Source organism: Clostridium sp. AF34-13, from assembly GCF_003477845.1.
GTDB lineage: Bacteria > Bacillota > Clostridia > Lachnospirales > Lachnospiraceae > Butyribacter > Butyribacter intestini.
The window spans coordinates 163254-220924 of record NZ_QUEB01000004.1; the positions used below are offsets into that span (position 1 = coordinate 163254).

48 protein-coding genes and 1 riboswitch (2 of these 49 cut by a window edge) are annotated in these 57671 nt (G+C 37.3%); of the genes, 4 read left to right on the forward strand and 44 right to left on the reverse strand.

The window, feature by feature from the left end; genetic code table 11:
• From DWZ63_RS05110 to DWZ63_RS05125, 5 genes are all read right to left on the reverse strand, one after another.
• Positions 1-1817, reverse strand: the 5' portion of a protein-coding gene (locus DWZ63_RS05110) for an alkaline phosphatase family protein (protein ID WP_055941974.1). 919 nt of this gene lie to the left of the window's left edge; only the first 1817 of its 2736 coding nucleotides appear in the window; the start codon lies at positions 1815-1817; the stop codon falls past the left edge of the window.
• A 249-nt stretch (positions 1818-2066) separates the two neighbouring features.
• On the reverse strand, positions 2067-2915 hold the full coding sequence (locus DWZ63_RS05115) for a YhfC family glutamic-type intramembrane protease (protein WP_022015395.1): 849 nt from the start codon (positions 2913-2915) through the stop codon (positions 2067-2069).
• A gap of 51 nt (positions 2916-2966) precedes the next feature.
• Positions 2967-3131: a hypothetical protein gene (locus tag DWZ63_RS15640; protein ID WP_156335799.1), complete on the reverse strand. Its 165-nt coding sequence runs from the start codon at positions 3129-3131 to the stop codon at positions 2967-2969.
• Positions 3132-3227: 96 nt separating this feature from the next.
• A complete protein-coding gene (fliB, locus tag DWZ63_RS05120) occupies positions 3228-4463 on the reverse strand; it encodes a flagellin lysine-N-methylase (protein ID WP_118498959.1) in 1236 nt (411 codons plus the stop codon).
• 2 nt (positions 4464-4465) lie between these two features.
• Positions 4466-4978 carry an NUDIX domain-containing protein gene (locus DWZ63_RS05125; protein WP_055941979.1) on the reverse strand — a complete coding sequence of 171 codons (513 nt, stop codon included), beginning with the start codon at positions 4976-4978 and terminating at the stop codon, positions 4466-4468.
• Between the two features lie 395 nt (positions 4979-5373).
• On the opposite strand from DWZ63_RS05125, the gene DWZ63_RS05130 reads away from it, so the two are divergent.
• Entirely contained in the window at positions 5374-6294 is a 921-nt protein-coding gene (locus DWZ63_RS05130; RefSeq protein ID WP_118498961.1) for a precorrin-6B methylase, read from the forward strand.
• A 210-nt stretch (positions 6295-6504) separates the two neighbouring features.
• On the opposite strand, the gene DWZ63_RS05135 is transcribed toward DWZ63_RS05130, so the two are convergent.
• From DWZ63_RS05135 to DWZ63_RS05210, 16 genes are all read right to left on the reverse strand, one after another.
• Complete coding sequence (locus tag DWZ63_RS05135; protein WP_022015399.1) at positions 6505-7014, reverse strand: YqeG family HAD IIIA-type phosphatase; 510 nt, start codon at positions 7012-7014, stop codon at positions 6505-6507.
• A gap of 113 nt (positions 7015-7127) precedes the next feature.
• A complete protein-coding gene (gene ribE, locus DWZ63_RS05140; RefSeq protein ID WP_022015400.1) occupies positions 7128-7592 on the reverse strand; it encodes a 6,7-dimethyl-8-ribityllumazine synthase in 465 nt (154 codons plus the stop codon).
• Positions 7593-7728: 136 nt separating this feature from the next.
• Positions 7729-8931 (reverse strand): bifunctional 3,4-dihydroxy-2-butanone-4-phosphate synthase/GTP cyclohydrolase II, encoded by a 1203-nt coding sequence (locus DWZ63_RS05145; RefSeq protein ID WP_022015401.1) that lies wholly within the window; start codon positions 8929-8931, stop codon positions 7729-7731.
• A gap of 39 nt (positions 8932-8970) precedes the next feature.
• Complete coding sequence (gene ribE / locus DWZ63_RS05150) at positions 8971-9648, reverse strand: riboflavin synthase (RefSeq protein WP_055943019.1); 678 nt, start codon at positions 9646-9648, stop codon at positions 8971-8973.
• Between the two features lie 84 nt (positions 9649-9732).
• On the reverse strand, positions 9733-10812 hold the full coding sequence (gene ribD / locus DWZ63_RS05155) for a bifunctional diaminohydroxyphosphoribosylaminopyrimidine deaminase/5-amino-6-(5-phosphoribosylamino)uracil reductase RibD (protein ID WP_243020486.1): 1080 nt from the start codon (positions 10810-10812) through the stop codon (positions 9733-9735).
• Between the two features lie 285 nt (positions 10813-11097).
• Positions 11098-11232, reverse strand: a riboswitch (FMN riboswitch).
• 46 nt (positions 11233-11278) lie between these two features.
• Complete coding sequence (locus DWZ63_RS05160) at positions 11279-12325, reverse strand: hypothetical protein (protein ID WP_330672321.1); 1047 nt, start codon at positions 12323-12325, stop codon at positions 11279-11281.
• 510 nt (positions 12326-12835) lie between these two features.
• A complete protein-coding gene (locus DWZ63_RS05165) occupies positions 12836-17500 on the reverse strand; it encodes a leucine-rich repeat protein (RefSeq protein ID WP_347474830.1) in 4665 nt (1554 codons plus the stop codon).
• Positions 17501-17503: 3 nt separating this feature from the next.
• Positions 17504-17920 (reverse strand): leucine-rich repeat domain-containing protein, encoded by a 417-nt coding sequence (locus tag DWZ63_RS05170; protein WP_118498967.1) that lies wholly within the window; start codon positions 17918-17920, stop codon positions 17504-17506.
• 330 nt (positions 17921-18250) lie between these two features.
• Positions 18251-19957, reverse strand: a complete 1707-nt coding sequence (locus DWZ63_RS05175) for an AAA family ATPase (RefSeq protein ID WP_055941994.1) — start codon at positions 19955-19957, stop codon at positions 18251-18253.
• A gap of 120 nt (positions 19958-20077) precedes the next feature.
• Positions 20078-20359 carry a hypothetical protein gene (locus tag DWZ63_RS05180; RefSeq protein WP_022015556.1) on the reverse strand — a complete coding sequence of 94 codons (282 nt, stop codon included), beginning with the start codon at positions 20357-20359 and terminating at the stop codon, positions 20078-20080.
• A gap of 162 nt (positions 20360-20521) precedes the next feature.
• Positions 20522-21532: a nucleoid-associated protein gene (locus tag DWZ63_RS05185; RefSeq protein WP_118498969.1), complete on the reverse strand. Its 1011-nt coding sequence runs from the start codon at positions 21530-21532 to the stop codon at positions 20522-20524.
• A gap of 23 nt (positions 21533-21555) precedes the next feature.
• A complete protein-coding gene (locus tag DWZ63_RS05190) occupies positions 21556-22644 on the reverse strand; it encodes an iron-containing alcohol dehydrogenase family protein (RefSeq protein ID WP_055941999.1) in 1089 nt (362 codons plus the stop codon).
• 22 nt (positions 22645-22666) lie between these two features.
• Positions 22667-22981: a nucleotidyltransferase domain-containing protein gene (locus tag DWZ63_RS05195; RefSeq protein ID WP_022015553.1), complete on the reverse strand. Its 315-nt coding sequence runs from the start codon at positions 22979-22981 to the stop codon at positions 22667-22669.
• Positions 22982-23044: 63 nt separating this feature from the next.
• Positions 23045-23581 carry an HI0074 family nucleotidyltransferase substrate-binding subunit gene (locus tag DWZ63_RS05200; protein ID WP_055942001.1) on the reverse strand — a complete coding sequence of 179 codons (537 nt, stop codon included), beginning with the start codon at positions 23579-23581 and terminating at the stop codon, positions 23045-23047.
• Positions 23582-23714: 133 nt separating this feature from the next.
• Positions 23715-24131, reverse strand: a complete 417-nt coding sequence (locus DWZ63_RS05205; RefSeq protein WP_022015551.1) for a transcriptional repressor — start codon at positions 24129-24131, stop codon at positions 23715-23717.
• Between the two features lie 163 nt (positions 24132-24294).
• Positions 24295-25149, reverse strand: coding sequence for a putative manganese transporter (locus DWZ63_RS05210; RefSeq protein ID WP_118498973.1), 855 nt, complete (start codon positions 25147-25149; stop codon positions 24295-24297).
• 483 nt (positions 25150-25632) lie between these two features.
• On the opposite strand from DWZ63_RS05210, the gene DWZ63_RS05215 reads away from it, so the two are divergent.
• Entirely contained in the window at positions 25633-26499 is an 867-nt protein-coding gene (locus DWZ63_RS05215; RefSeq protein ID WP_022015549.1) for a LysR family transcriptional regulator, read from the forward strand.
• A gap of 10 nt (positions 26500-26509) precedes the next feature.
• Here DWZ63_RS05215 and DWZ63_RS05220 read toward each other — a convergent pair whose 3' ends face one another.
• Complete coding sequence (locus DWZ63_RS05220) at positions 26510-27880, reverse strand: MATE family efflux transporter (protein ID WP_243020487.1); 1371 nt, start codon at positions 27878-27880, stop codon at positions 26510-26512.
• Positions 27881-28101: 221 nt separating this feature from the next.
• Entirely contained in the window at positions 28102-29397 is a 1296-nt protein-coding gene (eno, locus tag DWZ63_RS05225) for a phosphopyruvate hydratase (RefSeq protein WP_055942008.1), read from the reverse strand.
• 536 nt (positions 29398-29933) lie between these two features.
• Between eno and pyrB the strand changes: the two genes are divergently transcribed.
• Positions 29934-30857: an aspartate carbamoyltransferase gene (pyrB, locus tag DWZ63_RS05230; RefSeq protein ID WP_055942011.1), complete on the forward strand. Its 924-nt coding sequence runs from the start codon at positions 29934-29936 to the stop codon at positions 30855-30857.
• A gap of 35 nt (positions 30858-30892) precedes the next feature.
• Positions 30893-31318, forward strand: a complete 426-nt coding sequence (locus tag DWZ63_RS05235; protein ID WP_022015545.1) for an aspartate carbamoyltransferase regulatory subunit — start codon at positions 30893-30895, stop codon at positions 31316-31318.
• A 203-nt stretch (positions 31319-31521) separates the two neighbouring features.
• On the opposite strand, the gene DWZ63_RS05240 is transcribed toward DWZ63_RS05235, so the two are convergent.
• From DWZ63_RS05240 to DWZ63_RS05340, 21 genes are all read right to left on the reverse strand, one after another.
• Complete coding sequence (locus tag DWZ63_RS05240; RefSeq protein ID WP_118498975.1) at positions 31522-32859, reverse strand: leucine-rich repeat protein; 1338 nt, start codon at positions 32857-32859, stop codon at positions 31522-31524.
• A 175-nt stretch (positions 32860-33034) separates the two neighbouring features.
• Positions 33035-34705: a formate--tetrahydrofolate ligase gene (locus DWZ63_RS05245; protein ID WP_118498977.1), complete on the reverse strand. Its 1671-nt coding sequence runs from the start codon at positions 34703-34705 to the stop codon at positions 33035-33037.
• Between the two features lie 204 nt (positions 34706-34909).
• Positions 34910-35782, reverse strand: coding sequence for an ATP-grasp domain-containing protein (locus tag DWZ63_RS05250; protein WP_055942016.1), 873 nt, complete (start codon positions 35780-35782; stop codon positions 34910-34912).
• Positions 35783-35878: 96 nt separating this feature from the next.
• A complete protein-coding gene (locus DWZ63_RS05255; protein ID WP_118498979.1) occupies positions 35879-36853 on the reverse strand; it encodes a RimK family alpha-L-glutamate ligase in 975 nt (324 codons plus the stop codon).
• Positions 36854-36898: 45 nt separating this feature from the next.
• A complete protein-coding gene (locus DWZ63_RS05260) occupies positions 36899-40399 on the reverse strand; it encodes a DNA translocase FtsK (protein ID WP_243020488.1) in 3501 nt (1166 codons plus the stop codon).
• A 266-nt stretch (positions 40400-40665) separates the two neighbouring features.
• On the reverse strand, positions 40666-41685 hold the full coding sequence (locus DWZ63_RS05265; protein ID WP_243020489.1) for a DNA/RNA non-specific endonuclease: 1020 nt from the start codon (positions 41683-41685) through the stop codon (positions 40666-40668).
• 212 nt (positions 41686-41897) lie between these two features.
• A complete protein-coding gene (locus DWZ63_RS05270) occupies positions 41898-44189 on the reverse strand; it encodes a hydratase (protein WP_055942025.1) in 2292 nt (763 codons plus the stop codon).
• A 176-nt stretch (positions 44190-44365) separates the two neighbouring features.
• Complete coding sequence (locus DWZ63_RS05275; protein WP_147353204.1) at positions 44366-45073, reverse strand: nucleotidyltransferase family protein; 708 nt, start codon at positions 45071-45073, stop codon at positions 44366-44368.
• A 133-nt stretch (positions 45074-45206) separates the two neighbouring features.
• Complete coding sequence (locus DWZ63_RS05280) at positions 45207-47543, reverse strand: molybdopterin cofactor-binding domain-containing protein (protein ID WP_055942031.1); 2337 nt, start codon at positions 47541-47543, stop codon at positions 45207-45209.
• Positions 47536-48057 (reverse strand): 2Fe-2S iron-sulfur cluster-binding protein, encoded by a 522-nt coding sequence (locus DWZ63_RS05285; protein WP_022014635.1) that lies wholly within the window; start codon positions 48055-48057, stop codon positions 47536-47538. Before DWZ63_RS05285 ends, DWZ63_RS05280 begins: the two co-directional genes overlap by 8 nt.
• Positions 48057-48866, reverse strand: coding sequence for an FAD binding domain-containing protein (locus DWZ63_RS05290; RefSeq protein ID WP_055942035.1), 810 nt, complete (start codon positions 48864-48866; stop codon positions 48057-48059). The genes DWZ63_RS05285 and DWZ63_RS05290 overlap by 1 nt, the downstream gene beginning before the upstream one ends.
• 30 nt (positions 48867-48896) lie before the next feature.
• Positions 48897-49112 (reverse strand): DUF3343 domain-containing protein, encoded by a 216-nt coding sequence (locus tag DWZ63_RS05295; RefSeq protein ID WP_172794146.1) that lies wholly within the window; start codon positions 49110-49112, stop codon positions 48897-48899.
• 43 nt (positions 49113-49155) lie between these two features.
• Positions 49156-49827: a sulfurtransferase-like selenium metabolism protein YedF gene (gene yedF, locus DWZ63_RS05300; protein WP_055943034.1), complete on the reverse strand. Its 672-nt coding sequence runs from the start codon at positions 49825-49827 to the stop codon at positions 49156-49158.
• Positions 49828-49916: 89 nt separating this feature from the next.
• The gene (gene selD / locus DWZ63_RS05305; protein WP_347474827.1) at positions 49917-50942 is read right to left on the reverse strand and encodes a selenide, water dikinase SelD; all 1026 of its coding nucleotides are present in this window, start codon (positions 50940-50942) and stop codon (positions 49917-49919) included.
• A 6-nt stretch (positions 50943-50948) separates the two neighbouring features.
• A complete protein-coding gene (locus DWZ63_RS05310; protein ID WP_118498985.1) occupies positions 50949-52100 on the reverse strand; it encodes an aminotransferase class V-fold PLP-dependent enzyme in 1152 nt (383 codons plus the stop codon).
• 75 nt (positions 52101-52175) lie between these two features.
• Positions 52176-53309: an ATP-binding cassette domain-containing protein gene (locus DWZ63_RS05315; RefSeq protein WP_182431445.1), complete on the reverse strand. Its 1134-nt coding sequence runs from the start codon at positions 53307-53309 to the stop codon at positions 52176-52178.
• 29 nt (positions 53310-53338) lie between these two features.
• Complete coding sequence (modB, locus tag DWZ63_RS05320) at positions 53339-54007, reverse strand: molybdate ABC transporter permease subunit (RefSeq protein ID WP_330672322.1); 669 nt, start codon at positions 54005-54007, stop codon at positions 53339-53341.
• A 14-nt stretch (positions 54008-54021) separates the two neighbouring features.
• Entirely contained in the window at positions 54022-54888 is an 867-nt protein-coding gene (gene modA / locus DWZ63_RS05325) for a molybdate ABC transporter substrate-binding protein (RefSeq protein WP_082440671.1), read from the reverse strand.
• A gap of 42 nt (positions 54889-54930) precedes the next feature.
• Complete coding sequence (locus DWZ63_RS05330; protein ID WP_118498989.1) at positions 54931-56496, reverse strand: XdhC family protein; 1566 nt, start codon at positions 56494-56496, stop codon at positions 54931-54933.
• 5 nt (positions 56497-56501) lie between these two features.
• On the reverse strand, positions 56502-57452 hold the full coding sequence (moaA, locus tag DWZ63_RS05335; protein ID WP_182431446.1) for a GTP 3',8-cyclase MoaA: 951 nt from the start codon (positions 57450-57452) through the stop codon (positions 56502-56504).
• A 50-nt stretch (positions 57453-57502) separates the two neighbouring features.
• Positions 57503-57671: the 3' end of a molybdopterin-binding protein gene (locus DWZ63_RS05340; RefSeq protein ID WP_118498992.1), read on the reverse strand. 866 nt of this gene lie beyond the right edge of the window; only the last 169 of its 1035 coding nucleotides appear in the window; the start codon falls outside the window, past its right edge; the stop codon is at positions 57503-57505.

Here is a 57671-nt window from a genome sequence, read left to right on the forward strand (position 1 = left end):
GAATTACTTGTACCAGCTCCAAAAACAGATACATAATCAAGACCTGATATAGTATTATCTTTCATGCTGTGTATAAACTCTAATGGATCTCTGTTATAATTAACTTTTCCTATTTTTGAAAAATCCGCAAGACTCTCATTCATTATATAGATAATGTTAGGCTTTTTGCCATTAAGAGTCGTATTGGTCTTAAAGTCACTGTTTGAGATAACCTTTCTCGATGAAGTCTCCTCTACCGATGTAATATTATCTTTTTTTGTTTCAGCTATTATCTTTTTTGCCTTTTCCTGTGAATATCCGGCAGGTTTTGAAACCTTAAGATAATGCAGGTTTATAAAATAATTCATGTAAAATCCGTTTTTCTGGCATGAACCCACTTTATTCCAGACATCATCAGTAATCTTACACGCCTCAAGAATAGGAGTATTATACATTATACCTATCAAAATCATTCCGGCAAAAACGGGAACAGCTCTTCTTATTATATTAATCTTAAGAGTTTCTTTCGGCTGTTTTTTAATTGCTATCCTGAAAACAAACAAATTCCATATAAAGAATGCCGGAACTATTATAAACTGTGCCGGTGATAAGCTGAATGTATAATGGTCAGCAACCTCTGTTGCAGTCGCCACGCCAAGTATATCAGCCGGTAAAAAAGGTGTTCCTCGTACATTCATAATAAACAGGTTTGCAAGACCGATAGGGAACATCACAAAGTTAAGTATGAGCATTGAAAGTGATGCCCTGCGGCATATACCATATATCAGAAGCTCGATTGAAAACAGTAACAGCCATGTAAACGGCCACACACCCGGACGCATAAGTTCAAGCGAACCGTTCATTGACTCAAGCATTAAAAATACGATAAGCGGATTTAAGACAAATGCCGCTTTTCGTACAATGACAATAAATTTTTTGTGTGCAAGACACCATTTTGCAATGCCTTTAACACTAACTGTATGTTTTTTGCCATACTCCTGTTTTTTATTATGCTTTTTAATATATGCCTTTTTCTTCTTATCATTTTCCTTGTCAAACATTGCCTTTTTAGAATATTTAATCTTGGCATCCTGACTTTTAGTTTTGTCATTTTTCTGCTCACCGTTCCCGGCTGTATTTTCACGCTGTTTTTTCTTTTTAAGTTCTCTTAAATATCTCTTTCTGTAAACAGCAGCCATATCTGATATATGTTCGAAACATAATACAAACAATATCAATATTTCAATCAACATAACAATCAGCGGGTACACCTGCCTGAAACGGTATGTATAACGGATGTTAAGTGATTTTGCATGTGTCTGCATTTTAAGTGTTGACATATAAGTATTTGGATTAGTACGATTTGTCGTATTCAATGTAGGAATTGCCGCATATGAATTTTCCTTAGAACTGCAAGTTATTCTTATACAGCAGGTAACACCCTTAGGAATCGTAACTGTATTATCCATCTTTATCGGATAGTCCTGATTTGCCTTAATCTTATCAACTGAAATATCTGTATTATATACAATATTATTATTTCCATCTGTCATCTGGATATGAAGTGTATCCCCAACATCATTTCTCTCAAATGAACCAAAACTTAAAACAAAACGTGAAAGCACAACCTTTCTGTTAAATGAAAATTTCTGCCTTATTATCTCTTCGTTGTCAATAATTCCTATAACGGCACTGTTTGTATTACCAGCCTCAGTAGTAACTGACTGTTCTGACATAAGAGAACCGGTAAGAAATACCTGTATGCTCAATATAATTATAAGAAGTATTGCAAATACCACCACTCTTTTTTTGTTAAATCTAAAATATCTATATAACATCTTACAAACCTTCCAATTTTTTTTGATTTAAAATAATGCACCAAAATATTTCTGCCTTAAATATCTGAATTTAAAGAGTCAATATGCACCAGCTACTATAATAACTGTATTCTGCCGTTTTTGTCAATGTGTGAACCTTACATGTTTTTTACAAAATTCTTAATTTTTGACATCTGTTTTCCAACAAACTATTTTGACATACCTTCTCAAAAATATTTTACAGATATTTTTAATGCCGCTCACGGTATTTCATCCGAGTTTCTTTCCTGCAATATCAAAATCTTTTTCTTTGCTTACAGTTTTCTTTTTCGGCAGACTCTTATATACATTGTAAGCAAAAATGCATACCACGATAGAATATGCTATTGAAAACAGTTCAGAACCGAGTCTCGGACACACATCCCTCTGGTAAAGTGCCGCCGGTATATTTCCCAACGTATGTAATACTATCGCAATAGCGATATAACGGTTGTTATTAACTTCCCTGACGGCTTTAAACACAAGGACAGACAGTGCTACCTGCAAAAACATTATGAAAAATCTCTGTCCACCTGCAAGCAGGCTTTCACTAAGAGTCATATCCTTTATTGCATTTATAAGTTCCGTCATTGCGGTCTTTGAAGCCTTGTCAGGCAATGTATTTATGACTGTGTCAATTTTATTTTGATTTATAAGCTGAGCATAGGCATAGTATTGAAGCTGTGTAATACCAAGTGCTATTATACACTCAATACCTCCATGTCCAAGACCATATGATATAGCTGTCTCATTATCGTCTGTGTGTTTAGTAAGGAAAAACTTAAAAGCGACAAATCTTCCCGCCTCCTCAAAAACTGCTGCCATCAGACTTACATATAATGCATAAGCAATGGCATTTCCGGTTATAAACTCCGAAATTGGATTTTTAGTATGTAGAAATATCATATTAGGAACAGACTCAAAACAGAAAGTAAACAAAAGAAATACTCCCATGCCCACAAATGACGGAACTATACTTTTTTTAGTCCTTACTTTCCATGCCAGAATAAAGACGAACGGTATCACAAAACCGAGAACCGCCATCTGCATTATCAAATTAACCATACCACTAGAAATCATAATTCACCTCATATTTTTTATTAAAAAGCAAAACGCTGGTTTTGCTCTTTTTTATTTGAACGGATATATATGGTTCTTTTCCATATAATCTACCGATTCAGCCAAATCTTTATACCCTCTGACTTCAACAAGAACAGATGGGGTAATATCTGAACTTTTACACCAGTCATCATAAACAGACCAGTTAAATTTACCACTTCTTACAGGTAAATGCAAATCCTGGTCTGCATACCTTTTTCAAACGAATATAAACATTTTAAAAATATTTAGTCTTATATCTGACTGTTATTTTTATAATAGAATTTATCATTTTTACAGCAGCTTAAAAATATTATCAAGTGAAAATCTTGGATTTCTCTGCATAAGGCTGTCCCACTGTTCCATATTTTCATCGGAGTTTTCGACCTCCCTCACAAACCAATGGGCATATTCAACCTTGTCCTCCATTGTAAGAGTCTTATCATTTTCAAGCCAGCACATAAACCACAATTCCTTTATGATAAGCGTGTTGACAACAGCCATCTTTATCTTGGCAAGAAGTGCTCCGTCATAAGCTGACTGACAGCAGTAAACATATGTGAAATAAAAAAGTAACTGCTCTATCTCAATATCATCCGTGACTGCTTCAAATTCTTTATATGACTCAAGATATTCCTTGTTATCCATCTGCTGCCTTATATTGAGGACACTCTGAAGATACGGAATCCATGTAGGTTTTAATGCTTCCATAGTACAAAGCGTAAATATCATATCGCTGAGTATTTTTTTCTTATCCTCCTCGTCATCTAACATAAACCAGTCAGACTCCTCGCTCTTTTCGATATTTTTGCACATTTTTTCAAATGCATCTGACTTTTTATAATATTTTAATATTTTTTCAATATCCCCTAATTCCTCATCAGTAAAACTATTTTTCTTTGCAAACAGCTTATCTAAAAATCCGGTATTTTTATTCCTTAAACTTTTTGCTCTTATGCGTCTTTCTATATCATGTGATATTCCGAGAGAGAGAGCCATCCTCTGTGAAATTGTAAGTTCTCTGTCCTGCTGTAATTTCAAAAGATTGTCTCTTGTTTTAAGTAAAACATCAAAAAGTTCATAGTCAAATTTCTTGTCTTTATCGCCCGGCTCATCAGTGTCTTCATAAATTATCCGTACCGGCTCTTTTCTCTCCAGAAGCTGTCTGCACGCTATCGGACAGGTTATCGCAAGTGAACGCTCTCTCACATCAGGATATACCTCTTCATGACGCGGATGCGTATAACAAGTCTCACAAAGGTAATCCTCACCAAGCTTAGCAACAATGTCGCAGAGATTGTCCTCGTTTAAAAATTCGCATCTGTTTTCCTCACCGTGTGGACATATATCTCCGGTCTTTTGGTCTATCTTCTCTGCCATACGCTTTCCCAGTTCACCGGTAACATGTTTATACTTTCTAAGTGTTTTTTTGTCAACGGTAATCTGCCATATATGACAACAACTGTCTGAACAGGCTTTTCCTCCAATACAGACAAAATCTTTAAAATAATCAGGATAATAGTAACGCATATCTACTCAAAAGCCTCCTTAATGCTGTCATAATGTAAAAATATTCCCTCATTTGCAAATTCTTTAATTTTATTTACATCGGTTATCATAAAATCTTTTGTCTCTGCATCCTGAAGTTTTATATCTGAATCAGTAAAATCCATTTCAAATCTGTAAACATCTACAAAATAATTATCACCCTCCGACGGATTTTCCCTGTGGTATGAGAATAAAAAGCCGCCTTTGGCACCGTTTACATCAAGCCCCGTTTCCTCAAGGATTTCTCTCTTTATTGCATCCTCTGAGTCCTCTCCTGCCATAGCTGCTCCGCCTGATATTTCCCACCAGCCCGGTGCCCATGCCTTATCCATTGCACGCTTTGTTATAAGAAACTTTCCGTCAGGTCTTTTTATGACACCGAGAACCGTAAGATGGTATTCTCCATCCTCAAGAGACCAGTCATTTCTTTTCATCGTGCGTCCGGTTCTTTTCTTATCTTTATCATAAATATCCCACATTTCAACTTTTTCACTCATTATCCGTATCCTCCGGTTATTTTAATTTTATGCCGGTTAATGTTAAATCACCGGCTATTTTTCCATCAGCTTTGGCAGATGTTTTAAACATTATCAATATTAACCCTAAAAACAGGGTTTATAGCATTACAAATCTGTGGTATAATAGTTCTTAAATTTACAGATATTATACAGCTTTGTAAAATAATCAAACTTACCAATCATGAGAAATTTATACATTATTCATATTTTCTCATGATTACATGATGATGTTTAGGCAGCCACCAGATATAGGTCTGTACATAAACATGCATTGCTATCTACTTTTGACCCTAACATCATATGATTATACTATAAAATTGTCACAAATTAAATATCAATTTTCAAATTAAATATCAATGAGGTGAATTTAAGGTATGGATAATAACACTTTTTCAAATGAAACGATTCTTGCATGGCTTAACTTTTTTTCAAACGGTACACTTATCGACCTTGAACATGTAAAAATTCTTGATATTACAAGAAAAAATAAAAATGTTGTTCCAACAGTCGAAGCCCACAGGACAACACTCGTCTTTACAAAGGCTGGCGATGATGATATATTTTATCGTCTTTGGAACGCAGGACTAGGTGATTGTGAGGTATGGTTTAACGAAGGCAATGTCCCCATTGGCAAAATCTATCACAAAAAGGTTTCCGATATGATAAACCGTGGCATAAATGCATCAGCAGGTATGCTGATAATCAATAAAGCCGCAAGAAATACGGCAAAGATAGGACTTTCAAATGAGCTTTTCCAAAAAGGCTCTATACATTATGTAGGAAGTGAGATACGTTCTATCATTCTAAATAAAATGACTATAGCACCACAGGATAATATCTGTGTTATAAGTGGAGAGAGTATCGCCATAGAAGCAGCTATGCTCGCATCTGAGGGCAATGTTACAGCCGTTGAGTACAGCAGTGCAGACAGAAACACTCTTGAGGACAATATCGAACACTTCTGTCTGCACAATATAAATATTGTCGACCATGTCGATGAGAAAACCATGAAAGACTGTCCCGTACCGGATGTTATTTTTATGGTAGCATCTGCAAGCATGGATCAGGAACTCGATTATTTTATAAGGGTAAATCCAAAAGTCCGTATAGTAATCTATACACTTGATTTTACAGTGGCAGCAGGTATAAAAAATACTTTAGAACCCTTTGGCATAATAAATCCTGAGATAATACAGGTAAGTGTATCAACCTTAGAAAGTAATAATATGTTCAAGCAGCAGCCGGCACCGTGGATAATATCAGCAAAAGTAGAGAGATTTCTGCATATTGTATAATACATAATATATATAAATATTTTCACTATGTTTGATATAAAAATTTTGTATTTAACTGATACCGCAGAATACTATCTTGCCTAATACTTTATATATGGCAGGCAAAAAGAGATAGAAAAGCAATATTATACTATGTTTTTCTATCTCTTTATATTTTTGTATGTTAAGCTGGTTTTGCTCTTTTTTATTAAGCCTTAAACAGTTATTATGCTAAGCCTGAGCCTTTCTTTTTGTCTTATTGTATTCGCCAAGTACTATCTTTTCTAACTTGCGTTTAAGCACTATCTGAATTTCTTCATGCTTTGCTATCGGTTTTACAAGTATTGAATGAATACCTGCTTTATTTGCCCCCCAGATGTCTGTAAAAATCTGGTCGCCTATAAAAAGAGTATTTTCACGGTTTGTTCCCATAATCTCCATACCCTTTTCATAGCCTGCTTTTGATGGCTTTCCGGCTTTATATACATACTCAGACTCTAATGCATCAGCAAGCGGCTTCACCCTATAGTCCTTGTTATTTGATATGATACATGTTTTAAAACCCATCTCCTTGAGATTTTCAAACAACTCGATAGCAGGAAGCGTAACCGGCTGGTCATGCTCCACCAGAGTATTGTCAACATCAAAGAGTATTCCTCGATAACCCTTATCATAAAAACCCTCATAGTCTATTTGGTACGCCGAGTCATAATCCTCACTGGGATATAAATTTTGAAACATTTTATTCCTCATTTCTGCACATATTTTTTAATCAAGTTTGTGTCAAGTGTGCACAGACACAAATCTTTGGTGTGAAAAATTTAAACAATAATAACTATGGGTATTTTAGATGATTATAACTGTTTTGTCAAATTTGCCATTTCAATAGCACTAAGTGCACAGTCATAGCCTTTGTTTCCTGCCTTTGTTCCGGCTCTCTCTATCGCCTGCTCAATATTGTCTGTTGTGACAACACCGAAAAGTACCGGTATCCCTGATTCAAGTGATACACTTGCAATTCCCTTTGCAGCTTCATTGCACACAAGGTCATAGTGGCTTGTTGCACCTCTTATAACAGCACCAAGACATATAACGGCATCATATTTTCCTGACATAGCCATTTTCTTAGCAATAACAGGAATTTCAAAAGCTCCCGGTACCCATGCAAATGTGATATTGTCATCCTCAACACCGTGACGCACAAGACCGTCTCTTGCACCTGAGATAAGTTTGGAAACGATAAATTCATTAAATCTCGCTCCAATAATACCAACTTTCATTCCTTCTGCTGCAACTAAATTTCCCTCTAATGTTCTCATAATTTTTATCTCCTTATCTTTAATTTTTATAATAGATGATTAAGTGATTGCGAAACTATTTATATGCTATGTTAATTATGCAAATATCTAAATTTCTATAATTAATTATTTTCTTAGCGAAATGATAATACTTATATCATATATTTAGCAGGTGTCCCATCTTCTCTTTTTTCGTTTTAAGATAGAACATATCGTATTTGCCGGGTTCCATTTCAATAGGGACTCTTTCTACTATCTTAAGGTTGTAACCCGCAAGTCCGTAAACCTTTAACGGATTGTTTGTCATAAGTTTAAGTTCATGGATACCGAGGTCTACAAGTATCTGCGTTCCTATCGTATAATCTCTCGCATCTTCCGGAAATCCGAGTTCAAGATTTGCCTCGACCGTATCACGCCCTTTATCCTGAAGTTCATAGGCTCTTATCTTATTTATAAGTCCTATTCCTCTGCCCTCCTGACGCATATAGAGCAATACTCCTCTGCCCTCTTTTGCTATCATCTTCATCGCAGCGTCATACTGCTGGCCGCAGTCACATCTTGCAGAGCCTAAAGCATCTCCCGTAAGACACTCTGAATGTACTCTGCAAAGAACTGGTTTACCGTCCGTTATGTCACCTTTTACAAGGGCAACATGATGTTCACCGTTTAATTTATTTACATAACCATAAATTGTAAATTCACCGTATCTTGTAGGCATCTTTGCTTTTGCAACACATTCCACGAGAACCTCATGTTCTTTTCTGTACTGCACAAGATCTGCTATCGTTCCTATTTTAAGTTCATGTTTTTTTGCAAACTCCACAAGGTCAGGTGTTCTTGCCATTGTTCCGTCATCTTTCATTATCTCGCAGCAAAGTCCGACTGGCTTAAGTCCCGCAAGTCTTACAATATCCACCGTAGCTTCGGTATGACCGTTTCTCTCCAAAACACCGCCTTTCTTTGCTTTTAACGGGAACATATGACCCGGTGTTCTGAAATCAGACGGCTTTGCATCATCCTCAACAAACTTCATTGCCGTTATTGAACGCTCATATGCCGAAATACCGGTTTTTGTGTCAACATGGTCTATTGAAACAGTAAATGCCGTACAGTGATTATCCGTGTTTACTTCACACATCTGTGGCAGCAAAAACTTTTCGGTATATTCCTCAGACATTGGCATACAGATAAGTCCTTTTGCGTAACTTGCCATAAAGTTTACATTTTCATTTGTGGCAAACTCAGCGGCACATATTACATCGCCCTCATTTTCTCTGTCCTCATCATCTATCATGACTACTATTTTGCCGTTTTTTATATCCTCTAAAATCTCATCAATACTATTAAATTTATTATCCATTTTAAACCTCTCTTTCTGCATACATTTTTATGCATAGTATCAAAAGCCGTTTTCGGCAAGAAAATCCATTGTTATTTTACTATTTGTACTTCTGTCAGTTTTGTTGTCAAACGGTGATTTTTGTGAAGTGTTAAAATTCATCAGTCTCTCAACATATTTTCCTACTATATCATTCTCAAGATTTACAATATCCCCCGGTTTCTTGGCAAGAAGTGTTGTCTCCTCACCAGTGTGTGGTATCACCGATACCGAAAAACTGTCATCCGTAAGTTTTGCCACCGTGAGACTTATGCCATCGATTGCAATAGAACCCTTTTCAACAATATATTTGAGCAGTTTGTCAGGTGTCTCTATCTCAACCCATACGGCATTATCCTCACGCTCCAGTGAGCGTATAACTCCTGTGCCGTCAATATGACCCGACACTATATGACCGCCAAATCTGCCGTCAGCTGCCATCGCCCGTTCAAGATTGACTTTGCTTCCATGTTTTAAAGTACCAAGAGAACTTCGTCTTATCGTCTCAGCCATAACATCAGCCGTAAATTTATTTCCGCTTATTGAAGTAACCGTAAGGCACACTCCGTTCACCGCTATGCTGTCACCGATTTTAGTGCCTTTAAGCACTTTGTCTGCAATTATAGTAATAATGGCAGATTTATTACCATTTGCAACCGATTCTATTTTCCCTGTTTCCTCAACTATTCCGGTAAAAATTTTAATCACTTCTTTCTGTTTTTAACTATTTAAACATATCTTATATATGTTTAAAACTCATTATTTTGTTTTCATAACAGCCTTTTAAATATCACAGTCTATAAGAATATCATCACCTATATGCGTAATATTCATATTTTTACATATATATGCCTCTGACGGAACCGCCACGCTTTCACCTTTCACCGGGTTGTATATGCCACTCCCGCCAAATATTTTTGGTGCTATATATGCCTGAATGTGATTTACTATTCCTGCTTTTAATGCATTCATATTTAATGTTCCACCGCCCTCAAGCAGCAAGCCGTCTATTTTTCTCTCACCGAGTTTTAACATAAGGTCACAAAGGTCAACTCTGTTATCCTGTTTTGCTGTCTTTAGGACATCTATCCCCTGCTGTTCAAAAAATTTAATAAGTTTTTCATCTTCTGAAACAGTAGCTATGATAGTTGGAACTTCAAATGCAGTCCTAACGATGTTGCAATCTTTTGGTGTTCTCAAATTGCTGTCACATATTATACGGACGGGATTTACACCTCCATCAATACGGCAGGTGAGATTTGGGTTATCATTGATAACAGTTCCTACACCCACCATTATTCCTTTAAGTGCATTTCTAGTATATTGCACATTTTCTCTAGCCGTTTCTGAGGTTATCCATCTGCTTTCGCCATTGTCACACGCCGTTTTTCCATCGAGCGTCATCGCATATTTCATCACGACATATGGTGTTTTATGGGTTATGTAGTAGAAAAACACGGGATTTAGAGCATCACACTCTGATTTCAAAACTCCTGTCACAACATTTATACCGGCATCTTTAAGCTGCTTTATGCCTTTTCCCGCAACAAGCTCATTTGGGTCATCAGAACCAACATAAACATTTTTAATGCCATTCTCGATAATCGCTTGTGTGCAGGGCGGCTGTTTTCCATAGTGACAGCACGGTTCCAATGTCACATACATATCCGCTCCCTTTGCACTCTCTCTTAACTTTGAAAAAGCATCTCTCTCTGCATGAAGAGCACCGTATTTTGCATGATAGCCTTCTGCTATCACTTTGCCGTCCTTAACTATAACTGCTCCGACAAGAGGATTAGGAGAAACCTTTCCGACACCTTTTGCGGCAAGTTCTATAGCACGCCGCATATACTTTTCATCCATATATACCTCCATTTATGCACACTTTTTATGTATAGTATTAAAAATAACTTTTTCCATACCATACATTCTCCAACATATAACAAATACATAAGTGTTCGTATTTATGTATCAAAAAGTATGCACACTTTTGTAATTTTTACGGGGTTTTTCTGAACAAGCATTTTACTATACATAAAAAAGAAAAACCCTGAAAAATTTCAAGGTTTTTATAAGATAAATTCTATAAGATATTTTAATATAATCAAATCTGATACTATCAAAATAAATATTATACATAAACTGTATATCTAATTTCTCTCATCCAGACTATACTGTCGGCTTTGGAATCTCACCAAATCATGCCTGTAAAGGCTTGCGGGCTTATTCATCAAATACGAAAATACCGCCGGTGGGGAATCGCACCCCGCCTTGAAATTAAATATAGTATATACCTGTGCTATTAAGTTGTCAAGACTGGTATGATTTTTTATTTGACAGCTTGTAAATTAGCTTTTATAATATCCTTTATTTCTTCCTCACCCAACTCCACAATATCCATTATCTGTTCTGTCGTATAACCTTTTTTATACATATTCATAACAACCTTTTCACTTTTTTTATTCTCACCTCTTGCCTCTGCTCTTTCTTCTATTCCTAAACTCAGATTACACATAACACTCACATCCTCTCTTAACTCTGTATTGGTCGGAATATTATACTCTTTCTCAAGAATATCAAATTTTTGATTTCCTTGTACTTGATTTGAAAGCAATGCACAAATCAAACGATGCAGTTCATATCGCTCGTCTTTTTCCGGAAGTTCATTTGTTATCCCTATCATCACGATATTTAATAAATCAAGATTTCCTTTCCATTCATATGGCTTTAATGTTTCGTCTTTCGTAAGATGAATATGTGTCATACTGTTATATTTCATATTCATACAAACCCATATGCTGAATACCTGTTTTATGTCATCATAGTTTGAATTTGCAAAATCTCTTTCTTTTTGTGATGATATAAGTCTGCTCACATAAAAGATTGCCCTGTTTAATATGCTATATGCTGTTGGTTCATCTTTTTGACATTCTACATTTACTATAATCTTCAATAATCTGTTTTCTTCATTATCCGTTGATGGTATCCTGACATAAAAAACTATATCAAATCTTATCATGCCCTCATTGATTTCAGCATTTTCCGTATTAAAACCTGTTATTCTCTGTCCCTGTTCATCTGTTTTTTGCACATTTGTCACCCCCGGCTCTATCGGGATAATCCCAATTTCCGGCTCACCCTCAATATATTTTTCCACTTCACTTGGATCCATATCCTTAAATTCAGCCACAGTTTTTACTAATATGTTTGCAAGTATGCTTTTTTGTGCAAGTAATCTCTTTGCATAAATATCATACTGTGTTTTATCATCTGCCGCAATAATTGCATTTTTTATTTCCGTATTCATTTCCCCAATTTCTGCAATTACATTTTCATGCGACATATATTGTTTTGTCGCTACATCAATCTTCCCCATAAATGTTTTTCTTCCTTTCATTATATTTTGTTTGTATTTAAAAATCAATATTTCTTTTTTGAGATAATAACAATTATATTTACTTATTTCAATCTGTATTTTTCACATATTGTCCCTTATTTTTTGTGTACTTTTCACGATAAAAATCCCAAAATAATGAGATTTGATAAGATTTGAAAACTTTAGACAAAATTTTGTTTATTTTCCATTATCATTTTCGTGATTTTAGATAAAATATTAAAAATTTTAATGATGTAAAACACAGCAGCCAGTCTATAGTGCATAATTTGTCAGACAGCATCAATCTTACCTTGCCCCATAATATAAAAGGGCAAAACCAGCATTTTGTCTTGGCAGCCACTCTACATTACGAGCATTTTTCTATATGTTAGTAAAGGAGCAGCACACTGTTGATTTTCTTAGTATGCTACTCCTTGCTTAATCATTTAAAGTTTATTTTTCGCAATTTCTAACTTCCGTATCAAAAGCCTTATCTTTGTCAGCGAAGCCCTATTTCTTCTTTTTGTAAGCAAACTTAACTTTCTTTGCCCCTGCTTTCTTTATCAGCTTGACAATTTTGTTGTACTGTTTCTTATCTTTTGCCCGAACTGTTATCTTACAGTTTTTCTTTACTCCGCTGAAAGCATTCTTTCCGATTGATTTTATGGTATTTCCATTTACTGTTATCTGACTGAGATTTCTTGCTTTGTAAAATGCCTTTGTACCAATCTTTGTTATGTTCTTTCCTAATGTTACGGTTTTTATCTTTTTATTTCCTGCAAATGCACTTGCACCTACCGCCGTTACTTTAAGTTTTGTGCCGTTTACGGTTATCGTATCAGGTACTACCGCTTTTTTGGATGTTGTCTTTGTCTTACTGTATGTTACGGTTTTCTTCTTTACATCTGTTACTTTGTAAGATGCAGCATCCGACTTTTTGTTATTTTTGACAGGTTTTACTGTCTGATTTTTCTTAAGCGGTGTTTTTGTTGGTGATGCCGTGGCATTTGGATTTTTTGTAGGTGTCACCGTCTGAGCCGGTGTTTCCGTTGGTTTTACTGTCTCATCCGGATTTGAGCTTTCATTTGGTGACGCTGTACCTGTTGGTTTTACTGTCGCCGTCGGTTTAGGTGTTTTCGTCGGCTTTGGTGTACTCGTCGGTTTTGGAGTCTTTGTCGGTGCAGGTGTTTTTGTCGGTGCAGGTGTTTTTGTCGGTGCAGGTGTTTTTGTCGGTTTCGGTGTGGCTATTATGTCATAGTAAGCTGTTATCACCATATCACGATAAACACTTGTAAAGTCATCACTCCAGCGTGAGAATGTATAACCCTCTATTTCAGGTGCTTCCGGTGCCTCTGCCGCTTCACCGCTTCTTACATACTGAACCTTAAGTTCCGTCTGACCGTCTTTTGACTTAAATGTTACTTTATAAAGTTTTGTATAGACTGCTTTTACAACTATATCTCTTGTCACATTTGTAAAGCTTCTATCCCAGCCGGTAAATTCATAGCCCTCTTTTGCAGGTGCTTCAGGAGCCGTGGCATCCTGCCCTTTCTTTAATTCCTGTTCGGCAATAACTGTCTTTCCGTCACTGTCGGTGAATATTACCTTATAAAGTTTCTCTGCCACTTTTACATTAAATGTGTATGGCACATTGCAATAATTTATTGTTATCTTCTGCGTACCCTCTTTAAATCTGTCATAATCACATTCCTTGTCATCAGGAACGGTCTTTGTGATGGTCTTTCCGTTTAATTTGTACGATATCTTAAGTCCTGAGAGGTCAAGTTTTTCACCATATTTATACTCTGTCTTAAGTCCGTCTGCCTGATATTTCACATCTGTTATCTCATTTTCCATATTGTCATAAAGCTGAGGATATGAAAGTCCAGTCTCCTCGGCAGATACCCACACATTTGTGAAATCAAAACCTCTGAACGCATCTTCTGATTTTAACTCATCAGTTGTTCTTGCTGTTGTTGTTGAGTTCTTGTCATCACATGACTCTGCTCCCCTTGTATAGAGGTCGTTGCCCTCTAAATCCTTTTGCTGTTCATATACTGAGTAGAATACCGGCACTGAACCGCAGAGTATAGGGTATGTATGCTTGTTATCGCCCTGTATCTTACCTGTGTTAAAACAATATGCAACAGGTCCGGAAGATGAACCAGTCGAGTAGCCCACAATTCCGGCTGCATATGCTATCGCGTTCTGGAACGGCACTGTCGGTGTCATCTCGTCAAGTTTCTTCATAATTGAGTCAAAAATACTATCCCCCGCATCAGGTGAAACTATAGTAGTATCTCTGTTTACATAACTGTGTATGTCACCTGTATTGTAGCAGTTTTTTACCTGCGTGCTGAGATATAATGCTCCACATATTCCGCCTGACATAGTGTTTGAATATGAATTTGTTGTAAAGTCGAACAATGAATATGTATTGCTTGTATAAGTGTCAACCTTTGCAATATTGTAGCATTTCTGTATAAGTCCGTCCTGTGCGGCAACACCGCATATTCCGCCTGAAGCATTGTAGCAATTAAGTCCGCTCAACGCACTGTCTATAATATCTCCACCTGCATTATAATTTCCAAAATAACAGCGGTATGATACAACATTTCCCTTATTTACACAGGATGTGATATTTCCACGCTGCAAATATCCCGTAATTCCACCAAGAAATCTCGATGTAGGATTTACAGGCATTTCCTGTTCTTTTGACTCATAGCCCACAAATGCGTTGTTTGTGCAATTTGTTATGTCTGCCTTTCCTGCATATCCTATAATTCCGCCGACTGCAAGGTTTTTCTCGACTGTCTGTTTCGGTGATGAGAAGATAACTTTTCCGCTTACACTTACATTCTCTACAGAAGCATTTGCACCTGTCTCCTCGTCACTGTCAACAAATCCGGCAAGTATTCCCGTGTGGATACAACATCCTGTAGCGGCATTGCTTACTGTGATATCTGCATCATTTATGTTTACATTTTTCAGCTTTCCACCCTCAACTCTGCCAAACAGACCAGTTGAAGTATAAGGTGTCTCGCCATTTTTTGAACCGTCAGTATTTCCTTTCATTGTAAGTCCCGAAATACTGTGACCGTTTCCGTCAAATATACCGCTGAATGAGCCCTGCCACTTTCCGTCAGTACCATATCCAAAAGGAATCCAGCCAAGTTTTCCTACATTTTTATCATCTTTTGTAACTTTTGAAAGGTCAATATCGCTCATAAGTTTATAATTGCCGCTAAGATTTTCTCTTATCTTAATGAAATCTGCAACAGAATTTATCTCTGTATAAACAATATCTTTTTCCTGTTCTTCCTCGCTTAAAGGAATTCTCGTCGGTGTTCCCTCCTGTTCCGTCACCTGCTTACTCCAGATGGCATAGAGCGTAACTGTCGGAGTCTTTAACCTGTCAAATGCAGTAATAATATTATTGCCGTCAGCACTCTCACTCCAGCCGACAAAATCATATCCGTCTTTTTCAGGCACAGGAAGTGAACCGTACTCGTGACCTATCGCCTTAGTTTTATCAGCATAGCCTGTACCAGCCGTAGTTAAGTCAAAAGAAACTGTTCCCATCTGAACTTCTGAAAATTTGCATTTCAAATCGCCGCCCTGTGAATTAACAGACTCAACATAATCATATGCTGCACTGTTATCACCTGACGCATCATGTCTTGAACTATATATAGTTACAGTTGATTTTACATCTCTAAGCATAGAACTCTGGATGTTTTCCACTGTCTCAGGAATATAAAGTTCTTCAATTCTTCCATCTTCCTCAAAAGCAAATCTTCCTATACTCTCAAATCCATATGGCAATGCGACATTTTTTAAAATTGTATCTCCTGCAAACACACCCTCCGAAAGTTCTGTAATACCGTCACCAAAAGACACTTTTACAAGTGATGTATTCTTTGCAAACGCACATGTTCCTATTGACTCAAGCCCATCAGGAAGACTTATCTTTGTAACACTGTCATTATTTCTAAATGCATCCATTTCAATAGATTTTAATGTTTCTGGAAATTTAATCTCCGAATAACTCATAGGAATATCTCCGGAATTAAATGCACAATCACCTATAGTTATAACTCCCTCAGGAATGATTACCTTTTCTAATGCCAAACAGCCTGAACAAGTATGTGCCGGTATCTCCTTTAAACTGTGTGAAAATCTGATTTGCATAAGATTTTCACATCCATCAAATACAGCTTTATCCATCTTTTCAACACTGTCAGGCATAATAACTTTTAACACTGTTTTATTTCCAGCAAATGCTCCATATCCTATCTCTTTTACTGTATCAGGTATGATAACAACAGGTTCATTTCCCTGATATTTTTCAAGCACGCCGTCCTCAATAACAAAGTCAGAGTCATCTCCCTGATAGACAAGCTCTGTCTTTTCTTCTTTCTCCCACTTTGCATAAAGTGTATAATTGTCTTTATTTACTATTGTTGTGCTCACGACCTTTCTCTTAAATTTATCATCGGAATACCAACCCTTAAAAGTCCAGCCTGCAAGCTTTGGTGTAGGGAGCAGACCAAATCCCTGTCCCTTAACAAGCTCCTTTGAAGTTTCAGAAACCGTACCACCGCTTGCATCAAATACGACTTTTGAATTATATGCTACTTCCTGAAATTTCCACTCCTCTTTTATCTTTGTTGCATTTGAAGCAAATGAACCTTTTATTCCATAAATAGTATGTTCCTCTGCACAAGTTAAGCTAGTATCATTAAAATAATCTACAGATGGCGGAATAAAATATGTTTTATGTGAAGATCCACCCAAACGGTCTCTTAAATCCAGTGCATAACTGTTTATATATTTTGTTCCATCAGTAATTTTTACTACACTTAATCCAGGACAAATTGCAAATGTATAGCTCTGCAAATTTGCAATCCCCGCCGGAATTATAAGTGTTCCTTTTAAACCACTATAACCAAATGCGCCACTTCCTATATAGCGAAGACTCTCTGGAAGTTCAACAGTATTTAATGCAGATGTGTGGTCAAAAGCACTATCCCCTATATAGCGAAGCCCTTCCGGAAAATTTATCTTACCAAGTTTTCCACAATATGCAAATGAACTTTTTGCAATTACTTTTATACTGTCAGGCAGCTTAACCTCCGTCAGATTAGCACATGACCAAAACATCGAGTCACCTATACTTTATATCTTTGTCTTAGAAAGGTCTATCATCTGCAGACTGCTGCAGCCATGAAATGCCCAGTCACCTATCTCTTTAATACTGTTTGGCATATTTATAACAGCAAGATTAGAGCACTCAGCAAAACATGAATGTGGCAGTTTTTGTACTGAATCGGGCAGTATAATCTGTTCTATCGTTTTATTTCCCGAAAAAGCATAGCCATCTATCTCCTTAACCCCATCAGGCACTTTTATCACTGCCGCCGTGCCGTCAATCCCTTTTAACACACCGTCAGCCGTAATGTCAAATGTCACTTTTGCATCGGCGTGTATCGTTGATATGCTCTGCGATATCATACATAAAAGCACCACCGCAAAAGCCATCGCAAAATATCTGCCGACAGCAGCCACCTTTCTGTAATTTTTTTGTTTTTTCATCTTTTTTGTCTCCTTTCTGTGTTGGTATTTTCAATATGTTTGTTTTCATTTCTTAAATATTGATATGAAATTATGAAAATATTCTTAACAAGCATATTTTATGCCAGTTAAGAATATTTGTCAACTTTTTCCACAAAAAAAGAGTCGCTTGTGACTCTTTGTCGCCTGAGCAGAATTCGTAGCATTTATTTCTTTTCCGCAAAATGCACATCCTCACGGAGTGTTTTTTATGTTAATAAAAAGGACACTTCCACATACTATGCTCAAATACTACCGTATCAGACCAAAAGTATATGGAAGTGTCTTATTTTTCTTTTTACGGCTGAACTGTTACCGTCCGTCTATCAGCACTTCTTTACCTTTAAACGCAAAACCATAGTGATGAATGTTTTCTTCTTTTACTCCTCTTTTTATAAGCTCTGCATCATAATTCTTTTCTTCTATCTGCTCTAATGCCGATGCGACTGTTTCTTCAAGTGTGTTTTCTTTTCTTGGATTTATTACTTTAAATTCTATTACGATGCCCGGATATTTTTCATTTGTTTTATCTATCGGTTCAAGCATTATATCGTATCGTCCGTAACCGCTCTCACGGTTTGAGGTTATGATATAGTTTTCTGTCTGGTCGACCATAAGACCGAGTACAAAGCCGTGGAAAAAATTCTCTGGGGCTTTTTTCTCTGATGTATGTTTTCCTGAGTCAAATGAACTGAAAGTTTTTAGTGCTACATCATTCATATAATCATTCATTGATTCTATATCGCCATTTATGAGTGCTCTTATAAACTCATTTGTTTCCATTTTTGCAGGACTGAACCATCTGAGTATCATATTTTCAAACATAAGCTGTATTTCAAAATTTGTAAGTGCAAGTTTATATACAACTGCCTTTCTTCGGTCACCTGTAAGCTCATCTGACGATATTACTTTAATATAGCCACTTGCAAGCATCAGACTCCACACGGCATCTTCTGAATAATCAAGTTCCGAAAACACTATCTGCTCGTCTATCGGCACATCTATCGTTTCTCCCTTAAGGAGTGTTTCCATCATTATTTTTATATACGAACTGCCTGTTTTTACTAAGCTGTTTATAAGTCCATTTGAACTTGAATCTGCCCAATAAGTTTTATATTTCTTTTCGTCAAGAAAGTTGATTATCGACCACGGATTATATATATCCCTGCTTTCACCAAATGTAAATCCGTCATACCATAATTTTACTTTTTCTTTTTCGCTTGAAAGTCCCTGTTCTTCAAGTGCCGCAAAAACTTCATCTTCCGTAAAACCAAAGCATTTTGAATACTCATCACTTGTTACCGTGATAACTTTTAAATTATTGAGGTCGCTAAAAATACTTTCTTTCGATACTCTCGTTATACCTGTCATTATTGCTCGCTCTAAATATGGGTTTGTCTTAAAAGTAGAATTAAAAAGACTTCTTGTAAATCCTACAAGTTCCTCCCAGTAACCATTTACATATGCTTCCTGCATAGGCGTGTCATATTCATCAAGAAGAATAATTACTTTTTTGCCATAATATCGGCTAAGATAATTTGAAAGGTTTTTCAATGCCTCCTGCGCCACAGTATCACTCATGCCAACGCACACAGATTGATATTGCATTTTTTCATTTGCATTATATATACCACTTTTCATTATATAATCATATTCATTATATATTCTTATAAGCTCATCTTTTATCTTTATAACCGTCTCATCGTACCTAACCTGTTTTATACTTGCAAAACTTAAAAATATCACCGGATATGTTCCCTGTAATTCACGATATTTTTCGTCTCTCCATATTTCAAGACCATCGAACAAATCCCCTCTGTCTTTATATTTGTTTGAGAAAAAACATTCAAGCATATTCATATTTAATGTTTTTCCAAAACGGCGTGGGCGTGTTATAAGTGTTACTGCATCATCGCTATCCCACCATTCTCTTATAAATAATGTTTTATCTACATAAAAATTATCTTTTTCTCGTATCGATTCAAAACTCTGATTTCCTATACTTACAACTTTCGCCATATGCACCCTCCTGTTTATAATTTAAAAACAAAATCCGTATTCAGCAGCTATATTTTATACAAATCACCAAAATCTGTCCTAACTCACTTTTTATTACAATATTTTCAATTCTGAAAATATTTACTCCCAAATCTCGTCTTCCTCTATAACATGAATTTCCAGATAGTCAAAATCTATTCCCTCGATAAAATTATCACTGTCAAAGCGTGTTTTATCCATCTTTTTAAATTCTTTTATATTTTTATCAAGCCATATCGGACGACCGAGGTCAAATGTATAGCATACCTCGTCCAGACTGTCAAACACCTTTTTTGTTCTGTTTTTCTCTTTTGACGGGTCGGTTATCGTAATATCATCTAACATCCTGTTGTCTTTAAATTTCTTTGCCCACAAACGAAACATTATTTTTCTCCATTCTTTTTAGCTTATCTTCTTCTAATAATCCATTTTGCACTTTTTTAAATAAAAATCATTTATCGCTTAAAACTAAATTCTCTTTATAATTAGCCAGGTCTGTTTTATAATTATCAGCCATCCCATAATTTAAACAATATCACTATAATTTTATCTGGTTGATATTTTATTGATATTCTTTATCATAACCGATATAGTTCCGTCAGGATTTGATATAAATTCAACCTGATTTATATCCTGATACTGTTCCATTGGAATATTTATCTCTATTCCGGTATCTGTCTTTAAAAACTGTTTTTCAAATTTCTTTGTCGTTGCACTGCTCTGTGGTTTTACTTCGGCTTTTTCCATATGATATTTTTCCATTTTTGCATCAAATTCTTCTTTTATATCAGGAGTTTTGCCATAAAGCTTTTCGCTTATCTTTTCTACATTGACCGCACCTGTCTCCTCGATTTCTTTCTTTATAATGCGTTTAGCCTCCATCTGCTTAACAGGTTCTTCCTCAAAATGCTTTTTATTGACCTGCTCAACCGCTTTTGTGACTATAGCAAGTTTTGACTTGGACGACATAGCTGCATGGCAGTTAAGATAAAGCTCAGAAAGATAATTACATTTTTCTCCGTTTACCTCATATTTTTTCTCTATTATATTGACCGTATAATCGCCAAGGTTTATTATAACCGCTTCTGAAAGTTTTGATGAAGATGCAGGGAGCGTCGAGCGGTATTTAATAATACTGTTTACATTACCGCTCTCCTCTGCCTGCGTCATGTGAACAAAACTCTCTTTATAATTCATTTTTAAAATGGCAAGATACATAACGCTGTGTAGACTGAACGACAAAACGGCAAGATCAGCCGATGGGATAGCGAGGTTGCTGTTCATTATATCGTAAAGTCTTTTTGTAATATCCTTGCTGAAATCTATAAAATCGTCCTCCGAAAAATCTTTAAGCAGCTTGTAAATATCAGAACTTTCCTCATCAAAATAGCATTTCTTCATATCGTCACCTGACATTATCTTAAAAATATGCCCGGTAAAAAATTCGTTAAGATCCGGTGTAATGTCAAGCTGCTGCTCCGAATAAACGGGATAGCCAAGCTCACCATCAAGAATATGTACTATCCCTTTTCTCAAAATAATTTCATCCTGCTGCATCGTATCTCTCCATTTCCAAAAATTTAAGCCAGATAAGCCGCCATATCCTCTACATCTTCCCTTGTAACCTTAAACGGAACGGCATTTAATTTTCTAGGTGTTGCCATTATCTCGTCCGTCATCTTCTCTATATCTTCTTTTGTAATCTCATAATCACCGAGAAGCTGTTTTATAAGAAATGCAAACTGCTCTAATTCATCAAATCCAAGCACTGCAAGGAAATCTGCTACCTCGTCAGGCATTTCCTTCTGAATGACTTTAAGATAGCCAGGCAGGAATAAACCTACTGCTTTTCCGTGTGGTATGTCTTTGTTATATGTAAGATAATAGCTGAGTCCGTGTGGAATTGATGTTCCGGTGTGGGTTATAGCCATTCCTGCGAGACATGATGCGAGCATAAGCGAATCATATGCTTCAAAGTCTGCCTCCTCGCCGAGAAGTACCGGAATATTTTCTGCCCATACTGAAATTCCATACTGACAGAGCATTTTGCTAAAATCAGTTGCCTTTGAGTTAAAATAACTTTCCACCATATGACCGAGGGCATCTACAGCAGTATTTTTAATAACACTTTCCGGTGCTGCCGCAAGATATTCAGGGTCTATGCAGGCAAGTTCCGGATAAATCTTATGGCTGATACTCTGTTTTGTGTTTTTGTCATGTCTTGTAAGTATCGCATACGGTGTAACTTCTGAACCTGTTCCGCAGGTTGTAGGAATTTCAACAACCGGAATCGCACGCAGTTCTAAATTCTGGTAAAGCACTTCCTCTGTCGTATCCCTGTTCTGTATCATAAGTGCTATCGCCTTTGCAGAATCCATCGGCGAACCGCCGCCTATTCCGATAACAAAGTCTGCCCCCTCATTTCTTCCGAACTCGCTTGCTTTCATTATAAGCTCAACAGACGGATTTTGTGGAACTTCATCAAATATAACATACTCCGTTGCATTTTCGTTAAGTACATCTATAACATCCTGAAGTGAATGATTCTTTTTTGATGATGACTTACCTGTTACTATAAGTGCTTTCTTACCAAACGATGCAATCTTTGCACCATTTTTCTTTACTGCATTTTTTTCCTGAAACACCTGTGTAGGCATATAAAAATTCATTGTTGTTTTCCTCCTGATCTATCTAAAATGTATTTTGATACAATAATATCCCTTTTTCATCTATTTCTTTTCGCAAAACATCACTGACTAATATACTGTCATAATCAACAATATCAAACATAAGTAATACCGGCAGATTTTTAACCGCTTCCTCAAAGTCTGCCCGCACCATCGGCGAACCATAGCCTTTTACGGCAAGGTCAACATCCGAAACATCACTCGCAGTTCCATCAGCCCTTGAACCAAAAATAATAAGTTCTTTCAAATGAAACTTTGCCGCCAGTTTTTGTAAATCCGATAATATCCCTGCTTCTAAATCAACATCTTCTAACGACATTTTTAACCTCCAATTTATCATTACTGCTCATACTTAAGTACAGATAATAACACTTTATTTAACTTATGGCTTTTTCCAATGCTCGACAATATAATCAACAGACACATCCTGTTTTTTTGCTTCTTTTACGGCTAACTCCCATAATGGAACACCTTTTATTTTTGATTCTTCAAGCAAATCCTCCGACACCTTTGCTGCCTGTATCTGTTCGTCAGGTATTACATCTTTAAAATAATCTATAAGTTCTTTCATATATCCCAGATATACTTCTTCTATCTTGCTTTTATATATTACGGCAACCGACAATCTGTATATATGGGCATCATCATTTCTGTTTTGCAGCATCTCAAGCCAGACGGCACCATCTTTTATTATCCCCTGATTGTGAGCCAGACTTAAGATTTCCTTTGGAGAGCCTGTTTTTGCCGCCTGCATCCCTAAATTTTTATACATATATTCTTTCATTGTTTTCCATGCAAGCTCAAACAGCCTGTCAAAATCAGATGTTATGGCAGAAACATATACTTCTGAAAAATCACCAATTTTATTATTTCGCACAATAGACTCATATGCACTTTTAAACTGTTCAAATTTCTTCATAAATCTGTTCCTCCAATGCTCTAAAATGTAAGTCAAGCTGATGTGCACAATAAAAGTGTGGCACTTTCCTGACAGCGTTAAATATATTTTATCATTGAACCGTTCCAATGTAAAGCATACTCACAACGCTTGTTCACACCTGCGACTGTGCATTGGCACACTCCATGCAGGTTCCATATATTATCGACCTTTTACATTCTATAAAAAATCCGTGCTCACTCTGTATATGTGCAGCTATCTCATCCATAAACTCACATTCAAGATGAAATATCCTGCCACATTTTATACATTGAAGATGCAGATGTTTTTCGCAATGGTGTCCGTCCTCAATATACTGGAATGTAGCCTTTTTTCCTTTTTCGGCAGCATATTTTACTATCTTTTTTTCGATTATCAGTTTGTCTAAAAATCTGTAAATTGTTGTCTTATTTACGGCACATTCTTTTTCGATAAGATAATTTTCTATATCAGCCGCCGTGACTGTTCTGTTTTTATTTTTTTCAAGATACTCTAATATTCTTTTTCTGCTTGGTGTTGAATATCCCTGCATATTTATCCTCATTTCTGCACACGCATTTTTGTGCATATCAGGTTTGTGTCAAGTGTGTGCAGACACAAATCTTGAGTGTGAAAAATCGGATTTTCCACGCTAAAATCCTGCATATATGGATTTTTCACACTATCCTCCGTATAAAAAGTTCATAATAAAGATGTCAGAATGTTATTCCAAAAATCTGTATGAAAACTCCCCAGAATACTCCGAGAATATACATCACTCCTACTATACTAAGATTTTGTTTTATATGCCTGTTCAATCTAAAAAGCACCAGCATACCGACTCCTGCATTTACAAGAAGTCCTGCCATCATCGCACCTGCACTTATAACTCCGTCAAGATAAAATTCAGTTATTACGACAGACGAAGCACAGTTTGGTATAAGACCGACAAGGGCAGACAAAAACTGTTCTAACATTGGCATTGCCGAAAAAAGTCCTTTGATATTTTCAATCCCCCAGAAATGTGTTATCAGATTTAACACAAATGAGATAAGGATAATATATATTGCAATCTTAACAGTATGCTTTACTGCCGAAATAAACGAACCGTCTTCACAATGGCAGTGTTCTTCCTCACATACTATATGAATATCCGGTTCTCTTTCTTTTTTCATAAATATCTTTATATAAAAATATTCTGCCACAAGACCTGTGATTACTGCAATAGCCACTTTTGTACCTAATATTCTCAATATTGTTGCGACTGATACTTCTCTCGATATAAGTATAGGTAACATCTCATCAGAGGTTGACATAAATACGGCAATAAGCGTTCCGACTGTTATGATACCTCCCGAATAAAGACTCGCCGCCGCTGTTGAAAATCCGCACTGTGGTATCACACCTAAAATGCCTCCCCATACGGGACCGGTCTTTCCGGCTTTCGCAATCTTTTCTTTGAGATTATTATTCATTTTATGTTCAAGAATTTCCATAAAAAGATATGTGATAAATAAAAACGGTACAAGTTTCACACCATCGATAAGTGTATCTTCTATTACTTCAAACATAATCTTTTACTCCTTAATTTTAAATTTGCAATTCATTTGCATTTGCAACCAAGTTGCATTTTATATAATACACCATTTTTTTGATATGTCAAGTTTGTTATTTTCTCCTTCTGCTCTATCGTAACAGTTCAGCCTTTCATTTCTTACATTCATAAACCTGCCAGCGAGCTGTCAGTCGCTGCTTTGCAGCTTTTGTTTATTTCATTTCAGAAATGAAAGGCTATTCTACCATAAAAAGATAATTGGCAATACAATGAACAAGCTCATTGTATTGCCAATTATCTTTTTATGGCTGAACTGTTACGCTTTATCATCATGATAAAGACTTGACAAGCATTATCTCCAAAATATATATTTATCTATGATAAAAAGTGTTACTGTTCACATCTGTGGTGCGAGTGGCTTATAGTCAGGCGGATATTTGCAATTCACTCTGCTGCTTTATTGATAGTGTTAAATAAATACGAACGGAGAAATACCATTATGGAAATGAACATTCAGAAATATATGTCGTTTGTCAAAACAGTTGAATATGGAAGTTTTACTAAAGCATCGGAAATTTTAAATTATTCCCAGTCGGGCATCAGCAGAATGATTGGGGACCTTGAAAAGGAGTGGAATATGTGTTTACTTGAAAGAGACCATTCCGGTGTAAAACCTACATCTGACGGATTAAGACTTCTTCCTTTTGCCAAGAAACTGTGTGATGATTTTGACAGATTACAGATGGAAGCCGACAACTTAAATGACCTCTCATCAGGCATTATAAGAATAGGTACCTTCTCAAGTGTCGCGACCTACTGGCTTCCAAATATCATAATGGAATTTAAAAAGGATTATCCGAATATTGAATATGAACTTCTTATCGGTGATTACGATGAGATAGAGAGCTGGATAACAGACGGTCGTGTCGATTGCGGTTTTATCTGTCTGCCCGCTTCTCCTGGAATCGAAACAATTTTTCTTGAGGAGGATGCTTTTCTTGCGATACTGCCAAATAAACATCCACTTCTAAAATATGATAAAATTCCTTTGAAAGACCTTTCAAAGGAACCCTTTATGCTGCTTGAAAAAGATAAAAACACTGAAATCTCTGAAATCTTTAAGGAAAATAATATTACACCGAATACACAATTTACGACATGGGATGACTATGCCATCATGTCAATGGTCGAACATGGACTCGGTGTAAGTATCCTGCCTGAGCTTATATTGCAAAAAAAACCTTTTAATATCGTGACAAGACCTCTTAATGTCCCGGCAAAAAGACAGATAGGTCTTGCACTAAAAAGCAGCAAAAACGCATCACTTGCAACAAAGAAATTTATTGAATATCTGAAATACCGCTAAATCTGAGTTATTATCCTGCATTATTGTTGTTAAATACCTTTCTTCTTATGACATAATAACTCAAAAGCACCAGTGAGCCTGTTATAACCCATGAAACCGGATAAACATTCATCAGGACTTCAAAACCTTTAAACTTTCTGCACACGGTATAAATCCATGCAAGTCTGAAAACACATGTTCCAAACACCGTTATAACAGCAGGTGTCATAGAGTATCCCATTCCTCTTAATGTTGAACCTGCTATCTCATATGTAGGGATAAGGAAATAAAAGCTTAAAAGATGCATCATTCTTACTGACGCATAATGTGCTACTTTGGGCTCTGATGTGAATATCCCTATAAAAAATCCTTTCCACAACAGAAAACATCCGCACATTATTATGGTGACGGCTACCGCAAGTGTCATTGTTATTCTGTATATTTTCTTGCACCTGTCATATTTTTTCGCACCAAAGTTCTGGCTTGTAAATGTCATCGTTGCCTGATTGAAAGCCGAAATCATAAAGTATGCTATATATTCGTAATTAAGACCTGCTGCCGAACCCGCAACCGCATCTGAGCCGTATTTGTTTAACTCTGCCTGTATAAACACATTTGCAAATGAAAATACCATTGACTGAAGTCCAGCCGGCACACCTATCTTTAACATTCTTATAAGTTCTATCTTATGTATCTTAAGTTCTCTCGGATAAAGTTTTATAGGGTCTTTTTCTTTTATGAGGAAATAGACGACCATAGAAGAACTTATCATATTTGAAACAACAGTTCCTATACCTACACCTGCAACACCCATGTGAAAAACGATTACCAGTATAAGGTTTATTGCGGCATTTGTCACTCCTGCAACAACAAGACAGATAAGCGGTCTTTTGGTATCCCCGATACTTCTTAATATTGAAGCCCCAAAGTTATAAACCATTATAAACGGCATTCCTGCAAAATATATCCTCAGATAAAGCACCGCCTGGTCTATAACATCGTAAGGTGTTCCCATAAGCTCAAGTATCGGCTTTGCAACTGAGATACCAAGTACAAGCAATATGATACCGCTAAAAAATGCAATGAGCATTGCCGTATGCACCGCACCTTTTATCCTGTTAGTCCTGCCCTGTCCTATGTATTTTGCAATGACAACATTTGCACCGACTGAAATCCCTATAAAAAGATTTAACAGCAGATTTATAAGTGCTCCGTTTCCGCCGACTGCCGCCTGTGCCGTACTACTCGCAAATCTTCCGACCACCGCCACATCAACGGCATTGAACATCTGCTGTAATATACTGCTAAGTGCTATAGGTATCGCAAATATAAGTATCTTATCCGTCAGACTTCCATTTAACATATCCATCTGTTTATTTTTCTTAACTGTAACACTACTCATTTTTATCAAAATCCTTTCAAAATATATAAAATCAACACTTAATTATCCGAAAATACAAGTTTTTATCCTTCATTTTTTCTATACAAAGACAAACAAGAGCAAAAATTAACTTTTTGCCCCTGCCTATCTTATTACTTTTATTTTGTTTTTTCAAGAGTGGATTTTGATTTACATAAGTTTGTTGTATTTCCAGCCACTTTTTATGACAGAAACACTACATTTTATTTTACATTAAACGCATCCATTCCCGGATATACCGCACTCTCGCCGAGTTCTTCTTCAATACGGAGAAGCTGGTTATACTTAGCGACACGCTCACTTCTGCTTGGAGCACCTGTCTTTATCTGGCAGGTATTTAAAGCAACGGCAAGGTCTGCAATAGTCGTGTCGGCAGTTTCACCTGAACGATGTGAACTTATAGCCGTATATCCTGCCTTGTGAGCCATCTTAATCGCTTCAAGCGTCTCTGAAACAGAACCAATCTGATTTAGCTTGATAAGGATTGAATTTCCGCAGCCGAGTTGAATACCTTTTGAAAGTCTTTCAGTGTTTGTGACAAAAAGGTCATCACCGACAAGCTGAACCTTGTCACCAAGTTCTTTTGTGAGTTTCTGCCAGCCTTCCCAGTCTTCTTCGTCAAGTGCATCCTCGATTGAGATAATAGGATATTTTTCTACAAGAGATTTCCAATGCTCAATAAGCTGTTCAGATGTATAGACAGTTCCAGCCTTTGGAAGTTTATATTCTCCGACTGTACCTGTTTTCCACTCAGATGAAGCGGCATCCATTGCGATGCGGAAATCTTTTCCAGGTTCATAACCAGCTTTTTTAACGGCTTCAAGAATAGTCTCGATAGCTTCCTCATCAGATTTAAGAGCAGGAGCAAATCCTCCCTCATCACCTACTGAAGTTGCAAGTCCTCTCTCCTTAAGGATAGCTGCTAACGCATGAAATACCTCTGCACACCAGCGGAGACACTCTTTAAATGAAGGTGCTCCGACAGGCATTATCATAAATTCCTGAACATCAAGTCCTGACGAAAGTGCATGGCAGCCGCCGTTTACGATGTTCATCATAGGAACCGGAAGTTTATTTCCTGAAATTCCACCTAAAAATCTGTAGAGAGGAATTTCAAGTGCTGTGCCTGCCGCACGGCAGCAGGCGATAGATACCGCCAAAATAGCATTTGCACCAAGTTTTGTCTTTCCCTTTGTTCCGTCAGCCTTTATCATTGCGGCATCAATGGCATAAATATCTGATGCGTCCATTCCGGCAAGCACATCATTAATTGTTGTGTTAATATTTGCTACCGCCTTTGTGACACCTTTGCCTAAATATCTTTCTTTATCCCCGTCTCTTAATTCAAGTGCCTCAAATTCACCTGTCGATGCCCCGGACGGTGCTGTTCCCCTGCCTACTGTTCCATCAATAAGATGGACCTCTGCCTCAACTGTCGGATTTCCTCTTGAATCAAGAATTTCTCTGCCTACTACCTTTTCAATCTCTAAATATGTCATCATTACCTCTTTTCTGCGTACTATAGCTATTAGTTTGTAACAGAATATAATTGATACCGCAAATATATTACAGCAGATATTGAACCATCTGCACGCAATGACTTTACGAACTAAAACACCGACTTATATTCATGTACGCCTGATACAAGTCTTTTCGATAGTTAGCTTACACTAACCATTCTGATAAATCAATATCTGCTATTGATAAGATTTCCCATTTCAATAAATTAAATTCAATTTTTATGGCTGAACTGTTATATTTTTTGTAACAGTTCAGCCTTGCATTTCTTACATTCATAAACCTGCCAGCGAGCTGTCAGTCGCTGCTATGCAGCTTATGTTTATTTCATTTCAGAAATGAAAGGCTATTCTACCATAAAAAGGTACTTAACAATACAATGAACAAGCTCATTGTATTGCCAATTACCTTTTTATGGCTGAACTGTTACAATTTTTTTCATTTTTTTATTTATCACTATTGAATACTTTTAATCATTGTAGTAAAATTAGAAAAATACATTTTATAGGGGGTAACCATGAGACATTTAATAAGTCCACTTGATCTATCTATTGAAGAATTAGATGAAATTTTATCCTTAGGACAAGCTATTATGCAGAATCCTGAAAAATATTCCCATGTATGTGATGGAAAGAAATTAGCCACTTTATTTTACGAACCAAGTACAAGAACCCGTCTTAGTTTTGAATCAGCAATGCTTAATCTCGGTGGTAAGGTACTTGGTTTTTCTTCGGCTGATTCAAGCTCAGCGTCAAAAGGAGAGAGTGTCGCAGATACTATCAGAGTTATTTCGTCATTTGCCGACATATGTGCCATGCGCCATCCTAAAGAAGGTGCACCTACAGTTGCATCAATGTACTCTAAAATTCCTGTTATAAACGCAGGTGACGGCGGTCACAATCATCCGACCCAGACACTTACAGATCTTCTTACTATCAAATCCCTCAAAGGCCGTCTTGACAATATGACTATAGGTATGTGCGGAGATCTTAAGTTTGGCCGTACGGTACACTCTCTTATCAATGCAATGGTAAGATATGAAAATGTACGCTTTATTCTCATATCTCCAAACGAACTGAAGATACCTGATTATCTCAGACAGGAAGTCTTAGACGCAAAGAATATTGAATATGTAGAGACTAATGAGCTTGAAAAATATATGCCCGAACTTGATATTCTCTACATGACAAGGGTTCAGCGTGAACGCTTCTTCAACGAGGAAGATTACATACGATTAAAAGACAGCTTCATACTTGACCGTGAAAAAATGAAACTGGCAAGGGATGATATGTATGTTCTCCATCCTCTCCCGCGTGTAAACGAAATATCTACTGATGTCGATGATGATCCGAGAGCTGTTTATTTTGAACAGGTTCACTATGGAGTATATGCAAGAATGGCACTTATCATTACATTGCTCGGTCTTAAAGATAAATGCTAAGCCATATCAGAAAATAAAGAAAGGGGAATTATACCATGCTTAATATCAGCGGTTTAAAAGAAGGAATCGTTATAGACCATATACAGCCGGGCGGAGCCATGAAGATATATGAATATCTCAATCTCGAAAAAATGGACTGCCAGGTTGCTATCATTAAAAATGCCAAAAGCAATAAAATGGGCAAAAAAGACATAATCAAAATCGAAGGTAATCTCAATATAGACCTGAATGTATTAGGAGTTCTTGACCATAAGATTACTATCAATATTATAAAAGATAATAAAATAGTCGGAAAGCATTTGCTTGAATTACCGGAAACGGTAACAAACATAATAAAATGTAAAAACCCACGCTGCATAACATCCATAGAGCAGGAACTTCCACACAAATTTAAGCTTACAAACCGTGAACACAGAATATACAGATGTGTTTACTGCGAGTCCAAATTTAAAGGAAACTAATTAGATACTCTTAATACTGCACCACATTTATGTGCTTATTATCACATTATACAGGTAGTATTATTAAAAACATATTTTTATTAAAACACCCCAAAAAACATTACATATAAACAATGCTTTTTGGGGTGTTTTTTTCGCTTTCAGTAAAGCAGCTTGTCCCACTCCTGATATGCTTCAATAACAGCTAACATACTATTAAAAATCTATTTTGTCCTATAATTTTTATCAACTGATGTAGATTTTGCCTTAGGAAAATACTTTTTAAGCCATGTATGGTCCTTTGCCATATACGCATCTGTTTTCAAAAAATATGTCTTATATACATGAGTATTATTAAAACTCCAGTTTACAATAGGATCATCATAGGTACAGTCAACATGATACCATTTATTTTTTATCTTGACGAGATTCCATGCGTGCTGACCTCCGGTTACCATCATGCACGGAATATTATAATGCTCCATAATCGTCATAAATGCCTTTGAATAACCATCACAAACCGCTACTCCGTATTTAAACGCACCTTTTGCCGTATGGCTTACATAAGGGACTGTTCCGGTCGTATAAAGTCTTTTGTCATACTTAACATTCTGTATAAGCCATTTGTGTGCGGCAACTACCTTTTCATAATCACTCATGCCCGGTTTTACATACTGCTTATATATGACACGCAATGTTGAACTGTTTGTTTTAGCTTTAACCGTAATCTTACAACTGTAACTTTTACCATTGCAAATCGCAGTTATGGTAACCTTTCCATTCTTTTTTGCGGTAATCTTTCCGCTGCTGTTTACAGATGCAATCGACGAGTGATTACTTTTCCATTTTATGCTCTTTGACGGATTATACAAATAAAGCTGAAACTTTTCTTTTGCTATCATACTCTTACTTTTATTTGAAAGCTTTGTAGCCTTTGAAGTGGTTGTCATTATACTGTATTTTTTTGCATATTTTACCGCATATGAATTTTTAGGTGCAACTATCGTAAGTCTTTTTTTATTGCAATCAGTAAATGATGAAGATGTTATCGACTTAACATTTTTTGTCACATTTACCTGATAAAGATTTTTGCAGGCTGAAAATGCATTATATCCTATCTGGCTGCATGATGACGGCAGCGTGATTTTTGTCAATGAAGAGCAATAAACAAAACACTCCATAGGAATGGCAGTGAGTTTTTGCGGAAGTCTTACACTTTTTAATTTAGTACAATAACCAAATGCATCTATTCCTATGGTTGTTATCGTATCCGGAATATAAATATTTGTAATAGTAGAATTCTTATAAAACACTCCATCAAGAATCGAAACAACCTGTCCATCATTAAGACGCTCAGGTATAGTCACTGAACCTCCCTCTCCCTGATATGCCGCAACATTAAATGTTCCATCCGTATTTTCCGTATAATAAAAGCCCTGGTCATCAACATATACATTCTGTGCCGATGCGTGTTCCGTTCCACTGTAAGAAAGGATTACACCGATTACCATAAGCATCAAAAATAAACCGGTCCTTTCTTTTATATAAATGATAAACTTCATCTAAAACCTCCCTATGATAAACTCAAGGAGTGCAGTTCTAAAAGACCTGCACTCCTTTTCGTCTTTCGTTACCACATACATAGCTGTATAATAGTAACCTTTTTGAAATTTGACAATTTTGTTATTTTGTTTTTCATATATCATACATTTTTATTGTGTCTAAACATTGTCAGACTTATGATAATCCGATAATAACTCCATCATCATTTACATCTATCCTCTCAGCGGCCGGATGAAGCGGAAGTCCCGGCATTGTCATGACAGTTCCCGTGATTGCAACGACAAAACCTGCACCGGCTGAGACATAAACCTCACGGATATTTATATTGAAGTTTTCAGGTCTTCCAAGCTTCTTTGCATCATCAGATAATGAATACTGGTTTTTTGCCATACAGATAGGTGTATTTCCATAACCGAGTTCTTCAAGTCTGTCAATGGATTTTGCAGCGGCTGCGTCATAGGTAACACTAGCAGCACCGTAAATCTCTTTTGCAATAGTCTCAATCTTTTCTCTAATAGAAAGATTTATATCATAGAGCGGTTTGAAATGGCTTTCTTTTGTCTCAAGTGTGTTGATAATCTTCTTGCAAAGTTCAACTCCGCCTTCTCCGCCTTTCTCCCAGACTTCTGAGAGTGCGAAGTCACAATTTCGCTCCTCGCAGAAATTCTTTACATATTCAAGTTCAGCATCTGAATCCGTCACAAATCTGTTGAGTGTAACAACGCAAGGAACTCCAAATTTAGCAACATTTTCAATATGTTTTTCAAGGTTTACGATACCTTTCTTCAATGCGTCAAGATTTTCTTCTGAAAGTTTATCTTTTGGTACTCCGCCATTGTATTTTAATGCTCTTACTGTTGCCACAAGTACAACTGCATCAGGTTTAAGACCTGCCATGCGGCATTTTATGTCGAAGAATTTTTCTGCACCGAGGTCCGCACCAAAACCTGCCTCAGTAATAGTATAGTCTGCAAGTTTAAGTGCTGTCTTTGTTGCACGCACGCTGTTACATCCGTGTGCTATATTTGCAAAAGGTCCTCCATGCACAAATGCAGGTGTATGCTCCAATGTCTGAACCATATTTGGTTTGATGGCATCTTTTAAAAGTGCCGCCATAGCTCCGACTGCATTTAACTCAGACGCAGTAACAGGCTTTCCCTCATAATTGTATGCAACTATCATTCTGCCAAGCCTGTCTTTTAAATCTTTCATATTGTCGGCAAGACAGAGTATAGCCATAATCTCTGAAGCAACAGATATGATAAAGTGGTCTTCTCTAACAACACCGTCTACCGGTCTTCCAAGTCCTACCACAATATTTCTGAGAACACGGTCATTCATATCCATACAGCGTTTCCATACTACCTGGTTTGTATCAATCCCGAGTTTATTGCCCTGTTTGATATGATTATCAAGCATAGCTGCCAAAAGATTGTTTGCCGATGTTATCGCATGAAAATCTCCAGTAAAATGAAGATTTAAGTCTTCCATAGGTACAACCTGTGCATATCCGCCACCGGCTGCCCCGCCTTTTATACCAAAGCAAGGTCCAAGTGACGGCTCACGAAGTGCAATAGCTGCTTTTTTCCCAAGCTTTGCCATAGCCTGACCGATACCAACAGATGTTGTTGTCTTTCCCTCACCTGCCGGTGTTGGATTTATGGCTGTGACAAGAACAAGCTTACCATCTTCCCTGTCTTTTACCTGTTCCCAAAGTTCATCTGAAATTTTTGCTTTGTATTTGCCATAAAACTCTAAGTCATCCTCTGCAATTCCAAGCTGTTTTGCAATCTCACGAATATGAATAAGTTTTGCCTCCTGTGCAATTTCAATATCACTTTTCATTCTGTACCCTCTTTCCTGCATATTTCTTCGCATAAAATACATAGATGCCATAATCATCGTATTTTATAAAATAATGCAATATTATTTGTAAATAATTTTTGTCTCTTAAATATTCTGCAATTATCACAGAATATTTACTTCATTTTTTGAAATTAGTACAATAGAAATTAAATTTTTGATACATTGAGCATGAAGTATCAATTATTAAAGATTTAATTTTCGTTGTACAAGTTCTACATATTCTTTTACTATATCATGTTTTGAACAATTATACAACATTCGTGAACCGACCATTTCTTCCAGTTCATTAAAAATAAGTCTGCCGTCTTTTGTAAGTATAAAATCTATTCCTGCCATTTTAAGCTCATCTTTTCCGAAAGCTTCAATAAAATTTCTGATAAAATTACGCTGTTTTTCATCCGGAAAATATTCTGAGACACTTCCACCAAGAGAAAAATTTGACTTAAAACCGTCTGTTCCATGCCTTAATACCGCCGCATATATCTCGCCAAATAATATGTAAACCCTTATATCGTTGCTGTCACTGTCTATGCGTTTTTGCAAGATGCAGTCATGTCCCTTAAGCTTTTCATATACACAACTTTCCAACAGAAAAACTTCACTGCCGCCGTGTCCGTCAACAGATTTAATCACATAATCATTTCCGTTGTATTTATCTGTTGTCTGTTTTAGCTCATCGGCTTTTACAAAAACCGTATCTGCTATCCATTCTTTTTGATTTTCCGGTTCAAAACCTTTTCTTTTAAAATAATCTTTCAGATAACAGTAAGTCTTGTATTTGTTATTTCCAAGTTCAGTTATCTTAGAGGAATGAAAAACTTTTATATCTATATCTTCAAATCTTTTGCTTAGCCTGTACTCCCTTGTGCGGTTTATAACAAAAACAGCATCATTAAAACTGTTTTTAAACACATCGCCGGACATTGCAGCCGTGACTTCGTAAGATACATATTCTAAAACTATATCATATTTAAAAAACTCTGTCATAAGCATTTCTATAAAACCGCTGTTTTTCTGAGCTTCTTTATCATAATAAATAATATATGCCGTTTTCACTTGTTCTCCATTCTGTTTATATAAACAATTTTAATTTCTAATTATAAAGGTACTATTTATCAAAAGCTATCTCAAACCTATGTTTTGTATGCATTTTCATCGTGACATTATATATTTCATTATTTCATCAGCAACATTTACGCCTGTGCACTCAAATATATTTTTAAAATGAGCATTTGAGTTTACCTCACATACCGTATCGGCAGGCATATCTGCACCATTTGAAAACAATAGGTCAACTCCGGCAAAATCAAGTCCTAGCGCCTTTACCGTATCAGTCGCAAGCTTTATCTCACTTGCATCCGGTTCATAACTTTTCATCTTACCGCCATGCGTTATATTGGCTCTGAAATCTCCATCATCTGTATATCGGTACATTGCAGCCACCACTTCATCACCTACGACCTGAAGTCTTACATCAAATCCACTGCTTTTTTCTATAAACTTCTGAAATATCATAGGTTTTCCGCCTATATCACTGACTCTCTTTTTAAGTTCATCCATATCATGAGCCATATATACCTGCATACCAAATGAACCAAAACATTCTTTTATCACAAGCGGAAAACCAAACTTTTCAGCAACTTTATCCAAAAAATTCATGTCCGTATATCCTATATTTTCGTATGTCATAGGTGCAACTATCGTCGGAATCATTTTTATCTGCTCCAAAGTATCGTGGCAGTCATTCCACTGCCCTATCTTTTCATATGTTGCGGATTTATCATCACAGTCAGCTATCGCACGGATATTGTTATAAATAGGAATGTTAATCTTTTTGCATATGTTCGTGAACTTCTTTCCAAGTCTTATGTCTTTATCCCAGAAAAGGATAAACCTGTATTTTCCAAGAGTTTCGATAAGCTCTTTGTCAAAAGAAGTTCCATACGAACACAGAAATTCGGAATTTCCCATGAGTTCAAGCTTTATATCGTAAGTCTCGGCGGCGTTTTTAAGCCATTTATAATGCGTTAGAAATTTGCCGCTGTGCAAAAAATCATTATAGATAAGCAGTGCTTTATCCGAAAACCTGTTACTGTCTGCATATCCATCATTTATGTTGTTTCCCATTTTTTCCTCTTTTCTAAACTGTATTATAATAAATAGCTGTTTACTTTACTGCTGCACAAATCTCTCCGAATCCTGTCCGAATTTTTCTGAGATAGCATCTATCTCCTCGTCAGATACCGGCTCCGGTGCATTGCCAAGCATCATTTCAAATTCATTTTTGCTCATAAGCACCTTACGGGGTTTTGTTCCCTCTGCCGGGCCTACAACTCCCGCATCATGAAGCTGGTCTATTATCCTTCCTGCCCTGTTAAATCCAATTGAAAATTTTCTCTGAAGCTGTCCGGCAGCAGCTCTGTCAGACTCTATGACAAATCTGCCCGCCTCCTCAAAATATTCATCTCTGTCAGATTTTGAATCCCTGTCAGAGTCTTTTGAATCATTTGTTTCATCCTCAACAATTTCAGTAACCTTGTCGTTATACTGCGGTTCTTCATTGTTATTTTTAAGGAACTCGACTACATCACTGACTTCCTCATCCGTGACAAATGCTCCCTGCACTCTGATAGGTTCTGAATAACCCGATGGGAAGAAAAGCATATCACCTTTTCCCAGCAGTTTTTCTGCACCACCCCTGTCAAGTATTGTTCTTGAATCTATAGCAGATGATACCGAAAATGCTATTCTTGACGGTATATTTGCCTTAATCGTACCTGTTATAACATTTACTGACGGACGCTGTGTTGCGAGCACCAAATGAATACCTGCGGCTCTGGCAAGCTGTGCAAGACGGCATACTGCATCTTCAACATCTTTTGATGCAACCATCATAAGGTCGGCAAACTCGTCAACTATAACAACTATGTACGGCATCTTTGCAAAGCCCGCCTTTTCAGGATTTTCAACTTTCTTTATCTTATCATTATATCCTGCAATATTTCTCACACCAAGCTCCGTAAATTTATTATATCTGTCACTCATCTCCCTAACTGCCCAGTTAAGCGTTGCGGCTGCCTCTTTTGCATCCGTCACTACCGGACACATAAGATGAGGGATTCCATTATATACGCTAAGTTCAACAACCTTAGGATCTATCATTATAAGTTTGACATCATTTGGATCGGATTTATATAAAATACTCATTATAAGCGTATTTATGCATACTGATTTTCCGGAACCGGTTGCACCCGCAATAAGAAGATGCGGCATTTTACCTATATCTGTAAGGATAAGTTTTCCTGATATGTCCTTACCTACCGCAAAAGTCAGCGGTGACTTAGCTTTTTCAAATGCCTCTCCCTCAAGAAGTTCCCTGAAATAAACAGAACTTGGTGTAGGATTTGGAACCTCGATGCCAACTGCCGATTTCCCCGGTATAGGTGCTTCTATACGGATACTCTGCGCTGCAAGGCTTAACTTTATATCATCAGTGAGCTTGGTAATCTTGTTTACTCTCACACCCTGTTCAGGTAAAAGTTCATATCTCGTTACTGTAGGACCACAGGTAACAGCACCCATTTTTACATCAACATTAAAACTTTTTAATGTATCCTGTAATTTTTGAGCAGTCTCTCTAAGTTCAGTGTCACTTAATGAATCATTATTATGTACCGGCTCACCGAGAAGCTCTATCGGTGGAAATGCATATGCCCTCTCTATAACAGGTTCTTCCACTTTTGTCTTGTTCAGTGCATTAAATGACTCTGATGCCGAAACATAGTCATCACCGCCAAACTTTCCGTGTTTATCAGCTCTTTCAGGCTTTTTATAAGAAACTGCTTCTTTCGGTTCTATAAACAGTGCATTATCATTATAATTATCATTATCATCGCCATCGTTATTTTCCTCTGCACTCACATTTTCGGCTTCAACATCTGTCTGTGTATCATAACTTTCTACCTGTGTGGTATCATATGAATACAGATTTTCACCGACTTCCATTTTATCTTTTTCAGCCGCATCACTCATATCCACTTCTGTTTTTTCTACCGCAGTATCATCGATGTCTACTACTGTCTCTTTATCGTTTTCGTCTTTAAAATGCTTTTCTACTTGTGTATCGTCATATTTTTGAGTTTCAAAATCCTGCATAGAAGCTGCCGACGCTTCTTCTGCCGCTTTCCTGCGTTCTTCCTCTTCTTTGTCCGCCTTTATTATTTCAGGTTTATAATCTTTAGAAAAAGCAGAGTTCTCATATGCGGTACTCTCATTTACTATTGTATCATTTTTTGGAGAATCCTGCTGTTTTAAACTACTCCCAAAACCTCTACCAAATTTCTGGTTCATCTCTTCCCTGAATATTGGAATCGGTTCTTTATCAGGCTTTTTTTCATATGATTTTAAATCAGAAGCATTAAGTGTACTACCGCTTTTTAAAATCGTATCTTTCTTTTGATTTTGAGTATCTGCACTGCTTTTGTCACTTATACTTTCTGTTTCGTTACTGTCCTTTATAATCTCACTTACATCCGCTGCTTTGTTTATTTTATTTTCTTTTTTTGTTTTTTCTTTAATGGATTGCTTCTTTTTCTGTTCATCAAGAAACTTTCCCATCATTTTAAGATCAACCGACTGCATAACATTATCTGAATTTTCCCGTACTCTCTCAACATAATCAAATTTGTTCTTGTTTTTTATATTATTTTTACTTGCATGGCTGTACTTTTTGCGTATGTCTGTTTCTTCCTGTTTTTCCTCTTTACACCTGCTTCGCTCACCAAACGGACTAATTGCTGTTTTTCCTCTAAGCACGGTATATGACGGCTCACTAAAATCAATTTCATCTTTTACTTCTCCATACAATCTTTCCATTTCTTCTCTGTATGCATTTCTTTTTCTAAGTGCCGCCATAATCTCAATGCCCTCAAAGACAAAAAAACTTAGCAGCAAAAGTGCAAACAGCAAAATACACGCTCCGACAGAACCACATACTTTTGTTAATAATGAACTTATCCATCTTCCAATAAGACCACCGCTGCTCTTTCCACTCTCAAGAACATCCTGAAGTGTAAGATTCATGCACTCAAAATAACCATGATGTAAAACATGGTTTGAAGTATAGTATTCAGTTATAATCTCTTTTCCGGTCAAAAGGTCAGTTATTGCCAGCATACATACAAAGGCTCCAATAATGCCTCCCATTTTTCTGGGAACTCGTCTGTCACCCCTGTTTACCATCGTAAATATATAACCTATAAATATCCCCAGAGGAATAAACCATGCTGCCCAGCCGAAAAATCCAAAGCAAATTCCACCAAAAACTCTTCCGACCACTCCGCCAAGTCCAAAGAAACTGATATATAAAAAGACTGCCACTATTCCTATAACAATAAGTGTAATTCCTGTCTCAAATGCAAGCCTGTCCCTGTATTCAGTCACATCCTGAATTTTACGCTGATGTGTAATATCTATCTTTACCGGTGTTTTCTTTCTGGTTGTAGTTTTTGCGGCTGTCTGATGCCCTGCCTTTTTTGAAGCTCCCGCTCTCGAAGTTTTCTGTCTGCTTTTTCCTGAAGCATTGCTTTCAAAAACACTTTCATTTTCTTTTTTATTTTTATCGTTGACCTCAATTTTTTCTTTTGTCATTCTTTTATTTGAAGCCGCTGCCATTAATTTTCTCCTTTTTTATACATATGTACTCTCAGAATCTTCTCAAAACGAGTCATTTCGGCTGGATTTCTGATATACTGTTTCCATTTTCTCGTCGTACACACCTTGTACGCATACATACTTTGTATGTATTGCGAAAATGTTATTGTATATCAAAAATCCATCTCGAAATTCTTCATTCAGAATACTCCGAGAATACATTACATTTCTAAGTTTTAATTATATCTTTTTTTAGGATAATACGCAAGTTTAAAATAACAGACCGCTTACGGATTGCATCTCTTACAAGGTTCATATCCTTCCTTGATAAGTTTTTCCCTATCACCCTTAAAAGATTTTCTGTTTTTTATCAGCGTATCATTTACACTGCTACATGATGGCAGATGAAATTTTTTCGTATTTGTATTTAATATATATCTTTGAACTTTTGAAACCTTTTTTCGTGCTGACGAATAACCGTTCTTTCTGTCAGACACCGAACTATTTTCGCTCTTATCTCCCGACAGACTGCTTTTTCCTGTAGCATAATCTATAGTTATCTTCGGCTGGACATTATACACAAAGACATTAAAGCATACTCCCCTGCCTTTATCTTCAACAGAGTAACCCTCCATCTTAACTCCTTCAGCCACAAGATTGTTTCCCTTATATACCGGAGTAACCCTATATAAAACATGGTTATTTGTTCTCTTTACATAATCTGCGACTTCATCCTCAAAAGGCAGCATTCCCGTCACATTCATATATCTTGTTCCGGTAATGAGATTCTTCTCATTTGCATTTTCTCCTGCAAGCTGGAAACCTATAAGATGGCAACGGTTATAGAGATAATTGCCATCAACTATACCTGCATATTTTGCAGTCTGCCAGCCGCTCGGTTTTATCATGCCGATACCTGTTCGTTTTGTAGCCGGCATAAGTTCTTTACATATATTGGCAAATGCAGCACCGCATCTTCCAAGACTGTCAAGTTCACTGTAATTTTCAAATATCTGCGTGCTTTTCTTTTGCTTATTCGTAAAATCAGGTTTGTTATTTGAAATTATTCCGTACGGCTCACCATTATACGAGGTATGTGTAAGTCCACTCTTGCCAGACAGTGCATTATTTTTAGAATTACTGCTGCTTTCTGAACTGTCGTCTTGCACAGAACTTTCATACCCCGCTGATGAAGTGCTGTATTTATCACTTATCTCGGATAAATTCTGGCATCCCGAAAATACAAGCGAGACTAAGAGAAAACTTATAAGAAGCCTGCTCTTAAATTTAACTTTCATATTGTTCATCTTTTATATTCTCCGTTTTTTTAAATAACAAACTGCCATCCAAAATATATCAGATATATCCCGGATGACAGTTTTAAATATTTATAAATTTATCTGTATTGAAACTAAAAGTCATATATCACACATTTATAGACAATGTATGACATCAATTTGTGACAAAATATCTTTTATCACAGACATTCTTTATATTTCAATATATAGCTCAGATACAATTACATCTGCGAACGGTAGTAATTGATAAGACATCCCTTAACGATTATCTCACGCTCTGCATCTGTAAGTTTTCCAAGATGAAGCTCAAATTCTTTCATTTCATCACCGACAACATATGCCTTGATAGTGTCAATCTTGTCTTCAACTGATTTCTTTATATCTTTTACAAAGATGTAGTCTCCATTCTTGAACGGAAGCTCGTCCTCATCATAGATAAATGGGAGCATACCCCAGTTGATAAGATTTGAACGGTATCTCTTTGTAGCATATTCTTTTGCAATATTTGCAAAACCACCGAGAACTTTCTGACATGAAGCTGCCTGCTCACGTGCAGAACCATCACCAGGCTTAACGGCATATATCATACTTCCAATCTGTGTATTTTCCGGCTTAACATCAAATTTTGCATTTATCTTTTCAAATACATCTTTTACTTCAGGACATGCTGTAAATATATCTTCGCCCGCAACTCTTGCCTTTTCAGCTTTTGCAACTGCTTTTGCACGACCTACATACTCAGGGTCTTTACGGGAAAGTGTAAACTCGGCAAGTCCTAAAGGATTTGAACGGAATGATGAAGTTTCTCCTGATGGGATAAGCTCATCTGTTGTAGTTACCGGGTCATGTATCTCTGAAACGACTTTGATAACAATATCATCGGTTAGTGCTGACATTGCAGGCCAGTCTTTGATGTTTGGACCAAATTTTATCTCAACATCAGAATCCGGTTTTCCAACACCATTGTAAACTCTGTTCTCATAAATAGTGCTGTCAAAGAAGTATTTAGGCTTTGTGAAATCTACATCCACATTTTCTGCCGATGTAAGATAACCCTTGTTTGCCGCTGTTGCCGCAATAGAACGTGCATCCATAAGTGCAACTGATGCTATCTGACCGCTTGTGACCTTAGAACCCTCTCTGTTAGGGAAGTTTCTTGTCGAATGTCTGATAGAAAGTCCATTGTTTGGAGGAACATCACCTGCACCAAAGCAAGGACCACAGAATGCCGAACGTATAGTAGCACCTGTCTCCATAAGGTCTGCAATCCTGCCGTTTTTAACAAGTTCCATAAATACAGGCTGGCTTGACGGATAAACACTTAAAGAGAACTCATCCGCACCGATATATTTTCCACGGAGAATATCAGCAGCATCACAGATATTTTCAAATCCACCGCCTGCACATCCTGCAATGACACCCTGCTCTACATAAAGTCTGCCATTGTGAACCTTGTCTTTGAGAGTGTATTTAACCTTATTATTGTCAAGACTTACAAGTGCTTTCTTCTCAACATCGTCAAGAATATCCATAAGATTTGCGTTAAGTTCATCAATAGTGTAGACATTGCTTGGATGGAAAGGCATTGCTATCATAGGCTTAATCTTGCTGAGATCAACATATACCATACCGTCATAATAAGCAACTGCATCCGGCTTAAGTTCCTTAAAATCCTGCGGACGCTTGTGAATATCATAGAAATCCTTTATCTTGTCATCTGTTGTCCAGATTGATGAAAGACAAGTTGTTTCCGTTGTCATAACATCTATACCTATTCTAAAATCAGCACTGAGGTTTGCAACACCATCACCAACAAATTCCATGACTTTATTGTTTACATAGCCGTTTCCAAATACTGCTCCTATAATGGCAAGAGCCACATCCTGAGGACCCACGCCCTTATTTGGCTTTCCTGTAAGATAAACTGCTACGACACCCGGCATAGGAATATCATATGTACGGTTCAAAAGCTGTTTTACAAGCTCCGGTCCGCCCTCACCCATAGCCATTGTACCAAGTGCACCATAGCGTGTATGTGAATCAGAACCAAGAAGCATCTTTCCGCCGCCTGCAAGCATCTCTCTTGCAAACTGATGTATGACAGCCTGATGAGGTGGTACATACATTCCACCATATTTCTTAGCACAGGTAAGTCCAAACATATGGTCATCTTCATTGATAGTTCCACCTACTGCACAAAGACTGTTGTGACAGTTTGTGAGAACATATGGTACAGGAAACTTTTCAAGTCCTGATGCACGAGCTGTCTGGATGATACCTACAAATGTAATATCATGCGAAGTAAGTTTGTCAAACTTAATCTGAAGATTTTCCATGTTGCCTGAAGTATTGTGTGCTTCAAGAATACCATAAGCCATAGTACCCTTAGCTGCCTCTTCCTTAGTGACTTTTTTGCCTGTTTTTGCTAAAACGGCATCTAAAGCCTGTGCATTATCCTCAACGATCTCAGAACCGTTTACAAGATATACACCGTTGTCGTAAAGCTTGATCATTATCAAAATCCTCCTATTAATTTCGTAATTATTAAATATTATATATGCTAACAGCACAATAAGTCAAGTTTATGAATGTAAGAAATGAAAGGCTGAACTGTTACAAAGCCGAGCTATTACACATATGAATGTAATCTTATAAAAAATGTTAATTGGCGTATAACTGACGGATAACATCAATCCTGAGAATAAATATTAATATCTTTTTCACTGTCAATATCAAACAATTCTTTCCCGTCTTCAACATCTATATAAAAACATTCATGTCTTTTTGCGACTTTTCTGCCCCCGCTGTCACCGCTTAACTCCAACAGTTCAGGGATAAGTTCGCAGGAGAACATACATGGATTTCCTGCTTTTGCCCTATATCTTGCTGAAAATACCTTGTAATCTTTGCTGTTTTTTTCTTCTGACAAAATATTTTCATAATCACCATTATTTTTTTCACCATTCGCCAAAAGCATTTTGTAATCTTCACTTTTTTTATCTTGCGATGCTGCCTCGATAAATTTAAGTATCGTCTTTTCGCTAAGATACGGCTGGTCCGCAACGATAAACAAAAGCCAGTCGTCTTTTTTCAACCTGCCCATCAAACTATTTATCCCTGCTTTTATCGTATATGACGCACCGAGCCTGCTATCACCGCAAAACACGGTATTTATATCTTTTCTGCCATCAAGGTCAGCTATTATCCTGTCGTATTGTGTTACAACAGTAAGTGTTATGTCGTAATCTATATCTTCGTTTATTTTTCTGCTGCTTACAATATCTGATAACATATCAAGCGTATGTCTGTAAAGCATTTTTCCCTGCCAGATATGTAAGAGTTTATTACTTCCAAAACGGCGGCTGTTCCCAGCCGCCATATATATAATGTGTATCATATTTTTTGATTTTATATATTTGCGAAACAATCTTAATTTTATATAAGCAACGTGTGTGAATGCTATTATCTATATCCCTGTTCAATCAATATAGACTAATCCGTCGAAGCTTTTCACCTCAGCCGCCAGACTACTATATGATACGGTGGTCAATCTCTTTCCACTCAGGATCAATCATCCCCATAAGGATTTTTTCAGGTGTGAACGGAACTGTTCTGTGCCACACTCCGGTTGCCCTGTATATTGCGTGTGCAAGAGCCGGTGCAGGGGTATTTATAACTATCTCTCCTATCGACTTTACACCGAAAGGTCCTGACGGTTCATAGCTTGTTTCAAACTCAACATTTATATTTCCTACATCAAGTCTTGTTGGAATTTTATACTGCATAAGGCTGTTCTCGGCAATCTTTCCCTCTGCACTGTATGTGACATTTTCATAGAGTGCCATGCCTATCCCCTGTCCTATACCGCCCTCTGTCTGAACTCTTGCAAGGTTTGGATTTACCGGTATTCCGCAGTCGACAACCGCCTGATAATCAAGTATCTTTACGCTTCCTGTTTCTTTGTCAAGCTCTATCTCAACCATTCCGACCATATACGGCGGCGGTGATACAGGTGATGAATATGTCTCGGTCACATCGACAGGGATATTATTGTTTACCTGTGATTTTGTAGCAATATCCGCAAGGCTGACCGATTTTTCATATTCCGTCATATACACTTTCTCGCCATCAAAATCTACATCTTCAGAAGAACAGCCGAGAAGCCCTGCACCTATCTTCATTATGTTTTCACGAAGTTTTAAAGCGGCATTTTGTGTAGCCATTCCCGTGATGTAAGTTGTTGATGAAGCATAAGAACCTGAATCATAAGGTGATGCGTCTGTGTCTGCACCAAAAACGGAAATTTTATCTGCATCACAGTCTAGGACTTCTGCTGCCATCTGCGAAAGAATGGTATCACAGCCTGTTCCCATGTCAGCCGCACCTATCATCATATTATATGTTCCATCGTCTGAAAGTTTTAATGTACATGAACCCACATCAACATTTGAGATGCACGAACCCTGCATCGCAAGTGCCATTCCTGCTGCCCTGACTTTGCCGTTTCCCATATCCCTGACCGGATATTTCTCAGCCCAGTTGAAATTTGCGGCACAATGCTCTATACACCTATCCAATGCACAGGCATTCGCTGTCTCACCAAAGTATGCAGGCATGAACATTCCCTCTCTTACAATGTTTTTCATCCTTATCTCAACCGGATCTATATGAAGTTTTTCCGCAAGTTCATTTACAGCAGATTCGAGTGCAAAAATTCCCTGTGTTGCCCCGTATCCTCTATATGCTCCTGCTGCCTGAACATTCGTGTAGACAACATCACATGAAAATTTTGTCGCTTCACATCCGCCCGTATAAAGCGGCAGTGATTTGTGGCCTGAAAGTCCAACGGTCGTTGTGCTGTGTTCACCGTATGCTCCTCCGTTTGACAGCGTATAAAGGTCTATCGCTCTTATCCTGCCGTCTTTCATTGCACCAAGACGAACCGTCACTTCCATTTCATGGCGGGGTGAAGATATTATCTGACATTCATTTCTGCTGTAAATAAGTTTGCTCGGCTTTTTTGTCATCCATGTAACAAAAGCCGGATAGACTTCACATACGGCTGTCTGTTTTGCCCCAAAACCTCCGCCTATGCGTGGTTTTTCCGCACGCACCATCGATTTTGGAATATCGAGTGCATTTGCAAGTATTCTTCTGATATGAAAAACTATCTGCGTTGAACTTATGCAATGAAGTCTGCCATATCTGTCAATCTCACAGTACGCCCTTATCGTTTCCATGTAAGCCTGCTGTGCCGCCTTTATATGCCAGGTATGCTCTATTATCTCCTCACAGTCATTAAATACTGCATTTACATCACCATGTTCATCTTCCTCATGGTGTATAAGATTTCTCTTAACATCACCCGTATTGCCATATGACATCCAGTTATCCTCCGGATGCACAAGTATGGGATTGTCAAGTGCCTTGTGAAAATCAAGTACAGGTTCGAGTACCTGATATTTTACTTTTATAAGTTTTAATGCTTTATCAACAGCTTTCTCACTCTCACCCGCAACTATCGCAACAGGATCACCTACACTTCTCACCCTTCTGTCAAGTATAAGCCTGTCATACGGTGACGGCTCCGGAAAAGTCTGGCCTGCAATGCTGAAACGCTTGTCAGGAACATCTTTCCATGTATAAACAGCTTCTATCCCCGATACTTTCATTGCAATATCAGTGTTTATATCCTCAACTAAGGCATGAGCATGAGGGCTTCTGAGAAGCTTTACCACAAGGCAGTCCGATGGTGTTATGTCATCGGTAAATACCGGCTTTCCAAGGAGAAGCTGTGATGAGTCTTTCTTTGGAATACTTTTTCCTACTGCATGATAATCTTTTCTTTCACGGTTAAATTCACTCATTCTTCCACTCCTTTCCGATGTCTGCCCCAAAAACTTCTGCTTCAAGCTGCATAGGTGCATTTTCCTTTTTGCTGTTCAGATAATTCCTGAGTGAACGAAGCTGGCTCTGATACCCCGTGCAGCGGCACAGATTGCCCGAAAGATACTCAAGTATCTCCTCGTCAGTCGGATCAGGATTTTCACGGAGAAGTGCCACTATATTAACTATATATCCCGGATTGCAAAAACCGCACTGGTCAGCACCCTGCATTGCAAAATAACCGGTAAATTTTTTAGCTTCTTCCTCCAGTCCTTCAAGTGTATCAACGCATCTTCCGTCTGCCCTGCCGACAGGAATACTGCACGAAAGCATCGGCTTTCCATCCATAAGCACCGTGCAAAGACCACAGTTTCCTGTTTCACATCCTCTCTTTACCGAATAACATTTATGTTTCCTGCAAAAATCTATAAGAAGCATATCTGCGTCTACGGTATCTTTTATCATTTTTCCATTTAATGTAATCTTTACTTCCATCAGCAGATTTCCTCCTTTTCGTTTTCTGATACTATCGTCTTTAATGCCCTTTTTACAAGAACATTGCATATTATCTTTCTATACTCGGCACTGGCACGCATATTGCTGCCAAAACGGATATTTTTTGCCACATAATCTGCAAATCTTTCAATATTTTCATCTGTAGTTACAGATAATATATTTTCACTGTCATATACAGGCTCAGCCATATATGGAGTTGCCCCGATAACAGCCATAGTACCTCTTTTTCCTTTTGAAACGGCACAGGTAAGCACCGGAAAATCTGTTGACTGGTTTCTCTGGCTCAGATAAACTACCTTTTCGGTTTCCTTTGGCACAATTACTGACACAAGTATATCTCTCACCGTGCGTGGCAGCTTTACAAAATCGTCAAGTTCCATGATACCCTCATGGAAAAGCTCCACTTTAGCACCAAGTGCCCTAAATATCGTCATAACATCTGAAAAGCCATACCGCCCCCATATACTTCCGCCGACCGTTGCAACATTTCTAAACTGGACACCGACTATATCTTTTACGGAATTGGCAAAGGCATTATCCGTATATTTATTTAATGATTCATTTGTCTCTATGTCCCTTAATGATACATATGCACCTATACGAAACTCGTTTTCATTTTCTTCTATGCCGTCAAGCCCCAGTTCACAGAGGTCTATCGCTGTTCCAAGAGTCGTATTTTTCATCTTTGTCCAAAGCATTCCGCCGACAATGAAATTTTGTCTTTTCTGGTAGAGTTCATATGCTTCTTCGAGGCTTTTTGCCCTTATATACTGATTATAATAGAACATATCTCTTTCCTTTCTCTTATGATTTTAGTGTTAAAACAAATCCAGTTCATATACCGCATCCCACTGAATTTTTTCTTTCTGCATAAAGTTTATTGTCTCATTTCTCATATCAGGCTCTGTCTTCCAAGCAAGACCACACCCTGCCGATATTTTTGACGGCAGCGGTATTATCCTGCCGTAAATATTTTCACTCTTTGCCCTGCTCTCCATTTCCATCGCAGCAGTTGTATTTTTGAATGAAATCACAAGCTGTGTATGTCTCTCTCTCTTACAATTTTCGCACATAATATTATGGGCAGACTATAAGTGATGCTTCCGTCATTTTTTTAGTAATTTCATACATATTTGTGGCTTCGCCGACACAGAGCTTTTCGGTAAGTCCGTAATAATTTAGACAAGTACCACAGGTAAATATCTTTACACCTTTTTCCTCTAAAGCCTTTAAATCTTCTATCGACTCAGAGCCTTCACTTGTAATCTTTGCACCGCCGTTATAAAAAAGCATTGTCTGTGGCAATTCGTCCTGCTGCGAAAGTGCATAGATAAAGCCTTTGATAAGCACCTTTCCAAGTTCGTTATCACCATCACCCATAAATTCAGACTTTATTACTACAACTTTTTCACCGCTGTTTTTAATATTGCATGAAACCATATCATCCGCACCTGTCTTTATGGAATTTGCTTTAGCCTCGGATGTTGCTTTAGCATTTGTTACTGACATTTTATTGTCATTTATTTTATCAATATCCTCCACGGTTATCTTTACACTGTACCCGGAATTTATCTTGCTGTCTGAAACTGCAAATCCCATCTGTGAAGCCATCTTTTTAAGATTTTCAACGGCAATCTCATTATCAACAAGAGTCTCAACCGTATCCGGTTTTTCAAGTTTCTCAATCGCTTTTTTTGTCTTAACTACCGGTATCGGACAGGTATCACCTATTGCATTTATTGTTATCATAATAACTTTTTTCTCCTTTACTTTATATCCATAGTATATGTTATATTCACACAATTAATACAACATATAATTAGTTTCGCAATCTCCTGTTACTTTATATAGATATTTTTTTCTTTTTTTTGCGTAAAATGACCAACTATCGCCGCCGGAAGTCCCTCATTTTTTAATTCTTTTAAAAATGGCAGTGCATCTTCTTTCTTTACGGCAAATAAAAGTCCACCCGATGTCTGCGGATCAAATAACAGCTCTTCCATCGCAAATGTTATGTTTTCTGAAAAATCCACATTATCTGCGACATGATTTCTGTTTCGCTGTGCTGCTGCCGTGAGCAGAAATTCTTCGGCATAATGAAGTGCACCTTTTATAACAGGTATGGATATTGAGTCAATCTCCGCCGATACATTGTTATTTATCATCTCGTTTAAATGACCTAAAAATCCAAATCCTGTCACATCAGTGCAGGCATGGATTTCATAATTTCTGCTTATCTCAGACGCTTTTTTATTGAGTGTAGTCATCGACTCTATTGCTTCATCAAGTGAACCTTTAAAAGCCTGTCCGACACGCTGTGCATTGCACACAAGCCCTACACCGAGTTTTTTTGTAAGTATAAGTATGTCAGCCGATTCTGCCTTATTATTTTCATATATTTTGTCAGGATTTACAAGTCCCATAACAGACAGACCGTATTTTACACTGTCATCGGCTATGGAATGACCACCTGCAAGTGTGGCACCTGCTTCATTCACCTTTTTTGCACCGCCCTGCATTATCTTTCCAAGAATGTTTAAGTCCATCTTTTCAGGAAAACAGACTATATTTAGTGCAGTCTTTACCTCACCGCCCATCGCATATACATCACTTAATGCATTTGCCGCCGCTATCTGTCCGAAAATATACGGGTCGTCGACCATCGGTGGAAAAAAATCGAGTGTCTGAACAATTGCCATATCGTCTGATATTCTATATACTGCCGCATCGTCACTGCTGTCATAACCGACAAGAAGTGAAATATCTTTCTCCCCTTTAGGTATTTTTGAAAGTATATGTTTCAATACATCTGCTCCAAGTTTTGCGGTACATCCACCGCCTTTACAAAAAACTATATCTTCCATGATAAATTATATGTCCACCACCTTTTTAGCAATTTCTTTTACTGCATCTGCCGCCGCCGTCACTTCTTCCTCTGTATTATAATACGAAAAACTAAATCTTACCATACCCTGTGTTTTTGTGCCAAAATATTCGTGCATACGCGGAGCACAATGAATCCCTGCTCTGGTGACTATTCCAAATTCATCTTCAAGGAGCATACTTATCTCTGAAGAATCTGCCGTTCCTATATTTAATGAAACTATCGGACAGCGGACTCTATCCTGTCTGAAATCACCATAGACTTTTACGCCTTTTACCCTGCTTATACCCGAATAAAATATCTGCATAAGTCTGTTTTCTTTATTGTATATCTTGTCAATTCCAACAGTGTTTATCTCCTTTACAGCGGCAAGAAGCCCTGCTATCCCGTGGCTGTTTAATGTCCCTGCTTCAAGCAGTTCAGGAAGTTGCTCAGGCTGTTGTCTTAAAAAACTTTTTATGCCTGTCCCACCGCTTTTTAAAGGTCTTATATCTATGCCGTTTCTTATATAAAACCCGCCTGTTCCCTGCGGTCCCATAAGACTTTTATGTCCTGTAAAACAGAGTATGTCTATATTCATATCCCTGACATTTATAGGCAGTACACCTGCAGTCTGTGATGCGTCCACTATAAAAAGAAGATTATGTTTTTTGGCAATCTCTCCAATCTTTTTTATATCGACAACATTCCCCGTAAGGTTGGATGCGTGAGTACAGATGATTGCTTTTGTAGCTTTTGTTATCATATCTTCTATACCAGAGGCATCAACAATCCCATTACCACTGCACGATACAATGTCTGCCTTAACTCCTCTTTCACCGGCATAATAAAGAGGTCTTAACACTGAATTATGTTCAAGGTTTGTGGTAATAACCGTGTCACCCTCATTAAAAAGTCCATGAATAACGGTATTTAATGCCTCGGTCGCATTTGATGTAAATATAAGACCTGAGACATTGTCACCGCCAAAAAATTCAGTAAGGCACTTTCTTGTTTCAAATATACACCTTGATGCTTCAAGTGATGTCTCTCCATACCCCCTGCCTGAATTTCCATAATTTTTCATTGCGTGCATAACAGCATCATATACAGCTTGCGGTTTGTAAAGTGTAGTCGCCGCATTATCAAGATATATCACTAATATATTCCCCCTGACATGATATCAGCAACAGAAATCATCTTCAATTTATTTAAGAAATGCAAGGCTGAACTGTTATTTAAGAAGATGTATGTATTCTTTTGCTACTGTAATTTTTTTAACATTATTTAATAAGTCAATATATTTATCCTGTAATTTATCCGAAAACAACTGATTTTCTTTTGGCTTTATCATTGTAATAACCTCACCGTTTTCAAGCTCACAAAGGCAGCAGGTATTATAAAGTTCTTCTGACAGCGAGATACTTTTTATCTTTAAGGTATTTAGCGTATCTTCAAACATTCCTGTTGTTTCAGAATTTATATTTTCGTTTTTAATATATTTTTTCTGATGCGTAAAGGAATGTTTTCCAATATTTATATCATTTTGAAAAATGCAGATACTATGATATTTTCCCCAGTCACTTTCTTTTGTTGCCTTAACTTTAAGCGTAACACCCCAGTCAACCGCTTTCACATGACTTTCATCTATCCAGCTTATGTTTGAGAAATTCAGACACCCTGCTAGTTTTGCCTGTGCTTTTGTCTCAGGTTTATAATAAAAATATTTTTTATCATATATCCTGCTTACAATTCCATCTTCCACGGAACATACTTTATCTGCAAATCTGTAGATTTCTTCCCGGTTATGCGAAACAAAAATTATCGGCTTATAAAAATTTTCAAGCATCTCCATAAGTTCCACTTCCATTTTTCTTTTGATATGTTCATCAAGTGCAGAAAATGGTTCGTCAAGCAATATACACTCCGGGTCTGATGCAAGCATACGAATCATTGCAACACGCTGTTTCTGTCCTCCTGACAATTTTTTAGGATAATTGTCTGCCACTTTTTCAAGCCCATATGCACTAAGCCACTTATCTACAAGTTCATGGTTTTTCTTTTTCATAACAATATTTATATTTTCTCTTGCCGTCATTGTAGGAAATAAAGCATAATCCTGAAAGAGATAACCTGTTTTTCTAAGTGAAGCTTTTAAATTTATCTTTTTTTCCGAGTCAAAAAGGACACGACCGTTCAGTGATATATAACCGCTGTCAGGTGTTGCTATCCCTGCAATACATTTTAATATCATAGTCTTTCCCGCACCGGATGCACCACTTAGTGCCAGTATATCGTCATCTGTCTGTATATCCGTATTTAATTCAAAATTATCAAGTCTTTTTCTTATCTTTACTATTAAAGCCATATCAATCCTCATTCTTGCAGATTTCTTACTTATCTGTCACCCGTAATAAAATTTATAATAACAAGACAGATAAACGAAATTGCCGTTATCACAATACACCAGAAACCTGCCGTTTTAAAATCACCACTCTGAATCACCATCGCTATCTGCTGAGATATTGTTGAGGTTTTTCCTGCAATGTTTCCGGCAAGCATTGATGTTGCACCGTACTCTCCGAGTGCTCTTGTAAATGTAAGTGTAATCCCCGATAAAATTCCGGGTTTTGCCATTGGCATACGGATTTTAAAGAAAATTGTCCACTCACTAAGACCAAGCGTCTGTGCCGCATATATCACATTTTCGTCTACCTGTTCAAATGCCGCTCTGGCATTTCGGTACATAAGAGGAAATGCAATAACCGTAGCCGCAATGATACAGCCAAGCCATGTATGTATGACATGAATTGAAAGTCCCTTATCTACAAAATTTCCAAAGCTGTGTCTGGTACTAAATATACGGAGCAATATATATCCCGCAACTGTCGGCGGCAGTACAAGAGGCATTGTAAGAATACCATCCCATATACCTCTTGTTCTTCCACGCCTGCTCACGACAAACCAAGCTGCCAGTATGCCAAGCACAAAAGATACCAATGAAGCCACAATACCGGTTTTAAGACTTATCCAAAGCGGACTAAAATCAATCTGGGAGTAATCCATAATAAACCTCATTTCTAAGACATAGAAAAATGGTATTTTTCAAATAATTTTACAGCCTTTTCTTCGCTCATAAACTTTACAAATTCGTTTGAAGCATTAAATTCAGCGTCAGATATATCATCACTTTTAAGTGGTGCAACAGGGTAGATAACATCACCTGTAAGGCTGTTTGGAAGTTTTTCTATTATCTCTAAATTATCTTCATATCCAAAGGTATCTGAATAATAAACAGTTCCAATCTCGTCTGCACCCTCTGCAACTGCTGCCGCAACAGCACCTACATTTGCACAACTGTTTATCTCAAGACCTCCCAGTGCATTTGATATATCTGTATCTTTTAAGTCATTAGCCTTTTCCTTATCGCCTGATACCAGATGTGAATTTATCAAAGCCTTTCTTGTGTACTGTCCTACGGGAACAGTTTCATCTGCAAGTGCCATGTTTTTTGCTTTTGCCATATCTTTAAAACTCTTAACTTTTGTATTACTTCCTTTCCATGTTACAAGGCACACCTGATTGTTTAAAAGGTCTTTGCGGTTATCCTTATCTGCACTGCCGCCATCATATCCCTTTTCAAGCTCGTCCATCTGCTCTACACCTGCCGAAAAGAATATATTGCACTTTGCACCCTCTTTTATCTGTGTCATAAGTGTTCCTGAACTGTCATAATTTGTGTGGAAATTTATATCAGGATGCTCTTTGTTGTATTCTTTGCATAGTTCATCCATAACACCGTTAAGACTTTTTGCAGCAAATATGATTATTTCTGTTTTTTTGCTATTCTCGTTTTTCTTTCCGCAGCCTGCGGGCATCCCTGTAACAAGTGCCGCCATAACACAGCATACGCTTATTTTTTTAATTATCTTCTTAACATTAAGCATAAAAAACTCTTTTCTGCACACTCATTTTTTCCTTTAATCAATCTACATTCTCTCCAGCATAACACTTATATTTCCACCACACACCATGCCCTCTTTTTCAGTATCATCAGTATTCATACTTACTTCCATTATCTCAGATTTGCCTATAAAATGTTTATTTGCAAAATCGTCTTTCTGACAAACAGCCTTATTTTTATTCTCATCATTTTTTGATGCTGTTTCCTGCATTGGCATTGCAAAGCCGTTAAAAATGTCCCTGCATCTCGTGATAATTTCAGCCTCCGCACATCCTCCTCCGATAGTTCCTATAATTCGGTTGTCCGAAGTTACTATCATCTGTGTTCCGACATTTCTTGGAGCACTGCCGCTTTTTCTTATAATGGTACATAAAATCCTCTGCTCATCAGACGGTTTTGCAAGTTCATCAATAATATTATCATCAACAGAGCCGTTATTGCAATGTTTATTTTTACAATATACTATCTCACTCATAACTGACAACGCTATCTCCTGTGGTGTAGCCGCACATATTGAAAGACCTATTGGTGAATGAAGTTCATTTATTTTTTCAATCTCAATACCATGTTCTTTAAGGTCTTTTCTTACCATTACCGACCTCCTTTTTGAACCCATCATCCCTACATATGCGTATGGCATCTTAAAAATCTCAAAAATGCACTGTTCGTCAAATCTGTGTCCTCTGGTCATGCACACAAAATAGTTGTCACGGTTTTTGTCTATAGTTTTCAATGCATTTACATAGTCATCACATATAACATTTTCTACCCCAAGACTGCGTATTTTCTGAGCAAATATGGGTCTGTCCTCTATCGCGGTAATGTCGAAATCCACAAGTTCAGCCATCTTCACAAGTGCCTCTGCCACATGACCTCCACCGCATATTACAAGATTAGGTCTGCCGGTGATGTTTTGGATAAATAATGTATTGTCCCCTATCTTAACCAGACTGCTGCCATCATTACTTCCGTTATCATCAATACCGCAGAAAGTCTTACACATTTTTTTTACTATATCACCGGTAAAATAGTCACCATAGCTTACCCTTATTCTGCCGTCTGTAATGTAGGCTTTCTGTCCTGTTGCCTCACCTGATACAACTGTAGCAATAAATGACTTTTCAGCTCGATCCCTGTCTCTTATACTTAAATACATATCAGCTTCAAGCATTTTTACTTCATCACCCTCATTTATCATACCTCCATTTATGACAACTGCAAACACACCCTCTTTGGGCATAATACATTCACCCATACGCTCATATATCTTGCAATGAGAATGACACTCCTTACCTATCTGCGTCATTTCAAGAACGGCATCACCTATTTTAAAGCGTGTTCCAAGCGGCAGACTCCTAAAATCAAATCCTGAGATTATCAGATTTTCTCCAAATGCACCGTTTTCTACTTTAGCACCTTTTTTCCTGAACTCCTCTATTTTTTCATATGACAAAAGACTCACCTGTCTGTGCCATCTTCCGGCGTGTGCATCTCCATCAAGCCCATAATTTCTGATAAGCCTGACTTTTGGAATCTGCTTTTTTTCAGTTCCACGCTCCCTGCTTATGTTTATTGCAATAAGTTTTCCCAAACTTTTTAACCTCCTATCATATTCATGGTTTTAGTTTCTTTTTCACATAAAATATCTTCAAAATGATGGGATTTTGGCTTTTCATATATAGCCTTTCTCATAATTTTTGTAAGTTCATCTTTTCCGATGTCAAGTGCTTCTTTTAAATCTATAATTCTGCTATCGGCAAGGCATGGTTTTAACCCTGCATCTGATGTTATTCTTATGCGGTTGCATCTGTCACAAAATTTACCGTGAACCGCCTGAATAAGACCTACACGCACCCCTAGTTTCCGGAAAGCATAATACTCTGCCGGTCCGTTTTCATCATGCATTTTTGATACTCCACACACTTTTCCGTATTTCTTTTCAAGTTTTTCAATAACAGCCTTTCTCGGAATAATATCATTTTTCTCTCCTATTCCTACAGGCATCAGCTCGATAAATCTTATATCAATATTTTTGTCATTTGCAAACTCTGTCATTTTCAGCACATCAACTTCACTTCTTAGAACAGTATTTATTTTAAGTTTAATTCTGCTATCTAAAGCGGCATCTATCCCATCAATAACATTCCTAAGGCAGTTTCGCCCCGTGATTTTCCTAAACTCGTCAGAATCTACGGTATCAAGACTCACATTTATGCTGTCTGTCCCTGCCATTTTTAATACATCAGCCTTTTCGCTTAGAAAAACTCCGTTTGTGGTAATTCCGATAAAATTTACTCCACTCACATTTCTCATTTTTGCGATAAGTTTTTCAATATCAGGATAGATAAGCGGCTCACCCCCTGTCAGCCTGAAATTTGTTATCCCAAGGCAGACAGCACTCTCAACACATTTTAATACGGTTTCCACAGGGAGATAATGTATATCGGAAATCTTTCCCTCAGGCATACAATAACTGCATCTGAGATTGCAATTATCAGTCAGCGAAATCCTCATGTAATCAATCTTTCTTCCATAGCCATCCGTCATACTTTTCACCACCATTGTACGATTTAAATATCAAGTTTGTGCAAAGCACATTACCACCCTTTTCCAAAGCCGCAATTTGGAAATGTGCACACATCACAATTTAAGCAAAATCCACCCTCACCTAATGATGCGAGTTCATCCGATGTTATCATATCATTTGCAAGAAGTCTTGGCAGAACCAGGTCAAAAATAGTCCTTTTATTATACATGGCACACCCC

Coding starts and splice junctions, on each gene's coding strand:
- pyrB (WP_055942011.1), top strand. CDS start 29,934: ATGAGACATTTAATAAGTCCACTTGATCTATCTATTGAAGAATTAGAT.
- DWZ63_RS05190 (WP_055941999.1), bottom strand. CDS start 22,644: ATGAATTTTTATATGCCTACACAGGTGTTTCAGGAAAAAAATGCAGTA.
- yedF (WP_055943034.1), bottom strand. CDS start 49,827: ATGATAACAATAAATGCAATAGGTGATACCTGTCCGATACCGGTAGTT.
- DWZ63_RS05220 (WP_243020487.1), bottom strand. CDS start 27,880: ATGAGTAGTGTTACAGTTAAGAAAAATAAACAGATGGATATGTTAAAT.
- DWZ63_RS05185 (WP_118498969.1), bottom strand. CDS start 21,532: ATGCAGCAGGATGAAATTATTTTGAGAAAAGGGATAGTACATATTCTT.
- ribD (WP_243020486.1), bottom strand. CDS start 10,812: ATGGATGAAAAGTATATGCGGCGTGCTATAGAACTTGCCGCAAAAGGT.
- DWZ63_RS05260 (WP_243020488.1), bottom strand. CDS start 40,399: ATGGCAGCGGCTTCAAATAAAAGAATGACAAAAGAAAAAATTGAGGTC.
- DWZ63_RS05275 (WP_147353204.1), bottom strand. CDS start 45,073: ATGATACACATTATATATATGGCGGCTGGGAACAGCCGCCGTTTTGGA.
- DWZ63_RS05245 (WP_118498977.1), bottom strand. CDS start 34,705: ATGAAAAGTGATATTGAAATTGCACAGGAGGCAAAACTTATTCATATT.
- DWZ63_RS05130 (WP_118498961.1), top strand. CDS start 5,374: ATGGATAATAACACTTTTTCAAATGAAACGATTCTTGCATGGCTTAAC.
- DWZ63_RS05280 (WP_055942031.1), bottom strand. CDS start 47,543: ATGAGTGAATTTAACCGTGAAAGAAAAGATTATCATGCAGTAGGAAAA.
- DWZ63_RS05265 (WP_243020489.1), bottom strand. CDS start 41,685: ATGAACAATATGAAAGTTAAATTTAAGAGCAGGCTTCTTATAAGTTTT.
- DWZ63_RS05315 (WP_182431445.1), bottom strand. CDS start 53,309: ATGGCTTTAATAGTAAAGATAAGAAAAAGACTTGATAATTTTGAATTA.
- DWZ63_RS05160 (WP_330672321.1), bottom strand. CDS start 12,325: ATGGGGAAGATTGATGTAGCGACAAAACAATATATGTCGCATGAAAAT.
- DWZ63_RS05270 (WP_055942025.1), bottom strand. CDS start 44,189: ATGATCAAGCTTTACGACAACGGTGTATATCTTGTAAACGGTTCTGAG.
- DWZ63_RS05285 (WP_022014635.1), bottom strand. CDS start 48,057: ATGGAAGTAAAGATTACATTAAATGGAAAAATGATAAAAGATACCGTA.
- DWZ63_RS05135 (WP_022015399.1), bottom strand. CDS start 7,014: ATGTTTCAAAATTTATATCCCAGTGAGGATTATGACTCGGCGTACCAA.
- DWZ63_RS05145 (WP_022015401.1), bottom strand. CDS start 8,931: ATGGATAATAAATTTAATAGTATTGATGAGATTTTAGAGGATATAAAA.
- eno (WP_055942008.1), bottom strand. CDS start 29,397: ATGACATATTTAGAGATTGAAAAGGTAGTAGGCAGAGAAATTCTTGAT.
- DWZ63_RS05170 (WP_118498967.1), bottom strand. CDS start 17,920: ATGAAAAAACAAAAAAATTACAGAAAGGTGGCTGCTGTCGGCAGATAT.
- DWZ63_RS05180 (WP_022015556.1), bottom strand. CDS start 20,359: ATGTTTCGTTTGTGGGCAAAGAAATTTAAAGACAACAGGATGTTAGAT.
- fliB (WP_118498959.1), bottom strand. CDS start 4,463: ATGCGTTACTATTATCCTGATTATTTTAAAGATTTTGTCTGTATTGGA.
- DWZ63_RS05205 (WP_022015551.1), bottom strand. CDS start 24,131: ATGCAGGGATATTCAACACCAAGCAGAAAAAGAATATTAGAGTATCTT.
- DWZ63_RS05115 (WP_022015395.1), bottom strand. CDS start 2,915: ATGATTTCTAGTGGTATGGTTAATTTGATAATGCAGATGGCGGTTCTC.
- ribE (WP_022015400.1), bottom strand. CDS start 7,592: ATGAGAACATTAGAGGGAAATTTAGTTGCAGCAGAAGGAATGAAAGTT.
- DWZ63_RS05235 (WP_022015545.1), top strand. CDS start 30,893: ATGCTTAATATCAGCGGTTTAAAAGAAGGAATCGTTATAGACCATATA.
- DWZ63_RS05200 (WP_055942001.1), bottom strand. CDS start 23,581: ATGAAGAAATTTGAACAGTTTAAAAGTGCATATGAGTCTATTGTGCGA.
- modA (WP_082440671.1), bottom strand. CDS start 54,888: ATGCTTAATGTTAAGAAGATAATTAAAAAAATAAGCGTATGCTGTGTT.
- moaA (WP_182431446.1), bottom strand. CDS start 57,452: ATGACGGATGGCTATGGAAGAAAGATTGATTACATGAGGATTTCGCTG.
- DWZ63_RS05255 (WP_118498979.1), bottom strand. CDS start 36,853: ATGGGAAACAACATAAATGATGGATATGCAGACAGTAACAGGTTTTCG.
- DWZ63_RS05195 (WP_022015553.1), bottom strand. CDS start 22,981: ATGTCGTTAGAAGATGTTGATTTAGAAGCAGGGATATTATCGGATTTA.
- DWZ63_RS05125 (WP_055941979.1), bottom strand. CDS start 4,978: ATGAGTGAAAAAGTTGAAATGTGGGATATTTATGATAAAGATAAGAAA.
- DWZ63_RS05215 (WP_022015549.1), top strand. CDS start 25,633: ATGGAAATGAACATTCAGAAATATATGTCGTTTGTCAAAACAGTTGAA.
- DWZ63_RS05210 (WP_118498973.1), bottom strand. CDS start 25,149: ATGTTTGAAGTAATAGAAGATACACTTATCGATGGTGTGAAACTTGTA.
- DWZ63_RS05290 (WP_055942035.1), bottom strand. CDS start 48,866: ATGTTCTATTATAATCAGTATATAAGGGCAAAAAGCCTCGAAGAAGCA.
- DWZ63_RS05240 (WP_118498975.1), bottom strand. CDS start 32,859: ATGAAGTTTATCATTTATATAAAAGAAAGGACCGGTTTATTTTTGATG.
- modB (WP_330672322.1), bottom strand. CDS start 54,007: ATGGATTACTCCCAGATTGATTTTAGTCCGCTTTGGATAAGTCTTAAA.
- DWZ63_RS05175 (WP_055941994.1), bottom strand. CDS start 19,957: ATGGCGAAAGTTGTAAGTATAGGAAATCAGAGTTTTGAATCGATACGA.
- selD (WP_347474827.1), bottom strand. CDS start 50,942: ATGGAAGATATAGTTTTTTGTAAAGGCGGTGGATGTACCGCAAAACTT.